Here is a 55,330-nt window from a genome sequence, read left to right on the forward strand (position 1 = left end):
GCGCGGCGGCTGCAGGGTGGGAGGCGGAGATGGCTGCAAGGCGAGGGGGGCTGCGGGTATCATGTGCGGTCACAAAACCAATGCCCGCCGGTTGCGGCGGGCGCCCCATTCTAATCCGACCTGCCACGGCCTGTGGCAGGTCGTGGTCTTATCGAGGAGCTGCACCATGGCCACTGTTGGCATGAACGACGTCAAGAACGGCATGAAGATCCTGGTCAACAACGAGCCGGCGGTCATCACCGAGACCGAATACGTCAAGCCGGGCAAGGGCCAGGCCTTTACCCGCATGAAGTATCGCTTCATCAAGTCCGGCCGCGTGGTTGAAATGACCATGAAGGCGACCGACGACGTGGAAGTGGCCGACGTGGTCGATACCGACATGCGCTACCTGTACAGCGATGGCGAGTACTGGCACTTCATGGACCCGGAAACCTTCGAGCAGGTGCAGACCGACAAGGCCGGCATGGGTGGCGCCGACAAGTGGCTCAAGGGCGAGGAAGACTGCATCGTGACGCTGTGGAACGGCACGCCGATCTGGGTGCAGCCGCCGAACTTCGTCGAGCTGAAGATTACCGAGACCGACCCGGGCGTGCGCGGCGATACCTCCGGCGGCGGCGGCAAGCCGGCGACGCTGGAAACCGGCGCGGTGGTGCGCGTGCCGCTGTTTGTCAACCAGGACGAAATCATCAAGGTCGACACCCGCTCGGGCGAATACTCGGCGCGCGTCAAGTAAGACGATGCGTCCGGGACACTGGCCTGATCGAGCGGGACGCGGTGCCAGTGTCATGTTGGGGCTGTGGGGTGCGCTGCTCGCGTGCCCGGCTTGTGCGCAATCGGCTGCTGCAACGTGCGACGCCGATGACGTGGCCGCCGTTGCGGCCATCGCAACGTCCGGCGTCGTGGGCAGCGCTGCCGCCGCAGTGCCGGTCGACCGTCTGGTGGCCCAGACCTGCAAGCCGTGGCCGAACGATGCGGCGATCCGGCTGGCGGCAATCGCATTTGCCGGCGACGCGGAGACCGTGCCTGGCGAGCGCGACCTCGAGTTGCGCGTGGCCATGCTCGATGCCGCCAGCGGCAAGGTGCTGGCGTTCTACGCGCAGGCAATGGGCGAGGACGCCGCCTTCGAACTCGCTGCCGACAGCCTGCGCCTGGACACGGCGCGCTACGATCTGGCCAAGGACGTGCGTGCGATCGGCGTGATTGTGCGTAGTGCTGCGCGCGGGCCCAGCTGCCCGGATTTTTACAGCAATCAGGCATTGACCTTGCTGGTGCGCGAGGGGCGCAGCCTGCGCCCGGTGCTGCAACGCGATCTCTATGCGTGGCAACGTGTAAAAGGCGAGCCGTGCAGTCTGGGCAAGGGCGATGTGATCACCGAAGTCGCCAACCTGAGCGTGAGCATGGCGCCGCAGGTACATGCCGGCTATGCGGACATCGTGCTGACAGCCAACGTGTCTACCGTGGAAAGCGCCGCTGGCAGCGACACCGATACCGAGCGCACCCGTCGCGCGCGCCAGGTGCTGCGTTACAACGGCCAGCGCTATGTGCCTGTGGCCGGTGGCGATCCCCGCTGGCCGTTCGACAACTAACCTTTTATGGATCCGCTCATGACCAGTGCCCCTCCCGAAGTCTGCGACCTGTTGATCGAAGCCGGTTATGTCGTGCCGATCGAGCCGCATGCGGTGGTACTCGACGATTACGCGGTGGCGGTGCACAACGGCGTCATCGTGGCGATCCTGCCGACCGCCGAGGCGCGCCTGCGGTTTGCGCCGACGCAGACCGTCTCGCGCCCGGAGGCGGCCCTGATCCCGGGTCTGGTCAATGCGCATACGCATAACCCGATGACGCTGCTGCGCGGCGTTGCCGACGATCTGCCGCTGATGGTGTGGCTGCAGCAGCACATCTGGCCGGTGGAAGCGGCAGTGATCGGGCCGGAATTCGTGGCCGACGGCACCACGCTGGCGATTGCCGAAATGCTGCGTGGCGGCACCACCTGCGTCAACGAAAATTATTTCTTCGCCGATGTGCAGGCGGCCGTGTACAAGCAGCACGGTTTCCGTGCGCTGGTCGGCGCGGTGATCATCGATTTCCCCACCGCCTGGGCATCGTCGGACGACGAATACTTCGCACGGGCCGGCGAACTGCACGACCAGTGGCGCGACGATCCGCTGATCAGCACCGCCTTCGCGCCGCATGCGCCGTACACGGTCAACGACGCCAACTTCGAACGCGTGCGCATGCTCGCCGACCAGCTGGATCTGCCGGTGCATCTGCACACGCACGAAACCGCGCAGGAAGTGGCTGACTCGGTTGCCCAGTACGGGCAGCGCCCGCTGGCGCGGCTGGATCGCCTGGGGCTGGTCAACGACCGCCTGATCGCCGTGCACATGACCCAGCTCACCGAGGCGGAAATCCACCTATGCGCCGAGCGCGGCGTCAGCGTGGTGCATTGCCCCGAGTCCAACCTCAAGCTCGCTTCGGGCTTTTGCCCGGCCTGCGCGCTGCAACGTGCCGGCGTGAATCTGGCGATCGGCACCGACGGCTGCGCCAGCAACAACGACCTGGACATGTTCAGCGAGAACCGCACGGCGGCGATCCTGGCCAAGGCAGTGGCCAACGATGCCACCGCACTGGACGCGGCCACCACGCTGCGCGCGGCCACGCTGGGCGGCGCGCGCGCGTTGGGCTTCGGCGACAGGATCGGCTCGATCGAAGTCGGCAAGCAGGCCGATCTGGTCTGCGTGGATCTGTCCGCACTGGAGACCCAGCCGCTGCATCATGTGCTGTCGCAACTGATCTACGCCGCCGGCCGTCATCAGGTCACCGATGTGTGGATCGCCGGCAAGCCCAAGCTGGTGCAGCGCGAGCTCATCGACATGGACACCGCTGCCCTGGTCGCCAATGCGCGACAGTGGCGCGAGCGCATCCGCACCGTCCGCGCCTGAGCGCGCGGCATCCCATCACGGAGCTCTGCATGAACCCGAATACCCAATCCAATTCCAGCAACTTCCATCAGAGCGAGCTGGACAAGTTCGCGGCGCTGGCCAACCGCTGGTGGGATGCCGATGGCCCGCAGAAGCCGCTGCACGCGCTCAATCCGGTGCGCCTGGACTACGTGTCCGCACGGCTGGGCCTGGCCGGCGCGCGCGTGCTCGACGTCGGCTGCGGCGGTGGTCTGCTCAGCGAGTCGATGGCGCGTCTGGGCGCGCAGGTCACGGCGATCGATCTGGCGCCGGAACTGGTCAAGGTGGCGCGCCTGCACAGCCTGGAATCGGGTGTGCAGGTGGATTACCGCGTGCAGTCGGTGGAAGACCTGGCCGCCGAACAGCCGGGCAGCTTCGATGCGGTGACCTGCATGGAAATGCTCGAGCACGTGCCGGACCCGACCGCGATCATCCGCGCCTGCGCCAGCCTGCTCAAGCCGGGCGGCAAGCTGTTCTTGTCCACGCTCAACCGCACACCTGCCGCGTTCGCGCTGGCGGTGGTCGGCGCCGAATACGTCGCACGGTTGCTGCCCAAGGGCACGCATCACTACAAGGATTTCATCAAGCCGGCAGAACTTGCGGCATGGTTGCGCAGCGCCGAACTGCAGCTGGAAGACGTCAGCGGCATGATGTACGAGCCGTGGCGCAATCGTGCGCGCCTGTCGTCGCGGACGGAGGTCAACTACTTGGCTTATGCGGTGAAGCCGTGACGAGCGGGGATTGGGCAGTGGAGATTCGGGATTGGCAACGGCACGTGCGTATCTGATGTCGGCCGAATCGCAATTTACCGATGACGGCAGGCAAGCGCAGACCGACGGAGCGGTGGTGACGTTTCCGCGTGCGGTGTTGTTCGATCTGGATGGCACCTTGCTGGATAGTGCGCCGGACATGCTGGCGACCGTCAACGCGATGCTGGATGCGCGTGGCCGTGCGCAGATCGCGTTGGCGCAGTTGCGTCCGGTGGTGTCCAAGGGCGCGCGCGCGATGCTGGCGGTGGCGTTTGCGGAACTCGATGCAGTCGAGCGCGATGCGCTGGTGCCGGAATTCCTGCGCCGTTATGAAGCCTTGATCGGCACGCAGTCGCAGCTGTTCGATGGTGTCGAAGAACTGCTGCTGCGGCTGGAGCGCGCCGGTTGCATCTGGGGCGTGGTCACCAACAAGCCCGAGTATCTGGCCCGGCTGATCCTGCCGCAACTGGGGTGGGAGCAGCGCTGCGCGGTGCTGATCGGCGGCGATACGTTGGCCGAGCGCAAGCCGCATCCGTTGCCCTTGTTGGCCGCTGCCGAGCGCATCGGCGTTGTGCCGGCGCAGTGCGTCTACGTCGGCGACGACGAGCGCGACATCCTGGCCGCGCGCGCGGCGGCGATGCCGTCGGTGGCGGTGTTGTGGGGCTACCGCCTGCACGACGACGCGCCGTCGCGCTGGCAGGCCAACGTCCTCGTCGCGCAGCCGCAGGCATTGTGGGATGCCATGGCGTGGCCGCAGACCTGATCTTCTTTCGTCTTTTTCTGGACCCGCCATGAGCCAATCCAGCGCTCTCGACAGTTTTCTCGACAAGTGGCGCACCCGCTGGCCGGAATGGTCGGTTGCCGAACCCTTCATTCCCGAACCGCAGCGACGCCTCACGGCGGCCTGGTTTGCGCTGCTGCAGGAATGGGAAGACATCATGAACATCGCCGGCGACCCGTTGCCGGCCGACGCCAAGCTGGCGTGGTGGCAGCAGGAGCTGCGCGACTGGTCGCAGCAGCGCTCGCGCCATCCGCTCGGGCGCGTGCTGGAGCCGGTGCGCGCCCCATGGGCGCAGCTGGCCGACACCTTGCCGGCCATGCAGCACGCCCGTGCGCAGCCGCACTCGTTGCAGCAGGCGTTGGCAAGATTGCATGCCTTCGCCGAGGCCGTGATCGCTGTGGAAGCTGTGCTATTTGCGCGCACGCAGCCTGGTGATGCCCCTGCAGTGGCGGTGCAGTGGCTGGACGCACGCCAACGTGTGGCCGGCGACAGTGGCGCGCCCGGTGACATGACCAACGCCGCATGGCGCACGCAGTTGCTGCGCGCCTGGCCACGCAAACCGGCGTTGGCGCGGCCGCATCGGGTATGGTCGCGGCTGGCCCGTCTGCGCCTGCAGCGCGAGCTTGCCGGCAAGGCTGCGTACCCACCGCCCGTGCAGCAGCTGTGGCATAGCTGGCGCGCTGCCAGCGGCGCAGACTGAAGTCTCGATCGCTCCAGGCGTCGTGTTCCGAACGCCTGGACAGCGCGGATCGATCGGTCGCAGAGCGGGGGATCTGCGACTTGGCTGCAGGACCTTGCCGCCCACCATCGCGGGACACGCCATGAATCCGTCCCTGCGAGCTCTGCCCACGCTCCAGCACCACATCGTCCAGCAAGAGGGGATCGGCAAGGTCGTGGTCGCGTTGCAATGCCCATGGAAGCTCAACTCGCCGCCCAACGTCTTGGAACACCCAGCGGGTGCGATTGCTCAGCCGGCCAGCCGCGTTGCCACCATGTGCAGACAGGAGTGCCTGTCGTCACATGACGTGGGCAGGCAGACTTCCAGACTGGGACACCCGCGTGGACACGCGCATGTGAGACATCGAGATGGCAGATCCCAAAGAGCTGCAGGACAAATTCTGGAAAGCCCTGAAATCCGATCGCACCGTGATGCTGGGTCTGGATGGCGTGGAAGACGGGCATGCACGCCCGATGACCGCGCAGATCGAAGGCGATAGCGGTGGTCCGATCTGGTTCTTCACCTCCAAGGACAATGCGCTGATTTCCATGCTGGGGCAGGGCCGCCGTGTCATCGGCGCCTTCAGCAGCAAGGGACACGACCTGTTCGCCAGCATTAGCGGCTCGTTGCGGGAAGACACCGATCCGGCCGTGGTCGAGCGTCTGTGGAACCCGCATGTCGCTGCCTGGTATGAAGGCGGCAAGGACGACCCCAAGTTGGCGCTGCTACGTCTGGACACCGATCATGCGCAGATCTGGCTCAACGGTTCCAGTCTGTTGGCCGGCATCAAGGTGTTGTTCGGCGTCGACCCGAAAAAGGATTACCAGGACAAGGTGGCGGACGTTCCGCTGCGTTGAGGCCTGCTGCACGCCTGCACGATCTTCGCGATGGTGCACGGGTCTTATCCATTCATGTGCTGTCGCTTGCGCGGGCGCCGATCCGGTTGTGAGGCCGGATCGGCGCCGCCAGCCTGGACTGCATTCAAAAGCGGCCCTGGCGTCATGCGCTGTGCGCCCGCCCTAGGAGAAACGAGATGCAACAGATCGAAATCGGCCAGATGGTGTTTGTGCGCGATGGCGAAGTCGGCGTCGGTGCCATCCGCGAGGTGCGCAAGGATGGCGCCGAGCTGGTCATCAGTATCGAAAACGGCGGCGACTTCGTGCTGCCTGCAACGGTGGTGCGCGATGTGCATTCCGGTAAGGTGATGCTGGATGTCGAGCAACTGCCGGAAGACGTGCGCCATGCCTTGCGTCATCCGCACGACAACGAGTTGCCAACCAGCACGTATGCGGCCAGCGACCCGCAGGATGGCGCGCTTACGTAATTGGAGTAACTACGAACCAGGTTCAAAGTCCGGCCGCACACCATCAGAAAGTAAAAATGTTCGCGGCGCGGCATCGGACGGGCCAGCCGACGGTAGCGCCGGTCGCTCGGCCTCGTCCTTGAGCTGCACGCCGGACAGCTTGCGTCGGAACGATTCGCGCAGCAGGTACGCAAGCTTGTGCGTGGCGTCGGCGTAGCTCAGTCCCTCGGCGCGGATATTGGAGATGCAATTGCGCGTGGCGTCGGTCAGGCCGACGCGCGGCGCGTAAGTCAGATACAGGCCCAGGCTGTCGGGCGAGCTCAGGCCTGGTCGCTCGCCGATCAACACGATCACCAGACGCGCCTTGAGCAGTTCGCCGACCTCGTCGCCGATGGCGACGCGGCCTTGCGCGATCAACGCCACCGGCGCCAACGACCAGCCTTCGTGTGCGGCCAGGGCGTCGATATGCTCCAGCATCTGCGCTGCGTGTCGACGCACCGCCAATGCAGAGAGTCCGTCGGCGACCACCACGGCGACATCGTGCCCGCCGCCGTGGACCGCGGTCAGGCCACGCAGATGCGCGGCCCCATCCTCGTCCAGGCGCCGGCCCAGATCCGGACGTTGCAGATAGGTGTGCCGGTCCACCGCCGCGCTGTGCAGCAGAATGCTGTCCCGCCCGCGCTGTTGCAGCGCTGCCTGCAGTGGTAGCGGATCGAAGGCCAGATGCACCGCATCGCGCGCCTGCGCATGCGCAAGCTGGAAATCCAGATGTGCCGCGGTCGGCAGGCTGGTGCCGACGCGCCCCAGCGCAATGCGCGCCGGTGTGAGCTGACGCAGCTGCGCCCAGGCATCGCGCGGAGTGGTCGGGCCGCTCATTGCACGCTGTCGGCGTTCAATTGCTCCAGCGCACGCCGGAACGGTGCGGGAAGCTCGCTGCCGAGTTCGAAGCGACCGTCGCGCAGGCGCAGGATGCCTTGCTGTTCCAGCCAGTGTTCGAACTCGGGCGCGGCGCGCAGGCCCAGCGCCTGGCGCGCATACAGCGCATCGTGAAACGAGGTGGTCTGGTAGTTGAGCATCACATCGTCGGAGCCGGGAATGCCCATGATGAAGTTGATGCCGGCGGTGCCGAGCAGGGTCAGCAGCACGTCCATGTCGTCCTGGTCCGCTTCGGCATGATTGGTGTAGCAAATGTCGCAGCCCATCGGCACGCCGAGCAGCTTGCCGCAGAAGTGATCCTCCAGCCCGGCACGGATGATCTGCTTGCCGTCGTAGAGATATTCCGGGCCGATAAAGCCCACCACGGTGTTCACCAGCAGCGGCTTGAACTGCCGCGCCACGGCATAGGCGCGCACCTCGCAGGTCTGCTGATCGACGCCATGATGCGCATTGGCCGACAACGCACTGCCCTGGCCGGTCTCGAAATACATCACGTTGTCGCCGACGCTGCCGCGCCGCAACGAGAGCCCGGCGTCCTGGCCTTCCTGCAGCAGCGCCAGATTGATGCCGAAGCTGGCATTGGCCGCTTCGGTGCCGGCGATCGACTGGAACACCAGATCCACCGGCACGCCGCGGTTGATCGCCTCGATGGTGGTGGTGATATGCGCCAGCACGCAGGACTGCGTGGGGATCTTGTAGCCGGTGATCACCGCATCGAGCATGCGCAGCAATGCGGTGGCGGCGAACAGGCTGTCGCTGGCAGGATTGATGCCGATCACCGCATCGCCGTTGCCGTACAACAAGCCGTCGAGCACGCTGGCGGCAATGCCGGTGGCATCGTCGGTGGGGTGGTTGGGCTGCAGCCGCGTGGACAGGCGTCCACGCAGGCCCAGCGTATTGCGAAAGCGTGTGACCACGCGCGTCTTCTGCGCGACCAGGATCAGGTCCTGCACGCGCATCAACTTCGATACCGCCGCCACCATTTCCGGTGTGAGTCCGGGTGCCAGTGCAGTCAATGCCGCTTCGTCGGCCTGCGCACTCAACAGCCAGTCACGAAAGCCACCGACCGTGAGATGCGCCACCGTGGCAAATGCCGCCGCATCGTGCTGGTCGACGATCAGGCGGGTGACTTCGTCCGATTCGTACGGCACCACCGCCTCATCGAGGAAGTGACGCAGCGGCAGGTCCGCCAGCGCCATCTGCGCGGCCACCCGCTGCAGCCCGGAGTTCGCGGCGAGCCCGGCGAGTTGGTCGCCCGAGCGCGGCGGCGTGGCCTTGGCCAGCAGGGTCTTCAGATCGGCAAACTGGAAGCGCTCGCCGCCGGCGCTAAACGCGAACCCGCTCATCTGGCGCTGGCCGCAGGCGTGGCCTGGCTGCGCAAGCTCAGCACGCAACACAGCGCACCGAGCAGCAACAGGCCCATGAAGATCAGCGCCACGATCGGGTTGAACCAGACCATCGCCACCAGACACACCAGCGCCAGCAGCAGCGCGATTGCCGGCACCACCGGATAGCCCGGCGCGCGAAAGCTGCGCTCCAGCCCGGGTTCGGCGCGGCGCAGCTTGAACAGGCTGAGCATGCTCATCACATACATCACGATCGCGCCGAATACCGACATGGTGATCATCGCCGCGGTCAGCGACATGCCCTGGATCTTGACCACGCTGTCGCTGCAGATCGCCGCGATGCCGATCGCGCCGCCGGCAAGAATCGCGCGATGCGGCGTGCGAAAGCGCGACAGCCTGGCCAGCCCGTGCGGCAGGAACCCGGCACGCGCCAACGCAAAGAACTGCCGCGAATACCCCAGGATGATGCCGTGGAAGCTGGCCACCAGGCCGAACAGGCCGATCCACACCAGCATGTGCAGCCAGGTCGAACTGTTGCCGACCACCGCCTTCATCGCCTGCGGCAGCGGATCGTTGATGTTGGAGAGCTGACGCCAGTCGCCGACCCCGCCCGCAAACACCATCACGCCCAGCGCCAGCACCACCAGGGTGAGGATGCCGGCGATGTAGGCGCGCGGAATCGTGCGCTTGGGGTCCTTGGCTTCTTCGGCCGCCATCGCCGCGCCCTCGATCGCCAGAAAGAACCAGATCGCAAACGGGATCGCGGCAAAGATGCCGGAAATGGCGGCCGGGCCGAACACATCGCGACCGGCCCAGCCATTGGCGGCAAAGCGCGCAACGCTGAAGCCCGGCGCCACCACGCCCATGAACACCAGCAGCTCGATCACCGCCAGCAAGGTCACGATCAGCTCGAAGGTGGCGGCGATCGCCACGCCGACGATGTTCAAGCCCATGAAGATTGCATACGCGCCGATCGCAGCGATGCGCGGGTCCAGGGTCGGGAACTGCACGTTGAGATAGGCGCCGATCGCCATCGCAATGGCCGGCGGCGCGAACACGAACTCGATCAGCGTGGCCAGGCCCGCCAGCATGCCGCCATAGGTGCCGAATGCGCGCAGGCTGTAGGCGAACGGCCCACCCGCATTGGGGATGGCGGTGGTCAGCTCGGTAAAGCTGAAGATGAAGCAGGTATACATCACCGCGACCAGCAGCGTGGTCACCAGAAAGCCCAGCGTGCCGGCGGTGCCCCAGCCGTAGCTCCAGCCGAAATATTCGCCGGAGATCACCAGGCCCACGGCGATCCCCCACAGTTGCCAGGTGCCCAGGGTGGGTTCGAGCTGCTCGTTGCGCATGTCGCGCATCTCCTGCGGTCGGGGGAGGGAGATGAAGCAGGCCCGGCGGCCAAGCACTGGACCGACCGCCAGTGACCGATCGCCCGCCGGTGCATGGCGACGATCGACGGCCGTTCCGGTTATACCCCAAAGCCCTGCGGCGAACACAAGCGCAACGGGTGGGTCGCGGGGAACATGCCGCCGCGCGCCAGCCCCGTCGACACACCGCGCACGCTGGCTACTTGCTGCGCTCAAGCACCAGCAGCGGATCGATGCGCACGTCGAACCAGTTCATCCCCCAATGCAGATGCGGCCCGGTCGCGCGCCCGGTGGCACCGACGGCCGCAATCACCTGGCCTTGCTCCACCCGGTCGCCCACCTTGACGTCGATGCGCGACAGGTGCAGAAAATTCGAGCTCACGCCGAAGCCATGGTCCAGCAGCACGGTGCCGCCGGTCAGATACAGGTCCGGTGCGGCAAAGGTCACCACCCCGGCGGCCGGCGCCTTGACCGGCGTGCCGGTGGGCACGGCGATATCCATGCCCGAGTGGCCTGCACCGGGCTGGCCGTTGTAGACCCGCGCATTGCCGAAGCGCCCGCTGATGCGGCCCTGCACCGGCCAGATGAAGGGCTGGGCGAAATCGGTGCGGGCATCGTCGCGGTCGCGCGCGGCGGTGACCTGCGCCTGCTCGCGCTTGATCCGCTCGGCGATCGCCGCAGGCGGATTGACCGTCTTGGGCGGCACGCCATTGACGCGCTCCACCGGCCAGTCGCGCGGCGTCACCGCGATGCTGGCGGTCTGTTTGCTGCCATCGGGCCGGGTGATCTGCACCTGCAACGGGCCGGTGGCATCGCGGCCGATGCCGAACACCACGCTGCCATAGCCGCTGACCCGCAAGCTGCGGCCGGCGTACTGCACCTGGCTGCCCGCCGGCACCTTGCCGATCACCAGCGCGCCCTGGGAGGCGCTTTGCGGGAAGACTGCTTCCGCGGCGTCGGCAGACTGCGCAGCCACGCTGCCGGCAGCGAGCGTGAACGGCGCCAGCGCAAGCCAGGCGCCAATCAGGGCTGCGCGCATCAGCGGTCGAAGGTCAGGCGTTGACCGGCGGCAGTGCCGACCAACTGTTCGCCGTCCCACACCTGCTGACCGTTGACCCAGGTCGCGGCGATGCGCGAGCGGAACGTGGTGCCTTCGAACGGCGACCAGCCGCACTTGGACAGCACCTGCTCGCGCTTCACCGTGAACGGGGTGTTGTCGATCATCACCAGGTCGGCGAAATAGCCTTCGCGCAGAAAACCGCGTTCTTCCACATCGAACAGCTGCGCCGGCGCATGCGCGAACTTCTGCACGATACGGGTGATCGGCAGCTTGCCCTCGTGCACCAGCTCCAGCGCGGCGACCAGCGCGTACTGCACCAGCGGCAGGCCGGAGGGTGCCTGCGCGTAGGGCTTCTGCTTTTCTTCCCAGGTATGCGGCGCATGGTCGGTGGCGAGCACGTCGATGACGTCTTCGGCCAACGCCTCGATCAGCGCCAGGCGGTCGTCGGCATCCTTGATCGCGGGGTTGCACTTGATCAGGTTGCCCAGCCGCGCGTAATCGCTGCGGTCGAAGCGCAGAAAATGGATGCAGGTCTCGGCGGTGATGCGCTTGCGCAGCTTGCCCTCGGCATCCACCAGCGGGCCGGCCTCGAACAGCGCCAGCTCATCGGCGGTGGAGATATGCAGCACGTGCAGACGGGTGTTGTGCTTGCGCGCCAGCGACACCGCCAGCTGCGAGGACGTCAGGCAGGCCTGCCGCGAGCGGATGTCCGGATGCATCTCCGGGGTCAGCGCGTCGCCATAGGTTTCCTTGTACTGCGCCAGCGTCGCATCGATGGTCGGGGTGTCTTCGCAGTGGGTGATGATCGGCGTCGGCGCGTCGCGGAAGATCGCGTCCAGCGTCTCGGGGTTGTCGACCAGCATGTTGCCGGTGGAGGCGCCCATGAACACCTTGATGCCCGGGGCGGTCTTCGGGTCCAGCGTCTGGATCGCGGCCAGATTGTCGTTGCTGGCGCCCATGTAGAAGCCGTAGTTGGCCCAGGCACGCCCGGCCGCCGCGTCGTACTTGGCCTGCAGTGCGGCCGCGTTCAGCGTCGGCGGATTGGTGTTGGGCATGTCCATGAAGCTGGTCAGCCCACCGGCCACCGCGGCGCCGGATTCGGTCGCGATATCGCCCTTGTGGGTCAGGCCGGGCTCGCGAAAGTGCACCTGGTCGTCGATCATGCCCGGCAGCACCCAACGTCCGGCAGCGTCCACCACGGTGTCACCTGCGGCTGGGGCGATCTTGCCGGCGATCCTGGCGATACGGCCAGCTTCGATCAGCAGATCGGCGTCGAATTCCTTGCCTTCGTTGACCAGGCGGGCGTTGACGATGAGAGTTCGGCTCATGGATGAGGTCCTTTGCAACTGCAGGAAGGGGAAGCGGGCGATGACGCGGACGCAGGCGCGTCGGGGACAGGGTCGAACCCGCCCGGATGGAAGGGATGGCAGCGGCCGAGCCGGCGCGCGGCCAGCCAGCAACCGCGCAGCGGGCCGAAGCGGCCGATCGCGGTCATCGCATACTCCGAGCAACTTGGCGCAAAACGGCAACGCGGCCCCAGCAAGGGGCTGATGAACCGCTTGTAGAAACGCAGCAGCGCGATGAGCAGGCGTGAGATCACTTGCCAATGATATGCCACTTGGATTAATACGTGGTTGCCGGGGGTCCGTGGGGTAAGCTATAAAGGCCCGCTTTCCCGGGCCCCGGGGGAACCAAGGATGAGCGTTTCGTGGCTGCTAAAAAACCTGCAAAAAAGGCCGTAGAGGCCGCCAAGAAGTCCGCCAAACCCGTTGCGAAGAAGGCAGCGGCGCCCGCCGCTGCAAAACCGGCCGCCAAGCAGGCGACGCCGGCTGCCAAGCAACCGGTTGCCAAGAAGGTAGCTGCGGGCAAGACCGTGGCCAAGCCGGCGCCGGTCGCCAAGACCGCAGCGTCCAAACCCGTGGCCGCCAAACCTGTAAAATCTCCTGTCGCCAAGAGTGCTGCCAAGCCGGCGGCGAACAAAGCAGCTCCGGCTGCCGCCAAACCGGCCGCCAAGCCGGTGGCGCCCAAGTCCGTACCGAAGCCGGCTACCAAGTCGACTGCGGCCAAGTCAGTCCCGGTCAAGGCTGAAAAGCCCGCTCCCGCACCGGCCGCCAAGGCCGTCCCTGCGAAGCCGGCAAAGCCTGCGACCCCGTCACTTAAGAATCCCGTGCCCGTTTCGAAATCTTCAGCAAAAACGCCAACCAAAACCGAAGCCCCCGCCAAGCCCGCCGCGACCCGTCCGGTCGGCAAGGTGGCCGTGGCCGTGACTTCCAAGCCGTCCAGCCCGACCCCCAAGACCAAGTACAAGGTGGTCGAGTACAAGACCGACGAAGCCACCGGTCGTCCGATCCTGCCGCAGGGCTACAAGCCTGCAGCCGATGAAGAGTACATGAGCAAGCTGCAGCAGGAGTACTTCCGTCAGCGCCTGCAGAGCTGGCGCAACGACCTGGTCGAAGAGTCCAAGCAGACCATCGAAAACCTGCGCGAAGAAGTACGCGACATCGGCGACGAAGCCGAGCGTGCCACGCGCGAGACCGAGAACTCGCTGGAGCTGCGCACCCGCGACCGGCACCGCAAGCTGATCGGCAAGATCGACAGCACGCTCAAGCGTCTGGAAGACGGCGACTACGGCTATTGCGTGGACACCGGCGAAGAGATCGGCATCGACCGCCTGGAAGCGCGTCTGACCGCCGAGCGCACCATCGACGCCCAGGAGCGTTGGGAGCACTTGCAGAAGCAGCAGGGCGACTGATCGTTCGACAAGGTCGAATCGCTATCAATCGACTGAAAAGACCCCGCCCCGTGCGGGGTTTTTTTATGTGCATCGCGCCTATGGGATGGGCGTTGCATTCATCGACACACCTGACGGATGCCGGGCGGGCGTCGGCGCTAACAGACGTGCGGGAGTGCGCTGTGACGTTCCTATTGCGCGCGCAGGCAACCGCTTTGGCGCGCAGGGATCTCGAGTCCGATGGAGGGCACGGCTGCAGTGCCCGAAGCGAAACCAGCTGCCGGCGGTAGCGGCAACCGGCACTGCATCATTGCGGACCTCACTGCAGGTCGCGCAGGTCCAGCTTGCGCAGCTTGGGCGCCTTCCACGCGGTGGTGGCGACAACGCCCAGGGTCACGCAGCCGCCGATCACCACCGCCGGTACCAAGCCGACCAGGCGTGCCATCACCCCGTCGTAGAACGCACCCAGCTCGTTGGACGAGCCGATGAAGATGCCGTTGATCGACGACACCCGGCCGCGCATCGCATCGGGCGTGGCCAGCTGCAGGATGGTCTGGCGCACCACCACCGACACCCCGTCGCACATGCCGTAGACCAGCAGGATCGCCGCCGACAGCCAGAAGTGCCGCGACAGGCCGAAGGCGATCGTGCACAGCCCGAAGCCGGCCACCGACCACATCAGGATGCGCCCGGCATTGCGCTGCAACGGGTGCCGCGCCAGCCACACCCCGACCACGATCGAGCCCAGCGCCGGGGCGCCGCGCAGGATGCCCAGGCCTTCCGGGCCGTAGTGCAGGATGTCGTGGATGAAGGCAGGCAGCATCGACACCGCGCCGCCCAGCAACACCGAGAACATGTCCAGCGCCATCGCGCCCAGCATGACCTGGTTGGACAGCACGAACTGCGCACCTTCGGCGATGCTGCGGAAGATCGGCGCACGCGGGCCTGCGTTGACCGGCTCGCTGACCCGCAACAGCGCCAGTGCCAGGATCGCCAGCAGCGCCACGCCGGCGGCCACGCCATAGGCCAGGCCCTTGCCGCCCCAGCCGACCAGCACGCCGCCCAGCGCCGGGCCGATCACCATGCCGGCCTGGAAGGTGACGCTGCCGATGCTGGCGCCGCGGGCGAAGGCCTCGCGCGGCAGCGCACGCGCGAACAGCGCGTTGTAGACCGGCGACAGGAACGAGCGCGCTGCACCGGTCAGCGCGATGGCCGCGTAGATCGGCCACACGCCCTGCATCGGCAGCCAGCCATGGGTGATGGCCAACAGCAGCAGCGCGGTGGCGACCAGGCCGAGCACCGCGACCATGCCCAGCCGTCGGCGCGGCAGATGATCGACCAGATAGCCGGCAAACGGCGCGATGCAGAAGAACGGCAGGATCTCCGCCAGGCCGATCAGCCCGAGCGAGAGCGGATTGCGGGTGATCTCGTAGATATGCCAGCCGACCGTGACCGCGACGATCTGGTACGACAGCATCGCCGCCACGCGATACAGCAGCACCAGGCCGAAGCCAGGGTGGGCCAGCAGCGTACGCAGCGAGGCGGCGGGCGAGGGCGTCGGGGTGCTCACTGCTGGGCGCGGGCGGTGTCGCGGATGAAGGCCAGCATTGCCGCCACGCCATTGCTGCGGGTCGGCGATAGATGCTTGGCCAGCCCGATGCCGGCGATGTAGTCCGGCTCGGTGGCCAGGATCTCCTGTGCGCTACGCCCGGAGTACACGCGCAAGGCCAGATAGATCAGCCCGGAGACGATCGCCGAGTCGCTGACGGCGTGGAAGTCCAGCCGCTCGGCATTGCCCTCCGGCACGATCCACACCATGGACTGGCAGCCATGCAGGCGGTGTTCTTCGCTCTTCCACTGTTCGGGGAAGCCGGGCAGTTTGCGGCCCAGGTCGATCAGGTACTGGTAGCGCTCTGACCAGTCGCCGAAGAAGGAGAACTCCTCGGCAATGGCGGCCTGCGCTTGGACGGCGGTGGGTTCGAGCGGGAAGGGGGTGGTGGTCATCAAAAATCCAGAATCGGTCGGTGATCGCGCTGCCCGGCGACACCGCAATGGTGCCCTTCTCCCTGCGGGAGCGGGGTTGGGGGTGAGGGTAGGGGCGAAGCCTCGCTGGAATTGGATGCGGGTGGCTTCGCTCCTACCTCAAGGAAGGTGCATGTGGCTGCGCTCGCACCCTCATCCGCCCCTGCGGGGCAGCTTCTCCCGAAGGGAGAAGGGAAGAAAGTCATGCGCGCTTCCAGCGCACGCCTTGCGGGGTGTCTTCCAGCACGATGCCTTCGTCGGCCAGCTGCGTGCGGATGGCGTCGGCGCGGGCGAAATCCCTGGCTTTCTTTGCGGTATTGCGTTCTTCGACCAGCGCGGTGATGCGCGCATCGTCGCCGGCGTCGGTGCCGCGCGAGAACCAGGCGGCCGGATCTTGCTGCAGCAGTCCCAGCGCCAGGCCTGCGCCGAGCAGCCGGGACTTCAGGCCGGACAGCGCGGCAACACCTGCCGATGCGTCGCTGCCATGCGCGAGTTGGGTGCGTAGCGCGCGGGCCTCGGAGGCGATGCTGGCGATGACCGACAGCGCAAGCGGGGTGTTGAGGTCGTCGTCGAGCGCGGCTTCCACCTCGTCGGGAATCGTGGCCGGCTGCGCAGGGGTGATCTCGGCAGCGTGTTCGGCCGCGGCCAGGTCGCGCACGGTGCCGTACAGCCGGTCCAGCGTGTTCTTGGCTTGTTCGATCAGGCCGTCGGACCAGTCCAGCGGCTGCCGGTAATGCGCGCTCAGCAGCGCGTAGCGCAGCGCCTCGGGCGGGTGCCGGGCGATCAGGTCGTGTACGGTCTCGATATTGCCCAGCGACTTGCTCATCTTGGCGCCGCTGAAGTTGAGCATGCCGTTGTGCAGCCAGAACCGCGCGAAGGTCGCTCCGCCATGCGCGCACTCGCTCTGCGCGATCTCGTTCTCGTGATGCGGGAACTGCAGGTCCACGCCGCCGGCATGGATGTCGATGGTCGGGCCCAGGTGTGCGGCAGCCATCGCCGAGCATTCGATATGCCAGCCCGGGCGGCCGCGGCCCCACGGCGAGTCCCAGCCGGGCAGCTCGTCGCTGGAGGGCTTCCACAGCACGAAGTCGCCGGGGTCGCGCTTGTACGGCGCCACGTCCACGCGCGCGCCGGCCAGCATCTCGTCCGGATCGCGGCGCGAGAGCTTGCCGTAGTGCGCGAAGCTGGCCACCGCGAACAGCACATGGCCTTCGGCGGCATAGGCATGGCCGTTGCCAATCAACTGCTCGATCATCGCCACGATCTGCGGGATATGCGCGGTGGCTTCCGGTTCGATGCCCGGCGGCAGCACGCCGAGCGCGGCCATGTCCTGGCGGTAGATCGCGGCGAAGCGGTCGGTGATGGCCGAGATCGGCACGCCCTGCGCCTGCGCGGCGGCGTTGATCTTGTCGTCCACGTCGGTGATGTTGCGCGCGTAGCGCAGCGCGCCGTAGCGCCGCCGCAGCAAGGCGGCCAGCACGTCGAACACGACCGGGCCGCGGGCGTTGCCGATATGCGCGTAGTTGTAGACGGTGGGGCCGCACACATACAGGGTGGGGCTGGACGGATCGAGCGGTGCGAACGGCTCGACCCGCCGCGTCAGGTTGTTGTGCAGGCGCAGGCTCATCGGCATCTGAAAAAGGATAACCGGGCGATTCTAGCCGGTCGCGGCGGTGTGGCGAACCAACTGCACGACCGCAGCTGCGCCGGTGACCGGATGGGCTGCGTTCAGCCCAAGGGATCGCAAGCTCCATACACTTACGTATTACCTGGCTGCGCCCTCCTGGTACTGATGCGACCTTTCCCGTTCTTCCTGCTGCTGTGTGTGTTCGCCTGGCAGGCATCGTCAGCACACGCGGCAGAAACCGATCCCAAGAACCGGGTGGTGGTGATCGAGAACGTGAAGCTGGATTACGCGCAGGTGCTCAACGTCGAGCCGGTCTACCAGACCTTGCGTGCCACCCGCATCGAAGAGCAATGCGAGGCCGAACCGGTCGCACCGGTGGCAGTGGCGCCGGTCGAGGACGAGGGCCGCATCAACCGGATGGTGGATTCGGTCAAGGAGATGTTCTCCCGTCGCCCCGAGCCGGCGTCCGTGCCGATGGCGGTGCCGCCGACCAGCACGCGGCGCAACTGCCGGGTGGTGGAAGTGCCGCGCGAGTTCCGGCGGCCGATCGCCTTCGATGTGGACTATGTCTACAAGGGCACCAAATACCGGTCGCGGCTGCCGGAAGACCCGGGCAACAGGCTGCGCATCCGCGTGTCGGTCACCCCCTACATCCCCGACGCCATCGTCGCGCCGCCGCGCTGAGCTGCGCGGCGGTTGCGCCGTGCCCGCATGCATGCGAGGATTCGCGCCCTATGTACGCAAACGCCTTTCAGCACGAAACCAGCGCCGCCCGGATGGCCTCCGGCATGACCTCGCGTGCCCGCCGACCGGAATCCCACATTTTCGCTGGGTAACCGGAGCGTTTTGCTGTTCCGCCGTTGAAAACCCAGCCCGCAGGCTGGGTTTTTTCGTTTTGACGTCACAAAAGTTTCAATCGCAAGAAACGCGCATGTCGCGCACCCGCCGCTCCTGGCGGACCACGCAGCAGAAGCACGCAGCACAAGGATCGATCGATGTCACTGAAGCACTTCTTGAACACCCAGGACTGGAGCCGCGCCGAACTGGACGCGCTGTTGACCCAGGCCGCGTTGTTCAAACGCAACAAGCTGGGAAGCGAGCTGAAGGGCAAGTCGATCGCGCTGGTGTTCTTCAACCCGTCCATGCGCACCCGCACCAGCTTCGAGCTGGGCGCGTTCCAGCTGGGCGGGCATGCGGTGGTGTTGCAGCCGGGCAAGGACGCCTGGCCGATCGAGTTCAATCTGGGCACGGTGATGGATGGCGACACCGAGGAGCACATCGCCGAAGTGGCGCGGGTGCTCGGCCGCTACGTCGACCTGATCGGCGTGCGCGCGTTCCCGAAGTTCGTCGACTGGTCCAAGGACCGCGAGGACCAGGTGCTCAGGAGCTTCGCTAAGTATTCGCCGGTGCCGGTGATCAACATGGAAACGATCACCCACCCGTGCCAGGAGCTGGCGCACGCGATGGCGTTGCAGGAACACTTCGGCACCCAGGATCTGCGCGGCAAGAAGTACGTGCTGACCTGGACCTATCACCCCAAGCCGTTGAATACCGCTGTGGCCAATTCCGCGCTCACCATCGCCACCCGCATGGGCATGGACGTGACCCTGCTGTGCCCGACGCCGGACTACATCCTGGACCCGCGCTACATGGACTGGGCGGCGCAGAACGTGGCCGAAAGCGGCGGCTCGCTGCAGGTCAGCCACGATATCGACAGCGCCTACGCCGGCGCCGACGTGGTGTATGCCAAGAGCTGGGGCGCGTTGCCGTTCTTCGGCAACTGGGAACTGGAAAAGCCGATCCGCGACCAGTACCAGCACTTCATCGTCGACGAACGCAAGATGGCGCTGACCAACAACGGCGTGTTCTCGCACTGCCTGCCGCTGCGTCGCAACGTCAAGGCCACCGACGCGGTGATGGATTCGCCCAACTGCATCGCCATCGACGAAGCCGAGAATCGCCTGCATGTGCAGAAGGCGATCATGGCTGCCCTGGTGGGCCAGGGCAGCCGGGATTCGTGATTGGGGATGTGGGATTCGCAACGGCGAACCCGGCTCCCGACCCAACCTAGTCAACTTCTAAAGAGACCCCCATGTCGCAGCACACCGCTTCCACCAATCCCCAATCCCCACTCTCCAATCCCGGCACAAAGAAGGACATCGTCCTGGCGTTTTCCGGTGGCCTGGATACCAGCTTCTGCATTCCGTATCTGCAGGCGCAGGGCTATGCGGTGCACACCGTGTTTGCCGATACCGGCGGGGTGGATGCCGAGGAGCGTGATTTCATCGAAAAGCGCGCGGCCGAACTCGGTGCCGCCAGCCATGTCACCGTCGATGGCGGTCCGGCCATCTGGCAGGGCTTCGTCAAGCCGTTCGTGTGGGCGGGCGAGGGCTACCAGGGCCAGTATCCGTTGCTGGTGTCCGACCGTTACCTGATCGTCGATGCCGCGCTCAAGCGCGCCGCGGAACTGGGCACGCGCAGCATCGCGCACGGTTGCACCGGCATGGGCAACGACCAGGTGCGTTTCGACCTGGCAGTGAAGGCACTGGGCGATTACCAGATCGTGGCGCCGATCCGCGAGATCCAGAAGGAGCATACCCAGACCCGCGCCTACGAGCAGAAGTATCTGGAAGAGCGCGGCTTCGGCGTGCGCGCCAAGCAGCAGGCCTACACCATCAACGAGAACCTGCTCGGGCTGACCATGTCCGGCGGCGAGATCGACCGTTGGGAAGCGCCGGGCGAGGGTGCGCGCGGCTGGTGCGCGCCGCGCAGCGAGTGGCCGGCCGAGCCGCTGACCGTCACCCTGACGTTCGTCGAAGGCGAGGCCGTTGAACTCAATGGCAAGGCGCTGCCGGGCGAGCAGATCCTGGCCCAGCTCAACAAGCTGTTCGCGCCCTACGGCGTGGGCCGTGGCGTCTACACCGGCGACACCGTGATCGGGTTGAAGGGCCGCATCGTGTTCGAAGCGCCGGGCCTGATCTCGCTGCTGACCGCGCACCGCGCGCTGGAAGATGCGGTGCTGACCAAGCAGCAGAACCGCTTCAAGCCGGATGTGGCGCGCAAGTGGGTGGAGCTGGTGTACGAAGGCTTCTATCACGATCCGCTCAAGACCGACATCGAGGCGTTCCTGAAGTCGTCGCAGTCCAAGGTCAACGGCGAGGTCACGCTGGAAACCCGCGGCGGCCGCGTCGATGCGGTGGCGGTGCGCTCGCCGCACCTGCTCAACACAAAGGGCGCGACCTATGCGCAGTCGGCCGACTGGGGCGTGGAAGAGGCGGAAGGCTTCATCAAGCTGTTCGGGATGAGCTCGACGCTGTACGCGCAAGTAAACCGCTGAGGATGCAAAGCCCCTCTCCCCCGGGGCCAGAAGGCACGGCTTACGCGCCACTGGCGCGCGTGCCTTGGAGCGCCCGCGCCGCAAGCGCGGGTTGGGGTGAGGATACGGAGCGAAGCTCTCGATCCTCAGTGCACTGGGCTTCGCCCGTACCCTCATCCGCCCCTTCGGGGCACCTTCTCCCGGTGGGAGAAGGGTGGCTTCGATGAGATTTATGAGCTGTTTGCGCACCTTCCTTACTTCCGGTTAGCCGCCGCTTCGGACCATTGATTAAACCGACATGACCGATCTACTCGTCTCCACCCTCGAACACCTGGAACAGCTGGTGTCCTTCGACACCCGCAATCCGCCGCGGGCGATCGCTGCCGAGGGCGGCATCTTCGATTATCTGCGCGCGCAGCTGCCCGGTTTCCGGGTCGAGGTGATCGACCACGGTGCCGGTGCGGTGAGCCTGTATGCGGTGCGCGGTAAGCCCAGGTACCTGTTCAACGCGCATCTGGACACAGTGCCGGATTCGCCGCAGTGGAGCGCCGACCCGCACGTGATGCGGCGTACCGACGATCGCGTGATCGGCCTGGGCGTCTGCGACATCAAGGGGGCGGCAGCGGCGCTTGTGGCGGCAGCCAATGCCGGGCAGGGCGATGCGGCCTTGCTGTTTTCCTCCGACGAGGAAGCCAACGACCCGCGCTGCATCGCCGCGTTCCTGGCGCGTGGCGTGCCGTATGAGGCGGTGCTGGTCGCCGAGCCGACCATGAGCGAGGCGGTGCTGGCGCATCGCGGCATCAGCTCGGTGCTGATGCGGTTTGCCGGGCGTGCCGGGCATGCATCGGGCAAGCAGGATCCATCCGCCAGTGCGCTGCACCAGGCGATGCGCTGGGGGGGCAGGGCGCTGGAGCATGTCGAGTCGTTGGCGCATGCGCGCTTCGGCGGCCTGACCGGCCTGCGCTTCAACATCGGTCGGGTCGAGGGCGGCATCAAGGCCAACATGATCGCGCCGGCGGCCGAACTGCGTTTCGGCTTTCGTCCGCTGCCGTCGATGGACGTGGACGGTTTGCTGGCGACGTTTGCCGGATTTGCCGAGTCGGCCGCGGCGCAGTTCGAAGAAACCTTCCGCGGCCCCAGCCTGCCGTCCGGCGATATTGCGCGGGCCGAAGAACGCCGCCTGGCCGCACGCGATGTGGCCGATGCGCTGGACCTGCCGATCGGCAATGCGGTGGATTTCTGGACCGAGGCCTCGCTGTTTTCGGCTGGCGGTTACACCGCCCTGGTCTATGGCCCCGGCGATATCGCCCAGGCGCACACCGCCGATGAGTTCGTGACGCTTGCGCAGTTGCAGCGTTATGCCGAGTCGGTACATCGCATCATCAACGGCTCAAACTGAAGCCGCGTTCCGCGCCCCGGCGCGGCCTTTCCTCTCTTCGATCACGGCAATGTCCCTCTCCGCACAGCCCCACAAACAGACCCGCCAGACCATCGTGCGCCTGCTTTCGAGCATGGCCAGCGCCAAGGAGATCAGCCAGTACCTGAAGCGTTTTTCACAGCTGGATGCCAAACGCTTTGCGGTGGTCAAGGTGGGCGGCGCGGTGCTGCGCGACGACCTGGACGCGCTGACTTCGTCGCTGTCGTTCCTGCAGGAAGTGGGGCTGACCCCGATCGTGCTGCATGGCGCCGGCCCGCAGCTGGATGCCGAACTGTCGGCGGCCGGCATCGAGAAGCGCACCGTCAACGGCCTGCGGGTGACCTCGCCGGAAGCGCTGGCGATCGTGCGCAAGGTGTTCCAGGCCTCCAACCTCAAGCTGGTCGAGGCGCTGCAGCAGAACGGCGCGCGTGCGACCTCGATCACCGGCGGCGTGTTCGAAGCGCAGTATCTGGACCGCGACACCTACGGCCTGGTCGGTGAGGTCAAGGCGGTCAATCTGGCGCCGATCGAAGCCAGCCTGCAGGCCGGCTCGATCCCGGTGATCACCAGCCTGGGCGAGACCCCGAGCGGGCAGATCCTCAACATCAACGCCGATTTTGCCGCCAACGAACTGGTGCAGGAGCTGCAGCCGTACAAGATCATCTTCCTCACCGGCACCGGCGGTCTGCTGGATGCCGATGGCAAGGTGATCGACTCGATCAACCTGTCCACCGAGTTCGACCATCTGATGCAGCAGCCGTGGATCAACGGCGGCATGCGGGTGAAGATCGAACAGATCAAGGATCTGCTCGATCGCCTGCCGCTGGAATCGTCGGTGTCGATCACCCGGCCGGCGGATCTGGCCAAGGAGCTGTTCACCCACAAGGGCTCAGGCACGCTGGTGCGGCGCGGCGAACGCGTGCTGCGTGCAAGCTCATGGGGCGAACTGGACCTGCTGCGGCTCAGGACCCTGATCGAATCCAGCTTCGGCCGCACGCTGGTGCCCGAGTACTTCAGCAACACCAAGTTGCTGCGCGCCTATGTCAGCGAGAACTACCGCGCCGCGGTGATCCTCACCGACGAGGGCAGGCTGGGTGCAAGCGCGCTGATCTACCTGGACAAGTTCGCCGTGCTCGACGACGCGCAGGGCGAAGGCCTGGGCCGTGCAGTGTGGAACGTGATGCGCGAGGAAACCCCGCAGCTGTTCTGGCGCTCGCGTCACAACAACCAGGTCAACATTTTCTACTACGCCGAGTCCGACGGCTGCATCAAGCAGGAGAAGTGGAAGGTGTTCTGGTACGGGCTGGAGAACTTCGAGCAGATCCAGCACTGCGTGGCGCACTGCGCGACGCGCCAGCCGACGCTACTGGGCTGAGGACGATGGTGCCCGTCGCATTGCCATCGCTTTGGCGCGAGCTGCCCACGCTACGCGGGCAACACGCAACACTGGAACCATTGCAGGCTGCGCATGCCGATGGTCTGCGCACTGCGCTGGGCGACGGTGCATTATCGCGGCTGTGGTACACCGGCGTGCCGGCACCGGCGCAGGTGGACGACTACGTGGGCGCGGCCTTGGATACGCAAGCCGACGGGCGGGTGCTGCCTTACGTGGTACGCGATGCGGCCGGCGAGGTCGTCGGCTGCACACGCTATTACGGGCTGGATGCGACCGTGCCCAGGCTGTCGATCGGCTACACCTGGTACGCGCCACGCGTGCAGCGCAGCGGCGTCAATACCGAAGCCAAGTTGATGCTGTTGCAGCATGCCTTCGAAACGCTGGGCTGTCTGAGCGTGGTGTTCGAGACCAGTTGGTTCAATCACACCTCGCGTGCGGCGATTGCGCGGCTCGGGGCCAAGCAGGACGGCGTGCTGCGCAACCACGCCCGTCATGCCGACGGCACACCGCGCGACACCGTGGTGTTCTCCATCATCGATACGGAATGGGCCGGGGTCAAACGCCACCTGCAGTTCCGCCTGGAAGCAAACGCATGACTGTTCAAACAACCACCATCGGCATCGTCGGTGCCCGCGGGCATACCGGTTCGGAATTGATCAAGCTGGTGATGGCGCATCCGCACCTGCAGCTGGTGTTCGTGTCCTCGCGCGAGCTGGCCGGGCAGCCTGTGGCCGACCACAATGCTGCGTATCGCGGTGAGCTGCGCTACGAGAGCCTGGATGCCGATGCGGTGGCCGCCAAGGCCGCCGATGTGGTGATCCTGGCATTGCCCAACGGCAAGGCCGAGCCCTTCGTCGCGGCGATCGATTCGCTCAGGCCGCAGACGCTATTGATCGATCTATCGGCCGATTACCGCTTCGATCCGGCCTGGTATTACGGGCTGCCGGAGCTGACGCGCGGCAGCTACGCCGGGCAGAAGCGCATCAGCAATCCGGGCTGCTATGCCACCGCGATGCAGCTGACGATCGCGCCCTTGCTCGACCAACTGGCCGGCCCGCCGCAGTGCTTCGGCGTGTCCGGGTACTCCGGCGCGGGCACCACGCCGTCGGACAAGAACAACCCCGCGTTGCTGGCCGATAACCTGATGCCGTATGCGCTGACCAACCACATGCACGAGCGCGAAGTCTCCGCGCAGCTCGGGGTGCCGGTGGAGTTCATGCCGCATGTGGCGCCGCATTTCCGTGGCATCACCATGACCGTCAACCTGTGGCTGCAGCAACCGCTGACGCGCGAGCAGATCCAGGCGCGCTACACGCAGCGTTACGCCGACGAGCCGTTGATCGAGATCGTCGATGAAGCGCCGTGGGTCAGCCGCATCGCCGGCAGGCACGGGGTGCAGATCGGTGGCGTGACGCTGGCGCCGGGCAACAAGCGGGTGGTGGTGGTGGCGACGCTGGACAACCTGCTCAAGGGCGCGGCGACGCAGGCGATGCAGAATCTCAACCTGGCGTTGGGCTGGGACGAATTGACTGCGATTGGCTGATGATGCGAGTCCCTCGCAAGAGCCCGCACATCCTTGCGCAGGGATTCAAAGGTGCGAGTCCCTCGCAGAAGCCCGCACATCCGTGTGCGGGGATTTAACTGGACGACTTATTTCGAGACGCTTTCCGATGACCAATCTGTTGTGGCAAAAACCCGGCGTGGCGGTGGACGCCAAGATCCAGAGCTTCCTGGCCGGCGACGACGTCATCCTGGACCGCGAGTTCTTCCTGCACGACATCGCTGCCAGCAAGGCGCATGCGCAGGGACTGCAGCACATCGGCATCCTGTCGCTGCAGGAGCTGGGCGGTCTGAGCGAACAACTCGACCTGCTGGCGGCCGACTTCCGCAGTGGCACGTTCGTGCTGGACGAACGCTACGAGGACTGCCATTCGGCGATCGAGGCGCGCCTGACCGAACGCCTGGGCGATGCCGGCCGCAAGATCCACACCGGGCGCAGCCGTAACGACCAGATACTGGTCGCCACGCGCCTGTGGTTGAAGGACAAGCTGCAACGCGTGGCCGAGCTCGGCGCGGAGATCGCCAAGGTGGCGCTGGACCGCGCGCAGGCAGAGGCCGCGTTGCCGGTGCCGGGCTATACGCATATCCAGCGTGCGGTGGTGTCCTCGGCCGGCATGTGGTGGGCGGGCTGGGCAGAGGCCTTTATCGACGATGCGGTGCGTGCGGCCGATACCTTGCGCCTGGTGGACAGCAATCCGCTCGGTACCGCCGCCGGCTACGGCGTCAACCTGCCGCTGGACCGTGCGCATACCACTGCCGAGCTGGGCTTTGCACGCCTGCAGGTGTCGCCGATCTATGCGCAGCTCTCGCGTGGCAAGTACGAACTGGCCGCGCTCGAGGCCCTGGGCAGCGCAACGCTGGACCTGCGCCGGATTGCCTGGGATCTGTCGTTGTTCACCAGCGGCGAGTTCGCCTTCGTCGCGTTGCCGGCGCAATACACCACCGGCAGCTCGATCATGCCCAACAAGCGCAACCCCGACGTGATCGAACTGATGCGCGCCACCCACGCCAGCGTGGCCGCCGCACGGACCGAGATCGAACAACTGCTGTCGCTGCCGTCGGGCTATCACCGCGATCTGCAGAGCAGCAAGGGCGCGATCGTGCACGGCTTCGGGCGCGGCCTGGCAGCGCTGGAACTGCTGCCGGCCTTGCTGGCCAATCTGGAATGGCGCCCGGACAAACTGCGTGCGGCGATCGATTCGGGCATGTACGCCACCGATGTGGCGGTGGAAGCGGCCGTTGCCGGCGTGCCGTTCCGCGAGGCCTACAAGGCGGCCGCGGAGTCGGCCGACACCGCAGGGCAGGGGCGCACGCCAGAAGGCAGCCTGGCCGCCCGCGTCTCGCCAGGCGCCGCCGCTGATCTGCAGCTGGATGTGTTGCATGCCCGCTGGCAGGCGCTGGTCTGATGGCCGTGATCAGCACCGACACCGCCGAGCATTACCCCTGGGGGGAAGCCAGCGACGGTTGGCACCTGTTGCGCGACCCCAACCTGAGCGTGCTGGAAGAACGCATGCCGCCCGGCGCAGCCGAATTGCGTCACCGGCATAGCCGCGCGCGGCATTTCTTCTATGTGCTGGCCGGCCAGGTGATGCTGCAACTGGACGGCGAGCAGCATGTGCTGCGCGCGGGGCAGAGCCTGCATGTGCCGCCCGGTTCCACCCATCAGATGCACAACCTGTCCGAGATGGAAGCGCGCTTTCTGGTGATTTCCACGCCGTTCGGTCGTGGCGAGGCAACACCCGACAAGGAGGCCGGCTGATGGCGATGCGCTATCTGGTAGTGGCGATCCGCAAGCCGGATTTTCCGGCCGATGTGGTGCAGCCGCATCTGGAGTTTCTGCAGGCCTTGCGTGCCGCCGGGCAGCTGGAACTGACCGGCGGCTTCAGCGATCGCAGCGGCGGCGCGTACGTGTTGATCAACGTCGCCAGCCTGGAAGACGCGCGGCAGATCGTCGCGCGCGATCCATTGGCGCTGCGCGCTGCCTCCACGCTGACCGTCCATGAGTGGAACACGCACTGAGCAGGTTGTCGCCATGAGCACGTCCATCGCCACTGCTGGGTCGTTTACCGAGCAGGCGCTGCCGCCGTGGCGGCGCGCGGTGCTCAAGGTTGGCAGCAGCCTGCTCGCCGCCGATGGCGGCGGCCTGTCGCCGCGCTTTGCGCTGGGGCTGGCGCAGTTCGTCTCGGCTAACCTGATGGCCGGGCGCGAGTTGGTGATCGTCTCGTCGGGCGCGGTGGCGGCCGGCCGGGCGATCCTGCCGAAAGCCGCCGAGGCAGGCGCACCGATCGCCGCGCGCCAGGCGCTGGCTGCGCTAGGGCAGGCGCAATTGATCGCGCTCTGGCAGCGCTTTTTCGAGCGCCCGGTGGCGCAGGTGTTGCTCACCCACGACGACCTGCGTAACCGCCGCCGCTATCTCAACGCGCGCGCCACCCTGGGCGAGTTGTTGCGGCTGGGCGCGTTACCGGTGATCAACGAAAACGACACCGTGTCGGTGGACGAGCTCAAGCTGGGCGACAACGACAACCTGGCCGCGATCGTCGCCGCCCTGGTCGATGCCGATGCCTTGTTCATCGCCACCGATATCGACGGGTTGTACAGCGCCGACCCGCGCAGCAATCCGCTGGCGCGGCCGCTCGACGAGGTGGCCGAACTCACCGCCGAGGTGCTGGCGATGGCCGGCGGCAGCGGCAGCAGCGTGGGCACCGGCGGCATGCGCACCAAGCTGGAAGCCGCCGCAAAGGCCGGCGCGGCCGGCATCGAAACCTATCTGTTCAACGGCCGCAATGGCGATGTGGTGCGCGCCCTGGCGCAGGATCGCCTGCACGGCACGCGTATCCATGCCGCGCGCACGCGCATCGCCGCCCGCAAGTACTGGCTGCGGCACGCACCGGTGGAAACGGGCGCGATCCTGATCGATACCGGCGCCGCCGCGGCGCTGACCGACAAGGGCGCCTCGCTGCTGCCGGGCGGTGTGGCCGGTGCGCAGGGCGACTTCCGGCGTGGCGACATGGTGGAGATCCACCTGTGCGACGACACCGGCGAGCGCTGCCTGGCACGCGGCGTCAGCCAGTATTCGGCGGTGGATATCCGCCGCATCGCCCGCCGCCACTCCCGCGAGATCGAGCCCGTGCTCGGGTACAGCTATGGCGAGAATGTGGTGCATCGCGATGATTTGGTGCTTTTGTAGCGGGGATTGGGGAGTCGGGATTGGGGATTGGCAAGCGCATGTGCGCCGCGTTTCTCGAACGTCGCCTCCGTGTCCCGGCCAATGATTCCCTTCTGGTGATAAAACGGTGTCGTCCGCTTTTGCCAATCCCCAATCCCGACTCCCCAATCCCGGCCCTCCAATGACCATCAAAACCCTAGCCCTGCAATGCCGTGATGCCGCGCAAGTGCTGTCGCAACTGTCCGCGTCTGCCAAACAGGCCTTGCTGGAGGCGATGGCGGCCGCGCTGGAACAGGATGCGGCGCTGATCCTGGCGGCCAATGCGCGCGATCTGGAGGCGGCGCGCGCGAAGGGGGTGGGGACCGCAATGCTGGATCGTCTGGCGCTGGACGGCGGGCGCCTGGCCGGCATCGCCGCAGCCTTGCGCGAAGTTGCGCAGTTGCCCGATCCGGTCGGGCAGGTCACGCGCCAGGACATCCGCCCCAATGGCATCGTGGTGCAGAAGGTGCGCGTGCCGCTGGGGGTGATCGCGATGATCTACGAAGCGCGCCCGAATGTGACTGCAGATGCGGCAGCGCTGTGCATCAAGGCCGGCAATGGCGTGATCCTGCGTGGCGGCTCGGAAGCGATCCACTCCAACACCGCGATTGCGCGTGCCCTGCAGCGCGCCTTGCGCGAGGCCGGCGTGCCGGAAGCGGCGTTGACGCTGGTCGAGGATCTGCGCCGCGAGACCATGCTGGAACTGCTGCAACTCAGCGATATCGTCGATCTGGCGATCCCGCGTGGCGGCGAGGGCCTGATCCGCTTCGTCGCCGAGCATGCGCGCGTGCCGGTGATCAAGCATTACAAGGGCGTGTGCCATCTGTTCGTGGATGCATCGGCCAACGTGGACCTGGCCGTGCGGCTGTTGGTCGATGGCAAGGCCAGCCGGCCGTCGGCCTGCAATGCGCTGGAGACCTTGCTGGTGCATGCCGACATTGCCGCACGCTTCCTGCCGATGGCCGCGCAGGCCCTGCGCGAACGTCACGTGGAGTTGCGTGGCGATGCGGCAACGCGCGCACTGCTGCCCGACGTCGCGGCCGCCAGTGACGACGACTACGCCGCTGAATTCCTCGACCTGATCCTGGCGATCCGCGTGGTGCCGGACCTGGATGCCGCGCTGGCGCATATCCGTCAGTACGGCTCCGACCACACCGAGGTGATCGCCACGCAGGACGCCGCCAACGGCGAGCAGTTCGTGCAGTCGCTGCGCTCGGCCGTGGTGATGGTCAACGCGTCCTCGCGTTTCTCCGACGGCGGCGAGCTCGGCCTGGGCGCCGAAATCGGCATCTCCACCACGCGCCTGCATTCCTATGGCCCGATGGGCCTGGAGGCGCTGACCGTGGAGCGTTTCGTGGTGCGCGGCGAAGGCCAGGTACGGCACTGATCGGCGACAACGCGACGAGGCGCACGCAAGTCCGCCGGCGCAGCCGAAAGCAGCTTCATCCGTCCCGAGCGGCGCCGAGGTCGGATGGCTCCGGCGACGATGCGGCTTTCCATGCAGCCACGGGCAGGCGCGGCGACCACGACCTTTGACACTCCCCCGGCAGGCCGCACCCTGCCTACAGTCGACGGCTGCCCCGCACGTTCCGGAGTCGTCGATGCGCCGTTTTGCCGCCTGCCTGCTCGCCACCGCCATTGCCGCCGCCACCGGCGGCGCGCTGGCGCAAACCTCGCCGATGACGCCGGACATCACCGGCAAGCCGTTCGTGGCCAGCGATGCCGCCAACGACTACATCAAGCGCGAGGTGATGATCCCGATGCGCGACGGGGTCAAGCTGCATACGGTGATCGTGCTGCCCAAGGGCGCACGCAACGCACCGATGGTGCTGACGCGCACCCCGTACAACGCCAGTGGGCGCACCGAGCGCATGGCCTCGCCGCATATGAAGGACCTGCTCGCACAGGGTGATGACGTGTTCGTGGAAGGCGGCTACATCCGCGTGATCCAGGACGTGCGCGGCAAGTACGGCTCGGAAGGCGATTACGTGATGACCCGGCCGCTGCGCGGTGCGCTCAATCCCAGCGAGGTGGACCATGCCACCGATGCCTGGGACACCATCGACTGGCTGGTGAAGAACGTGAAGGAGTCCAACGGCAGGGTCGGCATGATCGGCTCGTCCTACGAAGGTTTCACCGTGGTGATGGCGTTGACCAACCCGCATCCGGCGCTCAAGGTCGCAGTGCCGGAAAGCCCGATGATCGACGGCTGGATGGGCGACGACTGGTTCAACTATGGTGCGTTCCGCCAGGTCAACTTCGACTATTTCACCGGCCAGCTCACCCAGCGCGGCAAGGGCATCGGCATCGCGCGCCAGGGCCATGACGACTACAGCAACCTGCTGCGTGCCGGCTCGGCGGGGGATTTCGCCAAGGCCGCCGGCCTGGAGCAGCTGCCGTGGTGGCACAAGCTCACCGAACACGCCGCCTACGACACGTTCTGGCAGGAGCAGGCGCTGGACAAGGTGATGGCGCGCACGCCGCTCAAGGTGCCGACCATGTGGCTGCAGGGGCTGTGGGACCAGGAGGACATGTGGGGCGCGATTCATAGCTACGCGGCGATGGAGCCGCGCGACAAGGGCAATACGCTCAACTACCTGGTGATGGGCCCGTGGCGGCACAGCCAGGTCAACTACGACGGCAGCGCGCTGGGCGCATTGAATTTCGACGGCGATACCGCGCGCCAGTTCCGTCACGACGTGCTGCGCCCGTTCTTCGACCAATACCTGGTCGATGGCGCGCCCAAGGCGAGCACGCCGCCGGTGTTCATCTACAACACCGGAGAGAATCACTGGGACCGTCTGCAGGCCTGGCCGCGCAGCTGCGCCAAGGGTTGTGCCGCGGCCAGCAAACCGCTGTACCTGCAGGCCGGCGGCAAGCTGTCGTTCCAGCGGCCGGCGGCGGGGCAGCCGGGCTTCGAGGAATACGTGGCCGACCCGGCCAAGCCGGTGCCGTTCGTGCCGCGCCCGGTGGACTTCGGCGATCGCAGCATGTGGACCACCTGGCTGGTGCAGGACCAGCGCTTCGTCGACGGCCGCCCGGATGTGCTGACCTTCGTCACCGAGCCGCTGACCGAACCCCTGCAAATCGCCGGCGCACCGGAAGTGCATCTGCAGGCCTCCACCAGCGGCAGCGACAGCGACTGGGTGGTGAAACTGATCGACGTGTATCCCGACGAGATGGCGTCCAGTCCCAAGATGGGCGGCTACCAGCTGCCGGTGTCGCTGGCGATCTTCCGCGGCCGCTATCGCGAGAGTTTCAGCACGCCCAAGCCGCTGGCGTCCAATCAGCCGCTGGCGTTCCAGTTCGGCCTGCCGACCGCCAACCACACCTTCCAGCCGGGCCACCGGGTGATGGTGCAGGTGCAGTCCAGCCTGTTTCCGCTGTACGACCGCAACCCGCAGACCTACGTGGACAACATCTTCTTCGCCAAGCCCGGCGATTATCGAAAGGCCACCCAGCGCATCTATGTGAGCCCCGAGCAGCCCAGCTACATCAGTCTGCCGGTACGTTGACCGCGCGGGCGCCGCGTGGCGGCGGCGCCCAGACGTCTTCCAGCAACTGCGGGCGGCAGGCCACCCAGGCTGCCGCCAGTTGCAGCAGGATGCAGATCACCAGGAAGGCGAATGGCGAGGTCCAGCCGCCGTGGTGGGCGTGCAGCCAGCCGAACAGGAACGGTCCCAGGCAGCTCATCGCATAGCCCATGCCCTGCGAAAACCCGGACAGGGCGGCCGAGCCGGCCGCGGTGCGGCTACGCTGGTTGACCAGCACCAATGCCAGCGGAAACGTGCTCGGCCCCAGGCCGAGCAGGGTCACCCACAGGATCGGCGCGGCCAATGGCGCCCACCACAGCCCGGCGAACGCGACCAGATGGCAGGCCGCGCACAGCAGCACGATCGGAAACGGGTTGCGCATGCGCACTGCCAGCGCCGGCATGGTCAAGGCACCGACCATGCCCAGTGCGGCGAACAACGCCACCATGGTGCCGCCGAACGCGGGCGAGGCGCCGGCTTCGCGCAGCAGGGTCGGCAACCAGGTGAACATCGAATAGGTGACCAGCGAGGTCATGCCGAAGGTCATCGCCATGCTCCAGCCCAGGGCGGTGCGTGCCACGCGGCCCTCGGCTTCGGGCGTGGGCGTGACCGGTGCCGGTCCGGTCGCGCGGAGACGGCGGTGGTTGGTGTGCACCATGGCCCAGGCCACCAGTGCCAGCAGCGCCGGCAACACCCACACCACCATCGAGCTGCGCCAGCCCAGCGCATCGGCCACCGGTACCGCCAGCAGTGCCGGCAGCAGGGTGCCGACCTGCAGCACGGTGATGTAGAGCGTGCTGACGCCGCCGACGCGATCGCCGAAATAGCGCTTCACCAGCGGCGGCAGCACCACGTTGCCCATGCCCATGCCGGCCAGCGCCACCAGCGATCCGATGAACAGTCCGGTGGTCTGGGGCAACAGCGGGCGCAACACCAGGCCGAGGGTGGCCAATGCCATCGACAGCAGTGCCGTGCGCAGCAGGCCGAAGCGGCGCAGCAACGCCGGCGTGGCAACCCCGGTCAATGCGAATGCCGCGGTCGGCAACATGCCGAGCGCGCCCATGGTGGGCGCGCCGAATGCGTACTCGTCGGCAATGCGTTCCAGCAGCGGCGTCAACGAGGTCACCGCGGTGCGCAGATTGAAGGCGGACAACAAAATGGCAGCCAGCACCAGGCCGCGACCACGCAACCGGGCGGACGGGGAGGCAGCGGCAATGACAACAGACATGACAGACCATCCGCACTGCGCACCTGCATGCGCCAGCGCCTGAAAACACAAAACCGGCACGAGGCCGGTTTTGTGTTTTGAAACTGGTCGGGGAGACAGGATTCGAACCTGCGACCTCTACGTCCCGAACGTAGCGCTCTACCAGACTGAGCTACACCCCGAAGGAGCCGCGTATGTTACATAGGGAATGCCAGATCGGCAAGCATCTATCGAAAATATTTTTTACCGATGCGGCTGGCCACGCTCGGGCTCGCGTGCTTCGAACCACATGCCGTTGAGCACCGCAGCCAGTGCGGCCAGACCGGTGCCGAGGATCCAGGCGAAATACCACATTGTCATTCTCCTTGAGTCGTTGAAATACGTGAGACGTTGAAGGCCCGCCGCGGGCGCCATGCGCGCAGCAGCGCAGCGGGGCTTGCTCAGTAGGCGTTTGGATTGGCCGACAGTTCGTCGGCGGTGACCTTGCCCTTGAGCACGCGATAGACCCAGCTTGTGTAGGCCAGCACGATCGGCATGAACAGCGTGGTCGCCAGCAGCATGATCCATAGCGTCAGACGGCTGCTGGAGGCGTCCCACAGCGTCAGGCTTGCGCTCGGTGCGGTGGACGAGGGCAACAGGAACGGGAACAACGCAAAGCCGACGGTGAAGACGATGCCGACGATGGCGAAACCCGAGGCGATGAACGCCAGGCCGCCGCGCCGCACACGCAACAGCAGCGCATTCATCGCCAGCCCGACCAGGCCAACCAGCGGTGCGATCAGGGTGGCCGGCATGCTGCTGTAGTTGTGCAGCCAGCCGCCGGCCGCGGTGAGAGCGGCGGTCTTGGCCAGTGGATTGGTCGGCGCGTCGGTGGCCAGGATCGAGGTCACTGCATAACCCGGCAGACCCAGCGCCACCCATGCACCGGCAGCGGCAAACAGCGCCACCGCGCAGAGCGCGGCGATGCTGCCGAAACGCGCCGCACGCTCGGCGACCGGTCCATCGGTCTTGAGCACCAGCATGGCCGCGCCGTGCGCCATCAACATCGCCACGCTGAGCAGACCGGCGAGCAGCGCGAACGGCGTCAGCAGCCCGAACAGGTTGCCGGTGTAGAACGTGCGCATGCTGGCATCGAAGTGGAACGGCACACCGAGCAGCACATTGCCGACCGCCACGCCCATGATCAGCGCCGGAATGCAGCCGCCGACGAACAACGCCCAATCCCAGGTGTTGCGCCAGCGCTGGTCGACCAGCTTGCCGCGGAACTTGAACCCGACCGGGCGCAGGATCAGCGCGAACAGGATCAGGAACATCGCCAGATAGAACCCGGAAAAACTCACCGCATACAACGGCGGGAACGCGGCGAAGATTGCGCCGCCGCCCAGGATCAGCCACACCTGGTTGCCTTCCCAGACAGGGCCGATGGTGTTGATCACCAGCCGGCGCTCGGCATCGTTGCGGGCGACCAGCGGCAGCAAGGTGCTGACGCCCAGATCGAAGCCGCCCATCACCGCGTAACCGGACAGCAGTACGCCGAGCAACAGCCACCAGATCACGCGCAATGTGGTGTAGTCGAGCAAGATGAAATCCATGGTTGTCTCTCCTGGCTTACGGTGCGCCGCCGGCCAGTGCGCCGGTGCTCAATGGGGCGTCGGGTGAGGACGCGTGGGGCGAGCTGCTGTGTGGCGACGGGGTGCGTTGGATCGGTGGAAACAGCGCATCCGGGCCCTTGCGGATCGTCTTCAGCGACAGCTTGATCGCGATCACCAGCAGCGTGGTGTACAGCGCGGTGAAGCCGACCAGGGTCAACACGATTTCGTACAGGTCCAGTCCCGACGCGGCATAGAAGGTCGGCAGCACGCCTTCCACCGCCCACGGCTGGCGGCCGTACTCGGCCACGAACCAACCGCACTCGATCGCGATCCACGGCAGCGGCAGGCTCCACAGGGCCAGGGTCAGAAACCAGCGTTTTTCCTGGAAGTTGTGCTTGCAGGCAAACCAGAACGCGATGGCGAAGAAGGCGATCAGGTAGATGCCGATGGCGGCCATGATGCGGAAGGTCCAGAACAGCGGCAGCACCCGCGGCACGGTGTCCATGGCGGCCTGGGCGATCTGCTGCGGAGTGGCATTGCCGATATCGTCGCGATAGCGCTTGAGCAGCAGGCCATGGCCCAGATCCTGCCAATGCGCATCGAAGACCTTGCGCGCTTCGGCATCGTCCTTGTTGGCGCGGATGCGCTCCAGCGCGCCGTAGGCGATCTGGCCGCCGCGGATGCGATGTTCGGCACGGCCGACCAGTTCCAGGATGCCGGGGATCGGCTGGTCCAGCGAACGTGTGGCGATCAAACCCATCAGGAACGGGATCTTGACCGCGTAGTCGTTGCGATGGGTCTGCTGGTTGGGAATGCCGAACGCGGTGAAGTCGGCCGGCGCGGCTTCGGTTTCCCACATCGCCTCGATCGCCGCCAGTTTCATTTTCTGATGCTCGTTGGCGGCATAGCCGCTCTCATCGCCGAGCACTACCACCGACAGCGAGGACAACAGGCCGAACGCGGCAGCCACCGCGAACGAACGCCGCGCCATGTCCACATGCTTGCCGCGCAGCAGATACAACGCGCTGATCGACATCACGAACACCGCACCGAGCACGTAGCCGGCGCTGACGGTATGCACGAACTTGGCCTGCGCCACCGGGTTGAACAGCACCGCCATGAAATCGACCACTTCCATGCGCATGGTGTCCGGGTTGAACACCGCGCCGGTCGGATTCTGCATCCAGCCGTTGGCGATCAGGATCCACAGTGCCGAGAAGTTGCTGCCCAGCGCCACCAGCCAGGTGGTGGCCAGATGCTGCACCTTGCTCAGCCGGTTCCAGCCGAGAAAGAACAGGCCCAGGAAGGTCGCTTCCAGAAAGAACGCCATCAGCCCTTCGATCGCCAGCGGCGCACCGAAGATGTCGCCGACGTAATGGCTGTAGTAGGACCAGTTCATGCCGAACTCGAACTCCATCACGATGCCGGTGCCCACGCCCATGGCGAAGTTGATGCCGAACAGCACGCCCCAGAACATTGTCATGCGCCGCCAGATGTCCTTGCCGGTCATCACATAGACGCTCTCCATGATGCCGAGCAGGAACGACAGGCCCATGGTCAGCGGCGGAAAGATGAAGTGGTACATCGCGGTGACTGCGAACTGCAGCCGCGACAGTTCAACAACTGTCGAGTCGATCATGGCGGATGGGCCTGGTTGGGTGTCGATGAAGGAATGCAGCCGATCATCTGCGCATGCCGCGACCCGCGCGTTGATCCAGATCAATGCCGAGGGGGGCGGGTGCGGCACAATGCGCAGCCCGTAGCGGGAAGTGGCGACTTACAATCGCTTGCAACACGATGTCTTCCTTGAGAGCGATGTGAGCCAGCCCAGCGTGCGAGCCAGCGAAACGCCAGCCCAGCGCCGTCAACGCGGCCAATGGCTGGATGCCCTGGCGACCCCGGCCACGCGTGCGCGGCGCCTGGCCGGCGTGGCGGTGGCGGCGGCCGGCGTGCTGCTGCTGGCGCAGGCGGCGGCGATCGCGTGGTTGCTGCAGGCGGTGCTGGTGCAGCATCTGGCGCTGGCGCAATTGCGCGACGTGGGGGCGGGGCTGGTAGCTGCGCTGGTAGGGCGCGCGGTGCTCAACGCCTGGGCGCAGTCGCTGACCGGCGAGGTGGCCGATGTGGCCAAGCGCGAACTGCGTGCCCGCATCGCGCGCCGTCTGGTGCAGCACGGGCCGGTATGGCTGCGCCGGCAACGCAGCGGCGAACTGGGCGAATTGAGCCTGGCGCACACCGATGCGCTGGAGGGCTACTTCGTCGGCTACCAGCTCGCACGCACCGAAATGACGCTGGTGCCGCCGTTGATCCTGATCGCGGTGTTTTCGGTCGACTGGGTGGTGGGCCTGGTGTTGCTGCTGACCGCACCGCTGATTCCGTTCTTCATGATGCTGGTGGGCTGGGGTGCCGAAGCCGCCGGGCGCGACCAGCTGAGCGAACTGGCACGCATGGGCGGGCACTTTGCCGATCGCCTCAAGGGCCTGGGCCTGCTGCGCGTGTATGGCCGCGGCGAAGCCGAGTTGAGCGGCATTGCCGCCGCAGCCGAAGGCGTGCGCGAACGCTCGCTCAAGGTACTGCGCATCGCCTTCCTGTCGTCCACGGTGCTGGAATTCTTCGCCTCGGTGAGCGTAGCGATCGTGGCGCTGTATTTCGGCCTGACCTATCTGGGCATGCTGGACCTGCACGGCTTGCCGACCCTGGGCGTGGGCATGTTCTGCCTGCTGCTGGCGCCGGAATTCTTTGCGCCGTTGCGGCGGCTGGCCGCGCACTACCACGACCGTGCCAATGCCCTGGCGGCGGTGGCCGAAGCCGAGCGCCTGCTGGAAGGATTCGAGCCGCCATCGGCAACGCTACCGGTGACCGCGCCCCTCTTGCGCGCACTGGAACCGGCCCAGGCGCACGGCCCGCTGCTGCAGGCGCGCGCTCTTGCGCTACGGCCGCCGGGCGCGCCACACACGGTGGTCGCGGATTTTTCGCTGACCCTGCAGCCCGGGCAGCGCGTGGCGGTGATCGGTGCCAGCGGCAGCGGCAAGAGCACCTTGCTGGAGGGCCTGGCCGGCTGGCTTGCGCCGGAGGCCGGCAGCGTGCTGCTGCGTCCGGGGGCCCGCATCGGCTATGCCACGCAGCGGCCGTATCTGTTTCACGGCAGCATCGCCGACAACCTGCGCCTGGCCGATCCGCAGGCCGGCGCCGCGCGACTGCATGCGGTGGCCGACGCCGCACAGGTGATGCGCTTCGCTGCGCAGCTGCCTGCGGGCCTGGACACGCAGATCGGCGAACGCGGCTTCGGGCTGTCCGGTGGTGAAGCGCGGCGGGTGGCCCTGGCGCGGCTGTTGCTGCGCGAGCCGGACCTGTTGCTGCTGGACGAACCTACCGCCTTTCTCGATCCGGACACCGAAGCGGAGTTGCTGCGCACCCTGGGTGTGTTCGCACGCGGTCGCGCGGTGGTGCTGGCCACGCACAGCGCGGAGGTGATGCGCTGGGCCGATACGGTGGTCGACCTGCGCGGCGCCACCGTCGCAGCGGAGCTGCCATGAACGACACACAGCCCGACCGTCTGCGCGATGTGTTTCGCCGGCATGCCTGGCGCCTGCTGCTGTCGGCGCTGTTGGTGCTGGTCACCATGCTGGCCGGCGTGGGCTTGCTCGGCCTGTCCGGCAGTTTCCTGACCGCCGCCGCCTTGGCCGGTGTCGCCGGCATGGGCAGCGGCTTCAATTTCTTTTCGCCCTCGGCCGGCATTCGCGCGCTGACCTTCGCGCGTATCGTCTCGCGTTATGGCGAAAAATTGATCGGCCACGACGCCACGCTGCGCATCGCCCGCGATCTGCGCGTGTGGTTCTTCCGCCGCGCGTTGCCGCTGGCGCCGGGCCGCCTGTCGGCCACGCGCACCGGCGATCTGCTGGCGCGGTTGATGTCCGACATCGGCGAGGTCGATGGCGTGAGCGTGCGCGCGTTGGCGCCGTTGAGCGCATTGCTCGGCATCTGGGTGGCCGGCGTGGTGGCAGCGGCGCTGATCTATCCGCCGGCCGGCGTGTTGCTGGTGGTGGTTGGCGTGGTCATCGGCGGCGTGGTGCCGTGGCAGGTGGCGCGCGGCGGTGCGCAGCGCGAACAGCTGCGCGCCCGGCAACGCACCGCCTTGCGCACGCAGGCGTTCGAGGGGCTGGAAGGTGCGGCCGATCTCGCTGCGGTGGATGCGCAAGGTGCCTGGCTGCATCAGGTCGATGCAACGGCGGCGGCGGTGGTCGATGGCGATCGCCTGCAACGCCGTCGCCTGATCGGCGGCAATCTGCTGCATGCGGTCTGCGGCGGTATCGGTCTGGCCGGCATGTTGTGGCTTGGGTTGAGCGCGGCAGAACGCGGATTGATCGCTGCGGAAATGGCGGCCGGGCTGGTGTTCCTGACCATGGCGCTGCTGGAGGTCTGGGCCGGCGCCGGGCTCGCCTTGCAGGCGCTGCAGAGCGCGCGCGTTGCGGCCAGGCGCCTGCAGTCCATCGTCGAACAGGCGCCGTCGGTCGTCGATCCGTCGCAGCCAGTGGATGCGCCACGCAGCGGCACGCTGCGCCTGCAACAGGTCAGTTTTGCGTGGCCGGGCAGTGGACGTGCGCTGCTGCAGGCGCTTGATCTGAGCCTGGCGCCTGGCGAGCGCATCGCCATCAGCGGCGACAGCGGCAGCGGCAAGAGCAGCTTGTCCGCAGTGCTGTTGCGGCTGTGGGACCCGCAGGCCGGGCAGGTGACCTACGCCGATATCGACCTGCGCCACTTCGCGCAGGCGCAATGGCATCAACGCATCGCCTGGCTGCCGCAGAATGCCCCGGTGTTTGCCGGCACGGTGCGCGACAACCTGCGCATCGGCGATGCCGGCGCAGGCGATGCGGCCATGTGGAACGCGCTGGACCAGGTGCGTCTGCGCGCCTGGGCCACCGCGCAGAACGGCCTGGACACCTGGGTCGGCGAAAACGGCGCCACGCTCTCGGCCGGCCAGGCGCGCCGGCTGGCGCTGGCGCGCGCCTTGCTGCGCGAGGCGCCGATCCTGCTGCTGGATGAACCCACCGACGGCTTGGATGTGGATACCGCGCACGCCCTGCTGCTGGATCTATCGGCCGCGCTGGGCGAACGCAGCCTGGTGATGATCACCCACGACAGCGTGCCCGATGGCGTGGTGCAGCGACGCTATCGCCTGCGGGCCGGTGCGCTGGAGCCGTTGGCCTGAGGATGCTGTTGCCGGTTCGCACTGACCGGTTGTGCGCATGTATCACGCAGGCGCCGCTCACCCCAGCAATGCGTGGAGTGCTGCCATCAGCGCAGGTTGGCGGCATGCCCAATACAAGGCGGCGACGTTCGCTACGACAGTGATCCAGAACCGCGGCTGGAAGGCTGCCTTGCTGGATTTATGCCGGAACAGCGCCTGCGCCAGCAACGCGCCCGGCCACCCGCCCAGCAGTGCGATGAGGTGCAGGGTGGCTTCCGGTGTGCGTTGCCGGCCGCGTTGGGCTGCGCTCTTGTCGAGCCGGTAGACCAGCATCGCCAGGATGCTTGCAGCCGCATACCAAAATGCCAGCAGCGCCGGCAGGCGACCTGCAACCACCATCGCGGCCATGCCGGTCAGAAACAGCAGCGCCAGCGTCTTGCGCGGCAGGCCGTGCTGCCGGGACGGGCCCCGATGCCGTTGCGCAGGTCTGGAAATCAGCAAGCGTCCAGAAAGCCGCGCACGGCCGGCCCGAAGCGCGCGAAGTCGACCAGGAAGGCATCGTGGCCTTGTGGCGAATCCAGCCCGATGAAGTGTGCGTCGGCACCGCCGGCGCGCAAGCCTTCGGCAATCTGTTCCTGTTGCTGCACCGGGAACAGGATGTCGGTATTGGCACCAATCGCCAAGGCGCGCGCGATGCGGATCTGCGCCAGGCCGGCCAGCACCGTGGCGTCGGTCGAGACGCCCGTGTCCGGTTTGGCGGCGACAGCAGCGTTGCCGGCTTGCGTGCCATCGGCATGGGCGTCGATGGCCGGCCTGTCGTCGACATACTCGGCCAGATCGAACCAGTCCATCGAGCGGCTCAGATAGAGATAGCAGTTGGGATCGAAGAAGCGCACGAAGCGGCGGGCATGGCCTTCCAGATAACTTTCGACCTGGAATTCCAGGCCAAACGGATCGTCGGCGGCCTGCTCCGAATCCAGCCGCACGCGGCCGAAACGGCCGTCCCATTCCAGTGCCGAGCGGTAGGTGATCACACCGAGCTTGCGCGCCATGCGCATGCCCGAGTCGGGGTAACGCATGTCGTCGTAATGGCCGCCGTTCCAGTGCGGATCCAGGCGGATGGCTTCGCGCTGCAGCGAGCGGATCGCGATTGAGAACGGCAGCGCCTGCGCACTGCCGGAGATATTGATATGGCTGTGCGCGATGCCGGGGTGGCGCAGCAACAACGCCAGTGCGGTCATGCCGCCCATCGAGTTGCCGATCAGACAGGCCAGTCGTTCAACGCCCAACGCGCGCACTACGTCGGCTGCGGCATCGGCGACATCTTCGATCGACAATTCCGGGAAGCCCAGGCGATACGGCGTGCCGTTGGCGGGGTCGATCGATGCCGGGCCAGTCGAGCCCTTGCAGCTGCCCAGGGAATTGACGCAGACCACGAACCAGCGCTCGGTATCGATCGGCTTGCCCGGCCCGACCATCGCCTCCCACCAGCCCGGCTCGGGATTGGCCTGATTTGCCGCGGCATGCGCGTTAGGCGACAGACCGGTAACGATCAACACCGCATTGCTGCGATCGGCTGCCAGCGTGCCCCAGGTCTCGTAGGCCACGCTTGCCTGGTGCAGCACGCCACCGCGCTTCATCGGAAACGGCGAGGGCAGCGCGTGGAACAGCGTGCCGGGGGGAATGAATTCAGTCATGCGGCAATTCTATCTGCCACGGCAGGTGCCGGGGTGCAGGATGGGGAATCGGGAATCGGGAATCGAGAATCGGGAATCGGTTTGAGTCGTTGCGCTGTGTGATGCCACTCTGCAGAGCGGCGGATCTGCGGCTTGCTTGCAGGGCCCTTGCCCGCCCACCATCGCGGGACACGCCGCAAGTACGTCCCTGTAGGCTCTGGCGCGGCGTCCATGCCGCTCAAGATCCCGCGACGATGGGCGGGCAAGGACCAGTGGAGATGGTCGGTGTGCAGGGTTTTCAGCAAGACAATCAGCACACTGTCTGGTGCGGTGTCCTTGCCCTCGACGTTGCGAGCTTGCTTGCAGGGCCCTTGCCTGCCCACCATCGCGGGACACGCCGCAAGTACATCCGTGTAGGCTCTGGCGCGGCATCCATGCCGCTCAAGGTCCCGCGACGGTGGGCGGGCAAGGACCAGTGGAGATGGTCGGTGTGCATGATGTTCAACAACGCAACCGACTCACGCTCTGGCGCGGCGAGGGAACGCGGCTCGGGACTATCCAGATGACGCTGACAGCGGCTGACAACGTGTTGGCGCGGCCAGCGTTTTGTAAACCGCTTTTGGTCCATTGGCCTCAAGCATCGCAACGAAACGTGGCGAGCAATCAGCGACCGATCACCAGCTCCACCGGCGCGGCAGTGGGCAGTTCCACCATCACCGGCACGCTTTCGACATCGCCGGCCTGGCGCATCGCGTTGCCGCTGCGCGACAGCCGTGCCAGCACCTGCACGGTGTCCAGCGACGACAGCGTGCGCGTCGGCATTGGGCTGTCGCCGTCGTCCAGGGTGATGGTCAACGGCAGCTCGCGCAGCGCGTGTTTTTCCACCGCTACCGGCATCGGCGTGTCGGCGGCGCGCGCAATCACGAACACGCTGGTGTCGCCAGGCAACCCGGCGCGTTTTGCGAATGCGGCATCCAGCGTCACGCGCACCTGGATGCGTTTGCCGCTGGCTGCATCGATGGCAGTTGCAGCCGGTGCCTGGATCGGCGCCAGCCTGGCTTCCTGGCGCGCGGCATTGATCTGTTCGAGCAGGCCGGGGCGGGTCGCGGCATCGACCACACGCAGCAACGGCTCCCAGGTCTCGCTGGCCCTGGCCGGCTGGCCGGCCTGTCGTTGCACCACACCCAGGAACCAGCGTGCACGTTGATGGTCCGGTTGCACGCTGAGCGCGTGTTCCAGCAGACGCATGGCCTGCGGATCCGGGCGCCCGCTGTCGTCGGCGAGCATGCGCGACTGCGCGGCAGCCACCAGTACGTCCGGCTCGTCCGGACGCAGTGCGACCGCGCGCGCAAACGCATCGCGCGCTTCGGCAAATTTCTGTTGGCTGGACAGCGAGCGCCCCAGCAACACCCAGCCTTCGGCCCGGTCGGGATTGCGCGCCAGTGCCGCGCGCAGCTGCACGATGGCTTCATCCAGCGAGCGTGGCGTGGCCGGTCGCTCGGCGGGCGCCCGGATCGCGCCCGGCGTGCCGACCTGCCAATACAGCGCCGCGCTCGCCGCCAGCAGCAACACCGCGATGCCGGCAGTCAGCCCGCGTGCATCGCGCCACAGCGGCCGCAGCGCCACGCCGAAGACGACCAGGGCCAGCACCACCACCGCAATGACGAAGCCGACCATCACCACTCCTGCTCATCGGCGGGCAAGGCGGGCGCAGCCACGCTGCGTCGGCGCACCACCAACGCGACGGCGCCACCGCCGATCAACAGCGCCAGCAGCGGACCGAACCACAACAGCCAGGTCCGCGATTCCACACGCGGGCGGTACAGCACGAACTCGCCATAGCGCGCCACCAGGAACTGGCGGATCTGCGCATCGCTGCGCCCTTCGTGCATCAATGCCAGCACTTCGCGGCGCAGGTCCTGGGCGATCTGCGCATTGGAATCGGCCAGTGACTGGTTCTGGCACTGCACGCAGCGCAGCTCGGCGGTCAACGCATGGAAGCGCGCCTCTTCGTCGGCCGAGGCATAGCGCAGCGGCGCCGGGTCACCGGCCGGCTGGGCCAGGGCCAGCCAGGGCAACAGCAGCAGCGTCAGCAGCCAGGCACGCATCATTGCTTGGCGTGCAGGTCCGGTGCGGCACGGGGCGAGCGCTCGATCTTGCGCAGCACCGGAATCAGCTGGGTGTCGATGACGGACTGGGTGAGCATGCCGCTGTACTTCCAGCGCACCACGCCGCGCCCGTCGACCAGAAAGGTCTCCGGCGCCGCGGCGATGCCGAAGTCGATTGCGGTGCGGCCATCCTTGTCGGCCACCACCAGCAGGTACGGGTTGCCCAGTTGCTCGAGCCAGCGCAGTGCATCGGTGCGCTCGTCCTTCCAGTTGTAGCCGATCACGCGCACACGCTTGGTCAGCGCAAAGCGGCTCAATACCGGATGCTCCTCGCGGCAGGCCGGGCACCAGCTGCCCCACACATTGATGATGTACGGCGCGCCGCGCAGCTCGCGCGCATGCACCACGATGCTGGGGTCGTGCAGCAGCGGCAGCGCAAACTCCGGCGCCGGCTTGCCGATCAGCGCAGAGGGCAGGGCATCGCGATCGTCCTGACCGGAGCGCACCACCGCATAGACCAACAGCGCTGCCAGCGCGAGCAGCAGCACAATGGCACCCACCAGGACCGCAGTGGGCAGGCGGGGTGAACGTGACTCAACCATCTTGGATCTCCGGAGAACGACGAAAACGCCGGTCGGCCGCGGTGACCAGGCCGCCAAGCGCCATCAGCAGCGCTCCCAGCCAGATCCAGCGGACGAACGGTTTGAGGTGGACGCGGACCGCCCAGGCCTGATTGCCCAGGGGTTCGCCAAGCGCGACATACAGGTCGCCGAACGGGCCGGGACGGATCGCCGCCTCGGTCAAGGTCTGCCCGCCGCTGGCGTAGCGGCGTTTTTCCGCATGCAGCAGGCCGACCGGCGCATCGTCCTTGAACACCTGCAGGTTGGCACGGTCGGAGACGTAATTGGGCCCGCGCAGTTCTTCGACGTTATCGAAGTGCAGCGCGTAGCGGCCGATCTGCATCTGCTGGCCGGGCGCCAGTGCGACCTCGCGCTGCAGGCTCAACGATTCCACCAGCAACGCACCGGCCAGGAACACCGCCACGCCCAGGTGCGCCAACGCCATGCCCAGCATTTCGGCGGTGAGCTTGCGGCCCTTGGCCGCGCGCCGCGTCCACAGAAAGCGCAGCGTGCCCAGCAGCACCCAGGCCGCGCCGGCCACGCCGATCGCCGCCTTCCACTGGCCCTGCGGCGCGGCGAACCAGGACAGCACGCCTGCGGCAACCGCCAGGCCCGCCCACGGCGCGAGCATCGCCAGCGGGCGCGAGGCCTGCTCGCGCTGCCAGCGGGTCAGCGGGCCGAACGGCAACAGCGCCACCAGCGGCGCCATCAGCACCACGAACAACGTACCGAAGTAGGGCGGCCCCACCGACAGCTTGCCCAGGCCCAGCGCGTCGGCAAGCAGCGGATACAGCGTGCCCAGCAACACCATCGCGCAGGCGCAGGTGAGCAGCAGGTTGTTCAACAGCAGCAAGGTTTCGCGCGAGCTGCCGGCGAATGCGCGGCGCGGATCGTCGACCAGCGACAGGCGCGGCGCACGCAACGCGTACAGCAGCAGCGAACCACCGACCACCGCCAGCAGGAACACCAGAATGAACAGGCCGCGCGACGGATCGGCCGCAAACGCATGTACGCTGGTCAACACGCCCGAACGCACCAGGAAGGTGCCCAGCAGCGACAGCGAAAAGGCGGCGATCGCCAGCAGCAAGGTCCAGCTGGCAAAGCTGCCGCGCTTTTCGGTAACTGCCTGCGAATGCAGCAACGCGGTGCCAACCAGCCACGGCATGAAACTGGCGTTTTCCACCGGGTCCCAGAACCACCAGCCGCCCCAGCCGAGCTCGTAATACGCCCACCAGCTGCCGAGTGCGATGCCGACGGTGAGCATCGCCCAGGCCACGTTGGTCCATGGCCGCGTCCAGCGCAGCCAGCGCGCATCCATGCGGCCTTCCAGCAACGCGGCGATGGCGAAGGCGAACGGCACCGCAAAGCCGACATAGCCGCAGTACAACATCGGCGGATGGATGATCAGCCCCGGGTCCTGCAACAGCGGATTCAGATCGGCGCCTTCCAGCGGCACCGGCAACACGCGCGCGAACGGGTTGGAGGTGAACAGCAGGAAGGCCAGGAAGCCGATGCTGACCAGCGCCATCACCCCGAGCACGCGCGCCACCACCTGCATGGGCAACTGCCGCGACCACAGCGCCACTGCACCGGTCCACAGCGCCAGTACCAGCGTCCACAGCAGCAACGAGCCTTCGTGCGCGCCCCACACCGCCGAATAGCGGTACATCACCGGCAGCAGGCTGTTGGAATTCTCGGCGACATAGCGCACCGAAAAATCCTGCACCAGAAAGGCATGCGTCAGCAGTGCGAAGGCCGCTGCGATCAGGCCCAGCTGCAGCAACGCGGCCGGCCGCGCGACCGCCATCCAGCTGCTGCGCCCACGCTGCGCACCAGCCAGCGGCAGCGCGGCCTGCACCAAGGCCACCAGCAACGCCAGGATCAGCAGGAACGTGCCGAGCTCAGGCAGCATCGGGTCGGCGCATCGGTAGGCATGCAGTGGTGCGAGGCTTGCGGGCGCAGGGCAGAAGCGTCATCCATGCAGCGTCCACGCGCGCCTGCCGGTGCACAGCAACGTCGTCAGCCAGGTAACCGCTGTGCGAGCCACCACCGTGCAGGAATACGAACGTCCTGACGCACGCCATCAACGCAGCGCTCCGGTCTGGTCTGCGGCCGCCGGCACGGCGTGCTTGCGGTGCGCGCTGCCCATCTTGTCGGCCACTTCCTTCGGCATGTAGGTCTCGTCGTGTTTCGCCAGCACATCTTCGGCGACGAAGACGCCGTTTTGCATGCGCCCGGTCGCCACCACCGCCTGTCCTTCGCGAAACAGGTCCGGCAGGATGCGGCCGTAGCGCACCGGCAACCGTGCATCGCCATCGGTGACGCGGAACTGCGCTTCCAGCGAACCGGATGCGCGTTGGAACGAGCCTTTTTCCACCATGCCGCCGAGCCGGAAGCGCGTGTGTTCGCCGGCGTCGCCGCGCAGCACTTCCGACGGTGTGTACAGATAGGCCACGTTGCGCTGCAGGGCCATCGCCACCAGCGTGGTCGCCAGTCCGCCGGCCAGCACCAGCGCGATCACCAGCCAGATCCGGCGGCGCCGTTGCGTGTTCACCGGATCAGCTCCGCATCGGTGGGCACCGCGCGCTTGCGCTCGCGCAGACGCCGCGCCTGCGCCATCCTCACGGCGCGGCGCACCTGCCAGCGGCCGGCGATCAGATCCCACAGCAACACCAGCACGAACACCGCGTAGGCGGCGATGACGTAGGACAGGTAGCTCATGCCGCGCCCTCCGGCGCATCGCGCACGATCCAGGCCTTGCCGGCCTCGCGGCGCAGGTTGTCGGCGCGCGCACGCGTCAGCAGCGAACCGGCGAACCAGAACTTGGTGCCGACCACCATCAGCCACAGCGGCAGCAGCATGCTGGCATCGATGCTGGACGGGCCGAGCAGGCGGATGCTCTGGCCCTGATGCAGCGAGTTCCACCACACCACCGAATAGCGGATCACCGGCAGCAGCGCCACGCCGACGATCGCCAGCAAGGCCGCCGCACGTGCGGCCTGACGGCGATCGTCGATGGCCTGATACAGGCCGATCACGCCCAGATACAGGAACAGCAGGATCAGCTCGGTGGTCAGGCGCGGGTCCCAATCCCACCAGGCGCCCCACATCGGCTTGCCCCAGATGCTGCCGGTCAACAGGGTGATCACGGTGAACGCCGCGCCGATCGGCGCGCAGGCCATCGACAGGATTTCGCAGATCTTGATGCGCCAGATCAGCGCGATCGCCGCGTACACCGCCATCAGCCCGAACACGAACAGGCTCATCCACGCGCTCGGCACATGGATATACAGAATGCGGAAGCTATCGCCCTGCTGGTAGTCGGCCGGTACCGCAAACAAGGCCTGCCAGATGCCCACGCCCAGCAACACCGCGGCCAGGGCGTAGCACCACGGCGCCCAGCGCGCAGTGAAACGGTCGAAGATCGGAGGCGAGGCGAGTTGGTGGAACCAGCGGGCAACGACGTTCATGCGATGGCAGCAGCCTTTGGAATGGCATTGGCTCTCGAAACAGCAACAACGCAGTGCGTGGAGCATCTTGTCGACAGCGCTTCGACCGCACGGCTCAACTCAACGAAATCCGGATCGCGGCAGCCGCAGCCAGCGGCGCCAGCACCACGCCGATCGCCAATCCGGCGCCCAGCAACAACAACGCACCCACCGCATCCTGTCCCTGTCCGCTGGCCGCGACACTGCCGGCTCCGAACACCAGCACCGGCACGTACAACGGCAACGCCAGCAACGCCACGAGAATACCAGAGCGTTTCATCGTCACCGTCAGTGCCGCAACCACGGCGCCAAGCAGACTCAGAAGCGGTGTGCCCAGCGCCAACGATGCCAGCAGCACCGGTAGTTGGTCATGTGGCAGGTGCAGCAATTCGCCCAGCAGCGGCGTCACCGCGATCAACGGCAGCGCGCTGGTCGCCCAGTGCAGCAGCACGCGCACCGCGATCAGCCACGCCAACGGCACCGGCGCCAGCAGCCATTGCTCCATCGAGCCGTCTTCCACATCGCTGCGGAACAGCGTATCCAGCGACAACAGGCCGGCCAGCAGCACCGACAGCCACAGCACCGCCGGTGCGGCCTGCGCCAGCAGGTCCGGGCGACCGCCCAGGCCCAGCGCGAACAGCACCACCATCAGCAAGGCGAACAGCGCCGGCTGCAAGGCATCGCTGCGACGGCGCCACAGCAGCTGCAGGTCGCGGCTGAGCAGCGCGCGCGCGGCCTGCCACAGCGAGGGTTGTGGCGAATGCAGGCTCATGCCGCCGCCTCCAGCGTGAGCATGCGCGTGCGCACCGGCGGCGCCGCGTAGGCGCCGTGGGTGGTGACCAGCGCCGCGCCACCGCCGCGCAGGTGCGCGGAGATCATCCGGTTGACCAGGGTGATGCCGTCCAGGTCCAGGTTGGCATAGGGCTCGTCCAGCAGCCACAGCGGGGCCGGCGACAACCACAGCCGTGCCAGCGCCAGACGTTTGCGTTGGCCGGCCGACAGCTGCCGCACCAATGCATCCTCGTAGCCGGCCAGGCCGACGATGGCCAGCGCGCTGCCGGGCATCTGCTTGGCGCGGCGGCCATGCAAGCCGCACAGGAAGTGCAGGTTCTGCAGCGTGCTGAGATCGGCCTTCAGCCCCGGCAGATGGCCCAGATAGGCCATGAAGCGGCTGCGGTCGCCACGCCGCGCGGTCTTGCCGTCGATCTGGATCTGCCCGCGCTCCACCTGCAGCAGCCCGGCCAGCACCCGCAGCAGCGTGGTCTTGCCGGCGCCGTTGTCGCCTTGCACCAGTAGCGCCTCGCCGGCGTCGACATGGAAATCCAGCGGGCCGAACACCGGCTCCTCGTTGCGGCTGAAAGCCAGCGCGCGCGCCGCCAGCAGCGGCGGCGCAGTGTGCAGCGGTTCGATCATCGGCGCAGCGGGCTCCCGTCGCAGGACGGCATGGGTGGTGGCGAGGCAGGGCGCGCATTGTAGCGACGATGGCGCGCTGCCGGGGGCGCGTTCGGCGGCATGATGTGTCCGGGAACGCTGTTTTGCACCGGTCGGGCGCAACCGCCTGGCGGCTTTGCGTACACTCGCGTTCCCCCGTTTGTTGCCCGGACAGGCCCGATGCCCCTCACGACCAAGCTGCCCAAGGTGGGCACCACCATCTTCACCGTCATGTCGCAACTGGCGGCCGAACACGGCGCGGTGAATCTGGGCCAGGGTTTTCCCGATTTCGCGGTGCCGTCGCGGCTGGTCGAAGAGCTCGAGCGCGCCATGCGCGCCGGCCACAACCAGTACCCGCCGATGACCGGCGTTGCGGCGTTGCGCCAGGCCATCGCCGGCAAGGCGCAGCGCTGCTACGGCGCGCAGGTCGATGCCGACAGCGAGATCACCGTCACCAGTGGTGCCACCGAGGCGATCTTCAACGCCATCCACGCAGTGGTGCGCGCAGGCGAGGAGGTGATCGTGCTGGATCCGGCCTACGACTGCTACGAGCCGGCGATCGACCTGGCCGGGGCACGCGCGGTGCACGTGGCGCTGGACCCGCAGACCTTCGCCATCGATTGGCCGGCGCTGCGCGCGGCGATCACGCCGAAGACGCGCCTGCTGATGATCAACTCGCCGCACAATCCGTCCGGCGCGATGCTGTCTGCCGATGACATGCAGCGTTTGACCGAGTTGCTGCGCGGCAGCGACATCTTCCTGCTCTCGGACGAGGTGTACGAGCACATCGTGTTCGACGGCCGTCGTCACGAATCGGTGTTGCGCTGGCCGGAACTGCGCGAGCGCGCGTTCGTGATCTCCAGCTTCGGCAAGACCTATCACTGCACCGGCTGGAAGATCGGCTACGCCATCGCGCCGCCGGCACTGAGTGCCGAGTTCCGCAAGGTGCACCAATACAACACCTTCACCAGCTTCGGCCCGGCCCAGCATGCGTTTGCTGCGATGATCCGCGACGAACCCGAACACGACGAACAACTCGGCGCGTTCTATCAGGCCAAGCGCGACCGTTTTCGCGAGCAGTTGCTGACCACGCGCCTGACGCCATTGCCGGTGCCCGGCGGCTATTTCCAGCTGGTCGACTATTCGGCGATCAGCGACCTGCCCGACACCGAGTTCGTGAAGTGGCTGACGGTGGAAAAGGGCGTGGCCGCGATTCCGCTGTCGCCGTTCTACCAGACCGCGCCGCAAGGGCAACGACTGGCGCGGCTGTGCTTTGCCAAGAACGATGCGACGCTGGATGCGGCGATCGCGCGGTTGCAGCAGCTCTGAAGTGCTGGGAATGGGGAATCGGGATTGGGGAATCGTAAGAGCGTTACTGGACTCCTTCTCAATTTCTGCCGGCCCGGGACAGGGAATCGTGAGCGCGCCGCTGGTGTTCTTCCTGCCCTCCGACTTCGTCACCCCACATAGCGCACAGACACCACCACACCCGCTCTACCCATTCCCGATTCCCCATTCCCCATTCCCGAGCCTTCAATGCACGATCTTCGCGTTTCCCTGATCCAAGGCGACACCCGCTGGCATGACCCGGCCGGCAATCGCGAGTACTACGGTGCGTTGCTGGAACCGTTGGCCGGGCTGACCGATCTGGTGATCCTGCCGGAGACCTTTACCAGCGGGTTCTCCAACGACGCCATCGACAAGGCCGAAGACATGGACGGGCCGACCGTGGCCTGGGTGCGTGCGCAGGCCGCACGGCTGGGGGCGGCGATCACCGGCAGCGTGCAGCTGCGCACCGGGCAGGGCGTGTTCAACCGGCTGCTGTGGGCCACGCCGGACGGGGTGCTGCAGTATTACGACAAGCGCCATCTGTTCCGCTTCGGCAACGAGCATCTGCGCTACGCGGCCGGGCGCGATCGCCTGACGGTGGAGTGGAAGGGCTGGCGGATCAATCCGCAGGTCTGCTACGACCTGCGCTTTCCGGTGTTCTGCCGCAATCGTTTCGATGTCGAGCGGCCGGGCCAGCTGGATTTCGATCTGCAACTGTTCGTCGCCAACTGGCCGTCTGCGCGCGCTTATGCATGGAAGACGCTGCTGCGCGCACGCGCGATCGAAAACCTGTGTTTTGTGGCGGCGGTCAACCGCGTCGGCGTCGATGGCAATCAGCTGCACTACGCCGGCGACAGCGCCGTGATCGATTTCCTCGGCCAGCCGCAGGTGGAAATCCGCGAGCAGCCGCAGGTGGTCACCACCACCCTCAGCGCCGCCGCCCTGGCCGACCACCGCGCACGCTTCCCGGCGATGCTGGACGCAGATGCCTTCGTGATTGGGGATTAGGGATTAGGGATTAGGGATTGGTGCAAAGCAGGCAAGCCACAGCTCTTTGCTTGCCCGCTGTTGCGAATCCCCAATCCCGAATCCCCAATCCCGGCTACTCACCCAACTTGATCTCGTAGATCTTGGGCCACCGCTTGCCGGTGACGAACAGGCGATCGTGCTCGGCGTCGTAGGCGATGCCGTTGAGCACATCGTTGCCGGGGTCGGTCAGCGTGTCGGCGTCCGGCACCAGCGCCTTCAGGTCGATCCAGGCGACCACCTTGCCGCTGGCTGGGTCGATGCGCGCGATGCGGGTGGTCAACCAGACGTTCGCCAACAGCTCGCCGTTGACCCATTCCAGCTCGTTGAGATTGTCCAGCGCTTTGCCGCCGGCAGTGACCTTGATGCTGCCGACCTGCTGCAGCGTCTGCGGATCCAGCCGTCGAATGTGGGCGGTGCCATCGCTCATGTACAGGCTGGTGTCGTCGCGGGTCAGCGCCCAGCCCTCGCCGGAATAGCTGAACTGCGTGTGCGGCGTCAGCGTCGCCAGGTCGTAGACAAATCCGCGCTGATTGCGCCAGGTCAGCTGGATCAGGCGGTCGTGCCAGGCCACGATGCCCTCGCCGAAAAACGGCGTCGGTGTCGTGGCCTGCTGCAGGACGCGGCCGGTCTCCAGCTCGACTTGGCGCACGCCGGACCGGCCCAGTTCACCGGTGCTCTCGTACAGGTACCCGTCGAGATAGAACAGGCCTTCGGTGAAGGCGGCGGTGTCGTGCGGATAGGTGCGCACGACGGTATAGCTCTGGGTCGGGATCGTCTCGCTGCAATGGGCGAGCGCGGGCAGCAACAGGGCGGCGAAGAGCAGGCTGTAAGCGGTGCGTGGCATACCGCAATCATCCCATGCCGCCGTCGCAGACTGTTGCGGCGTAGGCAGCTGGCCGGCGACATAATGGCTCGCTGAACGGTCGCCTGCGCGGTGCCGGCATGTTGTCGCGGCTGCCACATCGGCGCTGCTAGGCTCGGCGCCACGTTCACCAACCGGAATGCCCGCATGATCAAGTCCCTTTCCCTTCTCGCGCTGCTGGGCGCCGCGACGCTTGCACCGCAAGCGCAGGCCGCCGGCAATATCGACTGCCAACTGTCGTTCAACCTGTCGGGCTGGTCGGTGTTCTACAAGACCGCCAGCGGCACCGGCACCATCAAGTGCGACAACGGCGCGGTGATCCCGGTCAAGATTTCCAGCAAGGGCGGCGGGCTGACCGTCGGCAAGTCCAAGATCGTCGGTGGCCGCGGTACCTTCTCCGGCGCCTACAGCCTCAATGATCTGTTCGGCACCTACGCGGCGGCCGAGGCGCATGCCGGCGTGGTCAAGTCCAGCACGGCGCAGGTGGTCACCAAGGGCGACATTTCGCTGGCCCTGGCCGGCACCGGCGAGGGCGTCGATCTGGGCGTTGCCGTGGGCAACTTCGTCATCGAGCGTCGCAAGTAAGAGGCTGCGCAGTGCCGCGCAGGCGTCGCCAATGGTCGACGCCCGCCTGCGCGCGCAGCGCCTGGGCAGTGCGACTGCGCGCTGGTGTTCTACGACCTGCCTGTCGCTGCTGCCGCAAGTAATTGGCTGTCACAAGCACCTGCGATATCGAGCGCGAACGGAAACACCAATAAAAAAACGGCCCTCTACGGGGCCGTTTTTTTTAGTGCGCGTGCTGCAGTTCAGCGCCCGCGATTACCGCCGCCCGGCGGGCGCCGATTGCCGCCGCCCGGCGGACGACCACCCGGTCCACGCGGCGCGCCGCCCGGACCGCCGGGGCCGCGATTGCCGCCCGGACCACGGTTGCCACCGGGGCCGCCTGCACGTGCGCCGGTCGGGCGACCGGCCGCCGGACGTGCCGCGCCATACGGGCTGAAGCCCGGGTTGGCGTGATCGGATGGGAAGCTCGGTGCATTGCCCGGATGACCGTACGGGTGCTTGCGCTGCCCCTGGCCTTGGCCCTGCGACGGGCCCTGTCCGCCACCGGCGCCGCCACGCCCCGGGCCGCCTGCGCCGGGACGTGCATTGCCCGCGCCGCCACCTGGGCGCGCGCCGCCCGGACCCTTCTTCGCATACGGGCGCGCCTGGCCGGTGCCGGGACCGCCGGGGCCGGCATTGCGGTGACCGCTCGGGCCGGTGCCCACGCCATCGGGCACGTACCAGCTACGGAACGCGGCCGGGTTGCCGTCCGGCAGGCCACGGTCGCCCTTGGCGGGGGCGCGTTGCTTGAAGGGGCGCTGCTGCGACTGCTTGGCCGCCGCTTCGCCGCTGACAGTGAGGCCGCCGCGGAAACCGCCCGGCTTGCCACGGCCACGGCCGCCGCGATCTTCGCGCAGGTTGTCGAAGCGGCGCAGTTCGCGGCCTTCGTCGGCGCCGGAGGTCTGGCCGTTGACGTAGGCATTGCTGCGGCCATCGCGCGAGACGTGCACGGTGGACTTGGCGGCGCGGCGCTGGCCGATCACCGGCTGCAGCGTCAGCGCCGACGGCGCGCCTTCTTCCAGCTTGAGCTCGGCGCGCAAGCTGTCGACCTTGTCCTGCGCCACTTCGATCGACTGCCCGCGCAGCAGCTCGCGCGGCAGCGAGATCTTGCCGTAGCGGCTGCGCTTGAGCCGACTGACCTGGCAGCCCTGCGACTCCCACAGGCGCCGCACTTCGCGGTTGCGGCCTTCCTTGACCACCACGCGGAACCAGTCGTGCGAGTCGGTGCCGCCGATGCGTTCGATCTCGTCGAACTTGGCGCCGCCGTCCTCCAGCAGCACGCCGCGCGACAGACGTTCGATGATGGCGTCGGAGACCTTGTCTTCGCCTTCCGGTGCGCGTACGCGCACCACGTATTCGCGCTCGACCTCGTAGGAGGGATGCATCATCGCGTTGGCCAGCTCACCGTCGGTGGTCAGCAGCAGCAGGCCGGTGGTGTTGATGTCCAGGCGGCCGATGGCGATCCAGCGCGAGCCTTTCAATGCCGGCAGCGACTCGAATACGGTCGGGCGGCCTTCGGGGTCTTCGCGCGTGGTCACTTCGCCTTCGGGCTTGTTGTAGATCAGCACGCGCGCCGGTTCGGTCAGCGCGCTGGCCACGAAACTGCGGCCATCCAGCTCGATCTTGTCGCCGCTGCGCACCGACATGCCGGTCTGCGCGACGGCGCCATTGACCTTGATCAGGCCATCGGCAATACGCTGTTCGAGCGCGCGGCGCGACCCCAGGCCGGCCTGGGCCAGCACCTTGTGCAGGCGCTCTTCCAGCTTGGGCGCTTCGGGCGCGCTGTCGCGCTTGAGGGAAAGCTTGTTCAACGACAGCTTGCGGGGGGTGTCACTCATGTGTCTGGCTCCGGCCGACGCGTTCTGGGTCGGCCTCTGGGTCGGAATCGGCTTCGTCAACAGCCACGGTCGTCGTCGCGACGGCGTTGTCTTCGTCTTCGTTCACTGCATCCGCGCGCGTTCCCGGCGCGGTGTCGGGGTCGCCCTCACGGGCGTCATCTGGGTCCAACGGGTTCAGGTCCTGCGCCGAGGCATGCTCGGGGTGTTGCGGTGTTTGGTTACTTGATTCATCGGCGCTGGCGTGGTCATCGACCGCGTCGGCGTGGTGTTCGTTTTCAGCGTCGAATGCAGTGTCCGTGCCGGCAGTCTGGTCGCTGTTGTCGACATCGTCG

At 66.8% G+C, this 55,330-nt stretch carries 55 protein-coding genes and 1 tRNA gene (2 of these 56 only partly in view); 27 read left to right on the forward strand and 29 right to left on the reverse strand.

From position 1 onward, the window contains the following. Positions 1 to 63: the 5' portion of an EF-P beta-lysylation protein EpmB gene (gene epmB, locus XarjCFBP7645_RS08325; protein ID WP_104537114.1), read on the reverse strand. 966 nt of this gene lie to the left of the window's left edge; only the first 63 of its 1,029 coding nucleotides appear in the window; its start codon is at positions 61 to 63; its stop codon lies off the left edge, out of view. Between the two features lie 103 nt (positions 64 to 166). On the opposite strand from epmB, the gene efp reads away from it, so the two are divergent. From efp to XarjCFBP7645_RS08365, 8 genes are all read left to right on the forward strand, one after another. Then, complete coding sequence (efp, locus tag XarjCFBP7645_RS08330) at positions 167 to 733, forward strand: elongation factor P (RefSeq protein WP_007962665.1); 567 nt, start codon at positions 167 to 169, stop codon at positions 731 to 733. 4 nt (positions 734 to 737) lie between these two features. Continuing rightward, positions 738 to 1,586: a hypothetical protein gene (locus XarjCFBP7645_RS08335; RefSeq protein WP_181126256.1), complete on the forward strand. Its 849-nt coding sequence runs from the start codon at positions 738 to 740 to the stop codon at positions 1,584 to 1,586. An 18-nt stretch (positions 1,587 to 1,604) separates the two neighbouring features. After that, positions 1,605 to 2,942: a TRZ/ATZ family hydrolase gene (locus XarjCFBP7645_RS08340; protein WP_181126257.1), complete on the forward strand. Its 1,338-nt coding sequence runs from the start codon at positions 1,605 to 1,607 to the stop codon at positions 2,940 to 2,942. A gap of 29 nt (positions 2,943 to 2,971) precedes the next feature. Then, a complete protein-coding gene (gene ubiG, locus XarjCFBP7645_RS08345) occupies positions 2,972 to 3,691 on the forward strand; it encodes a bifunctional 2-polyprenyl-6-hydroxyphenol methylase/3-demethylubiquinol 3-O-methyltransferase UbiG (protein ID WP_104537866.1) in 720 nt (239 codons plus the stop codon). 55 nt (positions 3,692 to 3,746) lie between these two features. Then, positions 3,747 to 4,472, forward strand: coding sequence for a phosphoglycolate phosphatase (locus XarjCFBP7645_RS08350; protein WP_104537867.1), 726 nt, complete (start codon positions 3,747 to 3,749; stop codon positions 4,470 to 4,472). 28 nt (positions 4,473 to 4,500) lie between these two features. Continuing rightward, positions 4,501 to 5,190 carry a phytoene/squalene synthase family protein gene (locus XarjCFBP7645_RS08355; protein WP_104537116.1) on the forward strand — a complete coding sequence of 230 codons (690 nt, stop codon included), beginning with the start codon at positions 4,501 to 4,503 and terminating at the stop codon, positions 5,188 to 5,190. Positions 5,191 to 5,576: 386 nt separating this feature from the next. After that, the gene (locus tag XarjCFBP7645_RS08360) at positions 5,577 to 6,065 is read left to right on the forward strand and encodes a pyridoxamine 5'-phosphate oxidase family protein (protein ID WP_104537117.1); all 489 of its coding nucleotides are present in this window, start codon (positions 5,577 to 5,579) and stop codon (positions 6,063 to 6,065) included. Positions 6,066 to 6,241: 176 nt separating this feature from the next. Further along, a complete protein-coding gene (locus XarjCFBP7645_RS08365; RefSeq protein WP_104537118.1) occupies positions 6,242 to 6,532 on the forward strand; it encodes a hypothetical protein in 291 nt (96 codons plus the stop codon). Positions 6,533 to 6,541: 9 nt separating this feature from the next. Here XarjCFBP7645_RS08365 and eutC read toward each other — a convergent pair whose 3' ends face one another. The 6 genes from eutC to yidD form a co-directional block, all read right to left on the reverse strand. Continuing rightward, entirely contained in the window at positions 6,542 to 7,387 is an 846-nt protein-coding gene (gene eutC / locus XarjCFBP7645_RS08370; protein WP_104537119.1) for an ethanolamine ammonia-lyase subunit EutC, read from the reverse strand. Next, positions 7,384 to 8,793 (reverse strand): ethanolamine ammonia-lyase subunit EutB, encoded by a 1,410-nt coding sequence (locus tag XarjCFBP7645_RS08375; protein WP_104537120.1) that lies wholly within the window; start codon positions 8,791 to 8,793, stop codon positions 7,384 to 7,386. Before XarjCFBP7645_RS08375 ends, eutC begins: the two co-directional genes overlap by 4 nt. Further along, complete coding sequence (gene eat / locus XarjCFBP7645_RS08380; protein ID WP_104537121.1) at positions 8,790 to 10,154, reverse strand: ethanolamine permease; 1,365 nt, start codon at positions 10,152 to 10,154, stop codon at positions 8,790 to 8,792. The genes XarjCFBP7645_RS08375 and eat overlap by 4 nt, the downstream gene beginning before the upstream one ends. A 208-nt stretch (positions 10,155 to 10,362) precedes the next feature. Next, entirely contained in the window at positions 10,363 to 11,202 is an 840-nt protein-coding gene (locus XarjCFBP7645_RS08385; protein WP_181126258.1) for a M23 family metallopeptidase, read from the reverse strand. Beyond that, complete coding sequence (locus XarjCFBP7645_RS08390; protein WP_104537123.1) at positions 11,202 to 12,551, reverse strand: dihydroorotase; 1,350 nt, start codon at positions 12,549 to 12,551, stop codon at positions 11,202 to 11,204. Before XarjCFBP7645_RS08390 ends, XarjCFBP7645_RS08385 begins: the two co-directional genes overlap by 1 nt. Continuing rightward, positions 12,548 to 12,841 carry a membrane protein insertion efficiency factor YidD gene (gene yidD, locus XarjCFBP7645_RS08395; RefSeq protein ID WP_104537124.1) on the reverse strand — a complete coding sequence of 98 codons (294 nt, stop codon included), beginning with the start codon at positions 12,839 to 12,841 and terminating at the stop codon, positions 12,548 to 12,550. The genes XarjCFBP7645_RS08390 and yidD overlap by 4 nt, the downstream gene beginning before the upstream one ends. Before the next feature lie 90 nt (positions 12,842 to 12,931). On the opposite strand from yidD, the gene dksA reads away from it, so the two are divergent. Then, positions 12,932 to 13,975 carry an RNA polymerase-binding protein DksA gene (gene dksA / locus XarjCFBP7645_RS22100; protein ID WP_104537125.1) on the forward strand — a complete coding sequence of 348 codons (1,044 nt, stop codon included), beginning with the start codon at positions 12,932 to 12,934 and terminating at the stop codon, positions 13,973 to 13,975. 298 nt (positions 13,976 to 14,273) lie between these two features. Here the strand turns inward: dksA and XarjCFBP7645_RS08405 are convergent, their stop codons facing one another. From XarjCFBP7645_RS08405 to cysS, 3 genes are all read right to left on the reverse strand, one after another. Continuing rightward, positions 14,274 to 15,524, reverse strand: a complete 1,251-nt coding sequence (locus XarjCFBP7645_RS08405) for an MFS transporter (protein WP_104537126.1) — start codon at positions 15,522 to 15,524, stop codon at positions 14,274 to 14,276. Beyond that, positions 15,521 to 15,958, reverse strand: coding sequence for a SufE family protein (locus tag XarjCFBP7645_RS08410; protein WP_104537127.1), 438 nt, complete (start codon positions 15,956 to 15,958; stop codon positions 15,521 to 15,523). The genes XarjCFBP7645_RS08405 and XarjCFBP7645_RS08410 overlap by 4 nt, the downstream gene beginning before the upstream one ends. A 220-nt stretch (positions 15,959 to 16,178) precedes the next feature. Then, positions 16,179 to 17,603, reverse strand: coding sequence for a cysteine--tRNA ligase (gene cysS, locus XarjCFBP7645_RS08415; RefSeq protein ID WP_181126259.1), 1,425 nt, complete (start codon positions 17,601 to 17,603; stop codon positions 16,179 to 16,181). Between the two features lie 186 nt (positions 17,604 to 17,789). Between cysS and XarjCFBP7645_RS08425 the strand changes: the two genes are divergently transcribed. The 13 genes from XarjCFBP7645_RS08425 (at position 17,790) to XarjCFBP7645_RS08485 (ending at position 32,012) form a co-directional block, all read left to right on the forward strand. Continuing rightward, complete coding sequence (locus XarjCFBP7645_RS08425; RefSeq protein WP_166774788.1) at positions 17,790 to 18,287, forward strand: hypothetical protein; 498 nt, start codon at positions 17,790 to 17,792, stop codon at positions 18,285 to 18,287. A 311-nt stretch (positions 18,288 to 18,598) separates the two neighbouring features. Beyond that, complete coding sequence (locus tag XarjCFBP7645_RS08430; RefSeq protein WP_104537130.1) at positions 18,599 to 19,624, forward strand: N-acetylornithine carbamoyltransferase; 1,026 nt, start codon at positions 18,599 to 18,601, stop codon at positions 19,622 to 19,624. A gap of 71 nt (positions 19,625 to 19,695) precedes the next feature. Then, positions 19,696 to 20,940, forward strand: a complete 1,245-nt coding sequence (locus XarjCFBP7645_RS08435) for an argininosuccinate synthase (protein ID WP_104537131.1) — start codon at positions 19,696 to 19,698, stop codon at positions 20,938 to 20,940. Positions 20,941 to 21,217: 277 nt separating this feature from the next. After that, complete coding sequence (locus XarjCFBP7645_RS08440) at positions 21,218 to 22,318, forward strand: acetylornithine deacetylase (protein WP_104537132.1); 1,101 nt, start codon at positions 21,218 to 21,220, stop codon at positions 22,316 to 22,318. Between the two features lie 49 nt (positions 22,319 to 22,367). Then, positions 22,368 to 23,711 (forward strand): acetylglutamate kinase, encoded by a 1,344-nt coding sequence (locus XarjCFBP7645_RS08445; RefSeq protein WP_104537133.1) that lies wholly within the window; start codon positions 22,368 to 22,370, stop codon positions 23,709 to 23,711. Positions 23,712 to 23,716: 5 nt separating this feature from the next. After that, on the forward strand, positions 23,717 to 24,328 hold the full coding sequence (locus XarjCFBP7645_RS08450) for a GNAT family N-acetyltransferase (protein WP_104537134.1): 612 nt from the start codon (positions 23,717 to 23,719) through the stop codon (positions 24,326 to 24,328). Beyond that, the gene (argC, locus tag XarjCFBP7645_RS08455) at positions 24,325 to 25,275 is read left to right on the forward strand and encodes an N-acetyl-gamma-glutamyl-phosphate reductase (protein ID WP_104537135.1); all 951 of its coding nucleotides are present in this window, start codon (positions 24,325 to 24,327) and stop codon (positions 25,273 to 25,275) included. Before XarjCFBP7645_RS08450 ends, argC begins: the two co-directional genes overlap by 4 nt. 127 nt (positions 25,276 to 25,402) lie before the next feature. Continuing rightward, complete coding sequence (locus tag XarjCFBP7645_RS08460; RefSeq protein ID WP_104537136.1) at positions 25,403 to 26,698, forward strand: argininosuccinate lyase; 1,296 nt, start codon at positions 25,403 to 25,405, stop codon at positions 26,696 to 26,698. Further along, positions 26,698 to 27,051, forward strand: coding sequence for a cupin domain-containing protein (locus tag XarjCFBP7645_RS08465; protein WP_166774664.1), 354 nt, complete (start codon positions 26,698 to 26,700; stop codon positions 27,049 to 27,051). Before XarjCFBP7645_RS08460 ends, XarjCFBP7645_RS08465 begins: the two co-directional genes overlap by 1 nt. Continuing rightward, positions 27,051 to 27,311, forward strand: a complete 261-nt coding sequence (locus XarjCFBP7645_RS08470) for a YciI family protein (RefSeq protein ID WP_104537138.1) — start codon at positions 27,051 to 27,053, stop codon at positions 27,309 to 27,311. The genes XarjCFBP7645_RS08465 and XarjCFBP7645_RS08470 overlap by 1 nt, the downstream gene beginning before the upstream one ends. 13 nt (positions 27,312 to 27,324) lie before the next feature. After that, complete coding sequence (gene proB / locus XarjCFBP7645_RS08475) at positions 27,325 to 28,479, forward strand: glutamate 5-kinase (RefSeq protein WP_104537139.1); 1,155 nt, start codon at positions 27,325 to 27,327, stop codon at positions 28,477 to 28,479. A 160-nt stretch (positions 28,480 to 28,639) separates the two neighbouring features. Beyond that, a complete protein-coding gene (locus tag XarjCFBP7645_RS08480) occupies positions 28,640 to 29,884 on the forward strand; it encodes a glutamate-5-semialdehyde dehydrogenase (RefSeq protein ID WP_104537140.1) in 1,245 nt (414 codons plus the stop codon). Positions 29,885 to 30,098: 214 nt separating this feature from the next. Then, positions 30,099 to 32,012: a CocE/NonD family hydrolase gene (locus XarjCFBP7645_RS08485; RefSeq protein ID WP_104537141.1), complete on the forward strand. Its 1,914-nt coding sequence runs from the start codon at positions 30,099 to 30,101 to the stop codon at positions 32,010 to 32,012. On the opposite strand, the gene XarjCFBP7645_RS08490 is transcribed toward XarjCFBP7645_RS08485, so the two are convergent. The 5 genes from XarjCFBP7645_RS08490 to XarjCFBP7645_RS08510 form a co-directional block, all read right to left on the reverse strand. Then, complete coding sequence (locus tag XarjCFBP7645_RS08490; RefSeq protein WP_047124341.1) at positions 31,993 to 33,219, reverse strand: CynX/NimT family MFS transporter; 1,227 nt, start codon at positions 33,217 to 33,219, stop codon at positions 31,993 to 31,995. The two genes, XarjCFBP7645_RS08485 and XarjCFBP7645_RS08490, sit on opposite strands and share 20 nt — an antisense overlap. Before the next feature lie 123 nt (positions 33,220 to 33,342). Beyond that, positions 33,343 to 33,419, reverse strand: a tRNA-Pro gene (locus XarjCFBP7645_RS08495). Between the two features lie 61 nt (positions 33,420 to 33,480). After that, complete coding sequence (cydX, locus tag XarjCFBP7645_RS08500) at positions 33,481 to 33,591, reverse strand: cytochrome bd-I oxidase subunit CydX (RefSeq protein ID WP_016903201.1); 111 nt, start codon at positions 33,589 to 33,591, stop codon at positions 33,481 to 33,483. Positions 33,592 to 33,677: 86 nt separating this feature from the next. Beyond that, the gene (gene cydB, locus XarjCFBP7645_RS08505; RefSeq protein WP_104537143.1) at positions 33,678 to 34,829 is read right to left on the reverse strand and encodes a cytochrome d ubiquinol oxidase subunit II; all 1,152 of its coding nucleotides are present in this window, start codon (positions 34,827 to 34,829) and stop codon (positions 33,678 to 33,680) included. Positions 34,830 to 34,845: 16 nt separating this feature from the next. After that, a complete protein-coding gene (locus tag XarjCFBP7645_RS08510; RefSeq protein ID WP_104537869.1) occupies positions 34,846 to 36,468 on the reverse strand; it encodes a cytochrome ubiquinol oxidase subunit I in 1,623 nt (540 codons plus the stop codon). Positions 36,469 to 36,646: 178 nt separating this feature from the next. On the opposite strand from XarjCFBP7645_RS08510, the gene cydD reads away from it, so the two are divergent. Further along, positions 36,647 to 38,362, forward strand: coding sequence for a thiol reductant ABC exporter subunit CydD (gene cydD, locus XarjCFBP7645_RS08515; RefSeq protein ID WP_104537870.1), 1,716 nt, complete (start codon positions 36,647 to 36,649; stop codon positions 38,360 to 38,362). After that, entirely contained in the window at positions 38,359 to 40,035 is a 1,677-nt protein-coding gene (cydC, locus tag XarjCFBP7645_RS08520; protein ID WP_016904041.1) for a thiol reductant ABC exporter subunit CydC, read from the forward strand. Before cydD ends, cydC begins: the two co-directional genes overlap by 4 nt. A 57-nt stretch (positions 40,036 to 40,092) precedes the next feature. Here cydC and XarjCFBP7645_RS08525 read toward each other — a convergent pair whose 3' ends face one another. The 11 genes from XarjCFBP7645_RS08525 to ccmA all read right to left on the reverse strand — a co-directional run bounded on the left by XarjCFBP7645_RS08525 (position 40,093) and on the right by ccmA (position 49,319). Next, positions 40,093 to 40,515 carry a DUF1294 domain-containing protein gene (locus XarjCFBP7645_RS08525; RefSeq protein WP_104537144.1) on the reverse strand — a complete coding sequence of 141 codons (423 nt, stop codon included), beginning with the start codon at positions 40,513 to 40,515 and terminating at the stop codon, positions 40,093 to 40,095. Then, a complete protein-coding gene (metX, locus tag XarjCFBP7645_RS08530; protein WP_104537145.1) occupies positions 40,509 to 41,711 on the reverse strand; it encodes a homoserine O-acetyltransferase MetX in 1,203 nt (400 codons plus the stop codon). Before metX ends, XarjCFBP7645_RS08525 begins: the two co-directional genes overlap by 7 nt. A gap of 642 nt (positions 41,712 to 42,353) precedes the next feature. Next, on the reverse strand, positions 42,354 to 43,367 hold the full coding sequence (locus XarjCFBP7645_RS08545) for a tetratricopeptide repeat protein (protein ID WP_181126260.1): 1,014 nt from the start codon (positions 43,365 to 43,367) through the stop codon (positions 42,354 to 42,356). Continuing rightward, positions 43,367 to 43,801 carry a cytochrome c-type biogenesis protein gene (locus XarjCFBP7645_RS08550; protein WP_164739247.1) on the reverse strand — a complete coding sequence of 145 codons (435 nt, stop codon included), beginning with the start codon at positions 43,799 to 43,801 and terminating at the stop codon, positions 43,367 to 43,369. The genes XarjCFBP7645_RS08545 and XarjCFBP7645_RS08550 overlap by 1 nt, the downstream gene beginning before the upstream one ends. Beyond that, positions 43,798 to 44,400 carry a DsbE family thiol:disulfide interchange protein gene (locus tag XarjCFBP7645_RS08555; RefSeq protein ID WP_104537148.1) on the reverse strand — a complete coding sequence of 201 codons (603 nt, stop codon included), beginning with the start codon at positions 44,398 to 44,400 and terminating at the stop codon, positions 43,798 to 43,800. The genes XarjCFBP7645_RS08550 and XarjCFBP7645_RS08555 overlap by 4 nt, the downstream gene beginning before the upstream one ends. Continuing rightward, positions 44,393 to 46,330, reverse strand: coding sequence for a heme lyase CcmF/NrfE family subunit (locus XarjCFBP7645_RS08560; protein WP_104537149.1), 1,938 nt, complete (start codon positions 46,328 to 46,330; stop codon positions 44,393 to 44,395). Before XarjCFBP7645_RS08560 ends, XarjCFBP7645_RS08555 begins: the two co-directional genes overlap by 8 nt. A gap of 171 nt (positions 46,331 to 46,501) precedes the next feature. Continuing rightward, positions 46,502 to 46,972: a cytochrome c maturation protein CcmE gene (gene ccmE, locus XarjCFBP7645_RS08565; RefSeq protein WP_104537150.1), complete on the reverse strand. Its 471-nt coding sequence runs from the start codon at positions 46,970 to 46,972 to the stop codon at positions 46,502 to 46,504. Then, positions 46,969 to 47,139 (reverse strand): heme exporter protein CcmD, encoded by a 171-nt coding sequence (locus XarjCFBP7645_RS08570; RefSeq protein WP_016904033.1) that lies wholly within the window; start codon positions 47,137 to 47,139, stop codon positions 46,969 to 46,971. The genes ccmE and XarjCFBP7645_RS08570 overlap by 4 nt, the downstream gene beginning before the upstream one ends. Beyond that, entirely contained in the window at positions 47,136 to 47,888 is a 753-nt protein-coding gene (ccmC, locus tag XarjCFBP7645_RS08575; RefSeq protein ID WP_104537151.1) for a heme ABC transporter permease CcmC, read from the reverse strand. Before ccmC ends, XarjCFBP7645_RS08570 begins: the two co-directional genes overlap by 4 nt. A gap of 94 nt (positions 47,889 to 47,982) precedes the next feature. Next, the gene (ccmB, locus tag XarjCFBP7645_RS08580) at positions 47,983 to 48,678 is read right to left on the reverse strand and encodes a heme exporter protein CcmB (protein WP_104537152.1); all 696 of its coding nucleotides are present in this window, start codon (positions 48,676 to 48,678) and stop codon (positions 47,983 to 47,985) included. Beyond that, positions 48,675 to 49,319 carry a heme ABC exporter ATP-binding protein CcmA gene (ccmA, locus tag XarjCFBP7645_RS08585; protein ID WP_104537153.1) on the reverse strand — a complete coding sequence of 215 codons (645 nt, stop codon included), beginning with the start codon at positions 49,317 to 49,319 and terminating at the stop codon, positions 48,675 to 48,677. The genes ccmB and ccmA overlap by 4 nt, the downstream gene beginning before the upstream one ends. A gap of 198 nt (positions 49,320 to 49,517) precedes the next feature. Here ccmA and XarjCFBP7645_RS08590 point away from each other — a divergent pair, with 198 nt between their 5' ends. Both XarjCFBP7645_RS08590 and XarjCFBP7645_RS08595 read left to right on the forward strand, forming a co-directional pair. Then, positions 49,518 to 50,666 carry a pyridoxal phosphate-dependent aminotransferase gene (locus XarjCFBP7645_RS08590; protein ID WP_104537154.1) on the forward strand — a complete coding sequence of 383 codons (1,149 nt, stop codon included), beginning with the start codon at positions 49,518 to 49,520 and terminating at the stop codon, positions 50,664 to 50,666. A 207-nt stretch (positions 50,667 to 50,873) separates the two neighbouring features. Further along, the gene (locus XarjCFBP7645_RS08595) at positions 50,874 to 51,674 is read left to right on the forward strand and encodes an amidohydrolase (protein ID WP_104537155.1); all 801 of its coding nucleotides are present in this window, start codon (positions 50,874 to 50,876) and stop codon (positions 51,672 to 51,674) included. Between the two features lie 94 nt (positions 51,675 to 51,768). Here the strand turns inward: XarjCFBP7645_RS08595 and XarjCFBP7645_RS08600 are convergent, their stop codons facing one another. Next, positions 51,769 to 52,539, reverse strand: a complete 771-nt coding sequence (locus tag XarjCFBP7645_RS08600; protein WP_104537156.1) for a glutaminyl-peptide cyclotransferase — start codon at positions 52,537 to 52,539, stop codon at positions 51,769 to 51,771. A 165-nt stretch (positions 52,540 to 52,704) separates the two neighbouring features. Between XarjCFBP7645_RS08600 and XarjCFBP7645_RS08605 the strand changes: the two genes are divergently transcribed. Further along, positions 52,705 to 53,142: a hypothetical protein gene (locus tag XarjCFBP7645_RS08605; RefSeq protein WP_010372925.1), complete on the forward strand. Its 438-nt coding sequence runs from the start codon at positions 52,705 to 52,707 to the stop codon at positions 53,140 to 53,142. Positions 53,143 to 53,363: 221 nt separating this feature from the next. Here XarjCFBP7645_RS08605 and XarjCFBP7645_RS08610 read toward each other — a convergent pair whose 3' ends face one another. Both XarjCFBP7645_RS08610 and scpB read right to left on the reverse strand, forming a co-directional pair. Beyond that, positions 53,364 to 54,998: a pseudouridine synthase gene (locus XarjCFBP7645_RS08610; protein ID WP_104537157.1), complete on the reverse strand. Its 1,635-nt coding sequence runs from the start codon at positions 54,996 to 54,998 to the stop codon at positions 53,364 to 53,366. Further along, positions 54,991 to 55,330 carry the 3' portion of an SMC-Scp complex subunit ScpB gene (gene scpB, locus XarjCFBP7645_RS08615; RefSeq protein ID WP_104537158.1) on the reverse strand. The gene runs 923 nt beyond the window's last position, so 340 of the gene's 1,263 nt are visible here — the last part of the coding sequence; the start codon falls outside the window, past its right edge; it ends in the stop codon at positions 54,991 to 54,993. The genes XarjCFBP7645_RS08610 and scpB overlap by 8 nt, the downstream gene beginning before the upstream one ends.

The sequence above is a fragment of the Xanthomonas arboricola genome, from assembly GCF_002940665.1.
Classification (GTDB): domain Bacteria; phylum Pseudomonadota; class Gammaproteobacteria; order Xanthomonadales; family Xanthomonadaceae; genus Xanthomonas; species Xanthomonas arboricola_B.

Bases quoted from the DNA above. Each gene is read 5' to 3' on its own strand.
- cydB (WP_104537143.1), bottom strand. From the start codon at position 34,829: ATGGATTTCATCTTGCTCGACTACACCACATTGCGCGTGATCTGGTGG.
- XarjCFBP7645_RS08410 (WP_104537127.1), bottom strand. From the start codon at position 15,958: ATGACCACCACCCCCTTCCCGCTCGAACCCACCGCCGTCCAAGCGCAG.
- XarjCFBP7645_RS08350 (WP_104537867.1), top strand. From the start codon at position 3,747: ATGTCGGCCGAATCGCAATTTACCGATGACGGCAGGCAAGCGCAGACC.
- XarjCFBP7645_RS08485 (WP_104537141.1), top strand. From the start codon at position 30,099: ATGCGCCGTTTTGCCGCCTGCCTGCTCGCCACCGCCATTGCCGCCGCC.
- proB (WP_104537139.1), top strand. From the start codon at position 27,325: ATGAGCACGTCCATCGCCACTGCTGGGTCGTTTACCGAGCAGGCGCTG.
- XarjCFBP7645_RS08560 (WP_104537149.1), bottom strand. From the start codon at position 46,330: ATGCTGCCTGAGCTCGGCACGTTCCTGCTGATCCTGGCGTTGCTGGTG.
- XarjCFBP7645_RS08435 (WP_104537131.1), top strand. From the start codon at position 19,696: ATGTCGCAGCACACCGCTTCCACCAATCCCCAATCCCCACTCTCCAAT.
- ubiG (WP_104537866.1), top strand. From the start codon at position 2,972: ATGAACCCGAATACCCAATCCAATTCCAGCAACTTCCATCAGAGCGAG.
- XarjCFBP7645_RS08460 (WP_104537136.1), top strand. From the start codon at position 25,403: ATGACCAATCTGTTGTGGCAAAAACCCGGCGTGGCGGTGGACGCCAAG.
- XarjCFBP7645_RS08605 (WP_010372925.1), top strand. From the start codon at position 52,705: ATGATCAAGTCCCTTTCCCTTCTCGCGCTGCTGGGCGCCGCGACGCTT.
- XarjCFBP7645_RS08385 (WP_181126258.1), bottom strand. From the start codon at position 11,202: ATGCGCGCAGCCCTGATTGGCGCCTGGCTTGCGCTGGCGCCGTTCACG.
- ccmB (WP_104537152.1), bottom strand. From the start codon at position 48,678: ATGAGCCTGCATTCGCCACAACCCTCGCTGTGGCAGGCCGCGCGCGCG.
- XarjCFBP7645_RS08390 (WP_104537123.1), bottom strand. From the start codon at position 12,551: ATGAGCCGAACTCTCATCGTCAACGCCCGCCTGGTCAACGAAGGCAAG.
- XarjCFBP7645_RS08355 (WP_104537116.1), top strand. From the start codon at position 4,501: ATGAGCCAATCCAGCGCTCTCGACAGTTTTCTCGACAAGTGGCGCACC.
- XarjCFBP7645_RS08465 (WP_166774664.1), top strand. From the start codon at position 26,698: ATGGCCGTGATCAGCACCGACACCGCCGAGCATTACCCCTGGGGGGAA.
- XarjCFBP7645_RS08360 (WP_104537117.1), top strand. From the start codon at position 5,577: ATGGCAGATCCCAAAGAGCTGCAGGACAAATTCTGGAAAGCCCTGAAA.
- XarjCFBP7645_RS08600 (WP_104537156.1), bottom strand. From the start codon at position 52,539: ATGCCACGCACCGCTTACAGCCTGCTCTTCGCCGCCCTGTTGCTGCCC.
- XarjCFBP7645_RS08470 (WP_104537138.1), top strand. From the start codon at position 27,051: ATGGCGATGCGCTATCTGGTAGTGGCGATCCGCAAGCCGGATTTTCCG.
- ccmC (WP_104537151.1), bottom strand. From the start codon at position 47,888: ATGAACGTCGTTGCCCGCTGGTTCCACCAACTCGCCTCGCCTCCGATC.
- XarjCFBP7645_RS08570 (WP_016904033.1), bottom strand. From the start codon at position 47,139: ATGAGCTACCTGTCCTACGTCATCGCCGCCTACGCGGTGTTCGTGCTG.
- XarjCFBP7645_RS08375 (WP_104537120.1), bottom strand. From the start codon at position 8,793: ATGAGCGGGTTCGCGTTTAGCGCCGGCGGCGAGCGCTTCCAGTTTGCC.
- XarjCFBP7645_RS08510 (WP_104537869.1), bottom strand. From the start codon at position 36,468: ATGATCGACTCGACAGTTGTTGAACTGTCGCGGCTGCAGTTCGCAGTC.
- eat (WP_104537121.1), bottom strand. From the start codon at position 10,154: ATGCGCGACATGCGCAACGAGCAGCTCGAACCCACCCTGGGCACCTGG.
- XarjCFBP7645_RS08340 (WP_181126257.1), top strand. From the start codon at position 1,605: ATGACCAGTGCCCCTCCCGAAGTCTGCGACCTGTTGATCGAAGCCGGT.
- efp (WP_007962665.1), top strand. From the start codon at position 167: ATGGCCACTGTTGGCATGAACGACGTCAAGAACGGCATGAAGATCCTG.
- XarjCFBP7645_RS08365 (WP_104537118.1), top strand. From the start codon at position 6,242: ATGCAACAGATCGAAATCGGCCAGATGGTGTTTGTGCGCGATGGCGAA.
- XarjCFBP7645_RS08545 (WP_181126260.1), bottom strand. From the start codon at position 43,367: ATGGTCGGCTTCGTCATTGCGGTGGTGGTGCTGGCCCTGGTCGTCTTC.
- XarjCFBP7645_RS08610 (WP_104537157.1), bottom strand. From the start codon at position 54,998: ATGAGTGACACCCCCCGCAAGCTGTCGTTGAACAAGCTTTCCCTCAAG.
- eutC (WP_104537119.1), bottom strand. From the start codon at position 7,387: ATGAGCGGCCCGACCACTCCGCGCGATGCCTGGGCGCAGCTGCGTCAG.
- XarjCFBP7645_RS08595 (WP_104537155.1), top strand. From the start codon at position 50,874: ATGCACGATCTTCGCGTTTCCCTGATCCAAGGCGACACCCGCTGGCAT.
- XarjCFBP7645_RS08430 (WP_104537130.1), top strand. From the start codon at position 18,599: ATGTCACTGAAGCACTTCTTGAACACCCAGGACTGGAGCCGCGCCGAA.
- XarjCFBP7645_RS08555 (WP_104537148.1), bottom strand. From the start codon at position 44,400: ATGGTTGAGTCACGTTCACCCCGCCTGCCCACTGCGGTCCTGGTGGGT.
- XarjCFBP7645_RS08550 (WP_164739247.1), bottom strand. From the start codon at position 43,801: ATGATGCGTGCCTGGCTGCTGACGCTGCTGCTGTTGCCCTGGCTGGCC.
- XarjCFBP7645_RS08445 (WP_104537133.1), top strand. From the start codon at position 22,368: ATGTCCCTCTCCGCACAGCCCCACAAACAGACCCGCCAGACCATCGTG.
- cysS (WP_181126259.1), bottom strand. From the start codon at position 17,603: ATGAGCCTGCGCCTGCACAACAACCTGACGCGGCGGGTCGAGCCGTTC.
- XarjCFBP7645_RS08450 (WP_104537134.1), top strand. From the start codon at position 23,717: ATGGTGCCCGTCGCATTGCCATCGCTTTGGCGCGAGCTGCCCACGCTA.
- cydX (WP_016903201.1), bottom strand. From the start codon at position 33,591: ATGTGGTATTTCGCCTGGATCCTCGGCACCGGTCTGGCCGCACTGGCT.
- argC (WP_104537135.1), top strand. From the start codon at position 24,325: ATGACTGTTCAAACAACCACCATCGGCATCGTCGGTGCCCGCGGGCAT.
- cydC (WP_016904041.1), top strand. From the start codon at position 38,359: ATGAACGACACACAGCCCGACCGTCTGCGCGATGTGTTTCGCCGGCAT.
- XarjCFBP7645_RS08480 (WP_104537140.1), top strand. From the start codon at position 28,640: ATGACCATCAAAACCCTAGCCCTGCAATGCCGTGATGCCGCGCAAGTG.
- XarjCFBP7645_RS08440 (WP_104537132.1), top strand. From the start codon at position 21,218: ATGACCGATCTACTCGTCTCCACCCTCGAACACCTGGAACAGCTGGTG.
- ccmA (WP_104537153.1), bottom strand. From the start codon at position 49,319: ATGATCGAACCGCTGCACACTGCGCCGCCGCTGCTGGCGGCGCGCGCG.
- XarjCFBP7645_RS08335 (WP_181126256.1), top strand. From the start codon at position 738: ATGCGTCCGGGACACTGGCCTGATCGAGCGGGACGCGGTGCCAGTGTC.
- metX (WP_104537145.1), bottom strand. From the start codon at position 41,711: ATGACTGAATTCATTCCCCCCGGCACGCTGTTCCACGCGCTGCCCTCG.
- XarjCFBP7645_RS08590 (WP_104537154.1), top strand. From the start codon at position 49,518: ATGCCCCTCACGACCAAGCTGCCCAAGGTGGGCACCACCATCTTCACC.